32 protein-coding genes (1 of these 32 running past the window's edge) are annotated in these 57,671 nt (G+C 69.7%); 16 read left to right on the top strand and 16 right to left on the bottom strand.

The features are described 5' to 3' along the window. From P3G67_RS29790 to P3G67_RS29780, 3 genes are all read left to right on the top strand, one after another. Nucleotides 1–1,665, top strand: partial view of a type I restriction endonuclease subunit R gene (locus P3G67_RS29790; protein ID WP_276096260.1) — the end only. The gene continues 1,905 nt to the left of window position 1, outside the view; only the last 1,665 of its 3,570 coding nucleotides appear in the window; the start codon falls outside the window, past its left edge; its stop codon occupies nt 1,663–1,665. 5 nt (nt 1,666–1,670) lie between these two features. Next, nucleotides 1,671–2,456 carry a M48 family metallopeptidase gene (locus tag P3G67_RS29785; RefSeq protein ID WP_276096259.1) on the top strand — a complete coding sequence of 262 codons (786 nt, stop codon included), beginning with the start codon at nt 1,671–1,673 and terminating at the stop codon, nt 2,454–2,456. Nucleotides 2,457–2,595: 139 nt separating this feature from the next. Further along, complete coding sequence (locus P3G67_RS29780; RefSeq protein WP_276096258.1) at nt 2,596–6,501, top strand: ABC transporter ATP-binding protein; 3,906 nt, start codon at nt 2,596–2,598, stop codon at nt 6,499–6,501. 20 nt (nt 6,502–6,521) lie between these two features. Here the strand turns inward: P3G67_RS29780 and P3G67_RS29775 are convergent, their stop codons facing one another. The 4 genes from P3G67_RS29775 to P3G67_RS29760 all read right to left on the bottom strand — a co-directional run bounded on the left by P3G67_RS29775 (nt 6,522) and on the right by P3G67_RS29760 (nt 10,295). Continuing rightward, a complete protein-coding gene (locus P3G67_RS29775) occupies nt 6,522–7,151 on the bottom strand; it encodes a hypothetical protein (protein ID WP_276096257.1) in 630 nt (209 codons plus the stop codon). Nucleotides 7,152–7,334: 183 nt separating this feature from the next. Beyond that, on the bottom strand, nt 7,335–8,135 hold the full coding sequence (locus P3G67_RS29770) for a sugar phosphate isomerase/epimerase family protein (RefSeq protein ID WP_276096256.1): 801 nt from the start codon (nt 8,133–8,135) through the stop codon (nt 7,335–7,337). A gap of 45 nt (nt 8,136–8,180) precedes the next feature. Next, nucleotides 8,181–9,113 carry a bifunctional helix-turn-helix transcriptional regulator/GNAT family N-acetyltransferase gene (locus P3G67_RS29765; RefSeq protein WP_276096255.1) on the bottom strand — a complete coding sequence of 311 codons (933 nt, stop codon included), beginning with the start codon at nt 9,111–9,113 and terminating at the stop codon, nt 8,181–8,183. A 117-nt stretch (nt 9,114–9,230) separates the two neighbouring features. Next, nucleotides 9,231–10,295 (bottom strand): LacI family DNA-binding transcriptional regulator, encoded by a 1,065-nt coding sequence (locus tag P3G67_RS29760; RefSeq protein WP_276096254.1) that lies wholly within the window; start codon nt 10,293–10,295, stop codon nt 9,231–9,233. Between the two features lie 175 nt (nt 10,296–10,470). Here P3G67_RS29760 and P3G67_RS29755 point away from each other — a divergent pair, with 175 nt between their 5' ends. Genes P3G67_RS29755 through P3G67_RS29745 form a run of 3 tightly spaced genes read left to right on the top strand, consistent with a single transcriptional unit; the run spans nt 10,471 to nt 13,642 of the window. After that, the gene (locus tag P3G67_RS29755; protein ID WP_276096253.1) at nt 10,471–11,622 is read left to right on the top strand and encodes a Gfo/Idh/MocA family protein; all 1,152 of its coding nucleotides are present in this window, start codon (nt 10,471–10,473) and stop codon (nt 11,620–11,622) included. Beyond that, nucleotides 11,619–12,773: a dihydrodipicolinate synthase family protein gene (locus P3G67_RS29750; RefSeq protein ID WP_276096252.1), complete on the top strand. Its 1,155-nt coding sequence runs from the start codon at nt 11,619–11,621 to the stop codon at nt 12,771–12,773. Before P3G67_RS29755 ends, P3G67_RS29750 begins: the two co-directional genes overlap by 4 nt. Next, complete coding sequence (locus tag P3G67_RS29745) at nt 12,770–13,642, top strand: sugar phosphate isomerase/epimerase family protein (protein ID WP_276096251.1); 873 nt, start codon at nt 12,770–12,772, stop codon at nt 13,640–13,642. Before P3G67_RS29750 ends, P3G67_RS29745 begins: the two co-directional genes overlap by 4 nt. 184 nt (nt 13,643–13,826) lie before the next feature. Here the strand turns inward: P3G67_RS29745 and P3G67_RS29740 are convergent, their stop codons facing one another. The 3 genes from P3G67_RS29740 to rbsK all read right to left on the bottom strand — a co-directional run bounded on the left by P3G67_RS29740 (nt 13,827) and on the right by rbsK (nt 16,467). Further along, a complete protein-coding gene (locus tag P3G67_RS29740) occupies nt 13,827–14,432 on the bottom strand; it encodes a class F sortase (protein WP_276096250.1) in 606 nt (201 codons plus the stop codon). 103 nt (nt 14,433–14,535) lie between these two features. Continuing rightward, the gene (locus P3G67_RS29735; RefSeq protein WP_276096249.1) at nt 14,536–15,354 is read right to left on the bottom strand and encodes a hypothetical protein; all 819 of its coding nucleotides are present in this window, start codon (nt 15,352–15,354) and stop codon (nt 14,536–14,538) included. Between the two features lie 198 nt (nt 15,355–15,552). After that, nucleotides 15,553–16,467 (bottom strand): ribokinase, encoded by a 915-nt coding sequence (gene rbsK / locus P3G67_RS29730; protein WP_276096248.1) that lies wholly within the window; start codon nt 16,465–16,467, stop codon nt 15,553–15,555. A 118-nt stretch (nt 16,468–16,585) separates the two neighbouring features. On the opposite strand from rbsK, the gene recD2 reads away from it, so the two are divergent. The 3 genes from recD2 (at nt 16,586) to P3G67_RS29715 (ending at nt 21,724) form a co-directional block, all read left to right on the top strand. Next, the gene (gene recD2 / locus P3G67_RS29725; RefSeq protein WP_276096247.1) at nt 16,586–18,832 is read left to right on the top strand and encodes an SF1B family DNA helicase RecD2; all 2,247 of its coding nucleotides are present in this window, start codon (nt 16,586–16,588) and stop codon (nt 18,830–18,832) included. Nucleotides 18,833–19,025: 193 nt separating this feature from the next. Next, on the top strand, nt 19,026–20,315 hold the full coding sequence (locus P3G67_RS29720; RefSeq protein WP_276096246.1) for a citrate synthase: 1,290 nt from the start codon (nt 19,026–19,028) through the stop codon (nt 20,313–20,315). 641 nt (nt 20,316–20,956) lie between these two features. Further along, on the top strand, nt 20,957–21,724 hold the full coding sequence (locus P3G67_RS29715) for an SDR family NAD(P)-dependent oxidoreductase (RefSeq protein ID WP_391858380.1): 768 nt from the start codon (nt 20,957–20,959) through the stop codon (nt 21,722–21,724). A 79-nt stretch (nt 21,725–21,803) separates the two neighbouring features. On the opposite strand, the gene P3G67_RS29710 is transcribed toward P3G67_RS29715, so the two are convergent. Continuing rightward, complete coding sequence (locus P3G67_RS29710) at nt 21,804–22,037, bottom strand: heavy-metal-associated domain-containing protein (protein WP_276096244.1); 234 nt, start codon at nt 22,035–22,037, stop codon at nt 21,804–21,806. 363 nt (nt 22,038–22,400) lie between these two features. On the opposite strand from P3G67_RS29710, the gene P3G67_RS29705 reads away from it, so the two are divergent. Continuing rightward, complete coding sequence (locus tag P3G67_RS29705; RefSeq protein WP_276096243.1) at nt 22,401–22,736, top strand: hypothetical protein; 336 nt, start codon at nt 22,401–22,403, stop codon at nt 22,734–22,736. Between the two features lie 14 nt (nt 22,737–22,750). Here P3G67_RS29705 and P3G67_RS29700 read toward each other — a convergent pair whose 3' ends face one another. The 5 genes from P3G67_RS29700 to P3G67_RS29680 all read right to left on the bottom strand — a co-directional run bounded on the left by P3G67_RS29700 (nt 22,751) and on the right by P3G67_RS29680 (nt 25,614). Next, nucleotides 22,751–23,350: a TetR/AcrR family transcriptional regulator gene (locus P3G67_RS29700; RefSeq protein WP_276096242.1), complete on the bottom strand. Its 600-nt coding sequence runs from the start codon at nt 23,348–23,350 to the stop codon at nt 22,751–22,753. 135 nt (nt 23,351–23,485) lie between these two features. After that, nucleotides 23,486–23,692 (bottom strand): MarR family transcriptional regulator, encoded by a 207-nt coding sequence (locus P3G67_RS29695; RefSeq protein WP_269859266.1) that lies wholly within the window; start codon nt 23,690–23,692, stop codon nt 23,486–23,488. A 182-nt stretch (nt 23,693–23,874) separates the two neighbouring features. Further along, complete coding sequence (locus tag P3G67_RS29690) at nt 23,875–24,462, bottom strand: DUF4865 family protein (RefSeq protein ID WP_276096241.1); 588 nt, start codon at nt 24,460–24,462, stop codon at nt 23,875–23,877. A gap of 25 nt (nt 24,463–24,487) precedes the next feature. Next, entirely contained in the window at nt 24,488–25,051 is a 564-nt protein-coding gene (locus P3G67_RS29685; RefSeq protein ID WP_269859264.1) for a TetR/AcrR family transcriptional regulator, read from the bottom strand. Between the two features lie 92 nt (nt 25,052–25,143). After that, entirely contained in the window at nt 25,144–25,614 is a 471-nt protein-coding gene (locus P3G67_RS29680) for a MarR family winged helix-turn-helix transcriptional regulator (protein ID WP_269859263.1), read from the bottom strand. Nucleotides 25,615–26,165: 551 nt separating this feature from the next. Here P3G67_RS29680 and P3G67_RS29675 point away from each other — a divergent pair. Together P3G67_RS29675 and P3G67_RS29670 are read left to right on the top strand one after the other, a co-directional pair. Beyond that, the gene (locus P3G67_RS29675; RefSeq protein WP_276096315.1) at nt 26,166–26,933 is read left to right on the top strand and encodes a thioesterase II family protein; all 768 of its coding nucleotides are present in this window, start codon (nt 26,166–26,168) and stop codon (nt 26,931–26,933) included. A 251-nt stretch (nt 26,934–27,184) separates the two neighbouring features. Next, entirely contained in the window at nt 27,185–29,968 is a 2,784-nt protein-coding gene (locus tag P3G67_RS29670) for a helix-turn-helix transcriptional regulator (protein ID WP_276096240.1), read from the top strand. A gap of 73 nt (nt 29,969–30,041) precedes the next feature. Here the strand turns inward: P3G67_RS29670 and P3G67_RS29665 are convergent, their stop codons facing one another. Together P3G67_RS29665 and P3G67_RS29660 are read right to left on the bottom strand one after the other, a co-directional pair. After that, entirely contained in the window at nt 30,042–30,674 is a 633-nt protein-coding gene (locus P3G67_RS29665; protein ID WP_269859260.1) for a response regulator, read from the bottom strand. Between the two features lie 4 nt (nt 30,675–30,678). Further along, nucleotides 30,679–31,932: a sensor histidine kinase gene (locus P3G67_RS29660; protein ID WP_276096239.1), complete on the bottom strand. Its 1,254-nt coding sequence runs from the start codon at nt 31,930–31,932 to the stop codon at nt 30,679–30,681. A 155-nt stretch (nt 31,933–32,087) separates the two neighbouring features. Between P3G67_RS29660 and P3G67_RS29655 the strand changes: the two genes are divergently transcribed. From P3G67_RS29655 to P3G67_RS29645, 3 genes are all read left to right on the top strand, one after another. Further along, the gene (locus P3G67_RS29655) at nt 32,088–32,636 is read left to right on the top strand and encodes a hypothetical protein (RefSeq protein ID WP_269859258.1); all 549 of its coding nucleotides are present in this window, start codon (nt 32,088–32,090) and stop codon (nt 32,634–32,636) included. A gap of 130 nt (nt 32,637–32,766) precedes the next feature. Further along, the gene (locus tag P3G67_RS29650; protein WP_269859257.1) at nt 32,767–33,258 is read left to right on the top strand and encodes a PH domain-containing protein; all 492 of its coding nucleotides are present in this window, start codon (nt 32,767–32,769) and stop codon (nt 33,256–33,258) included. Beyond that, nucleotides 33,255–34,817 (top strand): PH domain-containing protein, encoded by a 1,563-nt coding sequence (locus P3G67_RS29645; protein ID WP_276096238.1) that lies wholly within the window; start codon nt 33,255–33,257, stop codon nt 34,815–34,817. The genes P3G67_RS29650 and P3G67_RS29645 overlap by 4 nt, the downstream gene beginning before the upstream one ends. Before the next feature lie 102 nt (nt 34,818–34,919). On the opposite strand, the gene P3G67_RS29640 is transcribed toward P3G67_RS29645, so the two are convergent. Further along, nucleotides 34,920–36,041 (bottom strand): nucleotide disphospho-sugar-binding domain-containing protein, encoded by a 1,122-nt coding sequence (locus P3G67_RS29640; RefSeq protein ID WP_276096237.1) that lies wholly within the window; start codon nt 36,039–36,041, stop codon nt 34,920–34,922. 223 nt (nt 36,042–36,264) lie between these two features. Here P3G67_RS29640 and P3G67_RS36385 point away from each other — a divergent pair. Beyond that, nucleotides 36,265–57,671: type I polyketide synthase (locus P3G67_RS36385; protein ID WP_449343263.1), on the top strand; the 21,407-nt coding region annotated here is incomplete at its 3' end.

Raw genomic sequence — 57,671 nt, 5'->3', positions numbered from 1 at the left:
GCGGTCAGCCGGGAGGCCGCCGTGCGCTACCGGTACGCACTGCGGGACGCTCGGGACGAACTGCTGCAGCGTGTCGAAGGATTCGACCCGGATTCACTGAGGGGGCGAGCCCCGGAGAAGCTGGACCGTGACGAACTGCTGCTGCTACGGGCCTGGCAGTACCGGCACGTGCTGCGCCGGATCGACTTCGTACCTGTGATCTCGGCCGGTGCGGAGAAGAAGGAGATGCGCTGGCTGGAGTGGACCGACCAGGCACGGCAGGCGAAGCACATCGAGCGGTTTCTGGAGGACATCCCGCAGTTGCCGCCGGACAACCCCTGGGCGGCGGCCGGAAGTTCGGCCCCCGTGACCACGGCTTCGCCATCCCGGCCCACCGGGCTTCCGTGGAGCAGCCCGCCCATGGGGCAGGTCGGTGCCGTCAACCGCGGTGGTGAGGGCGAGGAGCCCGTCATCGTGTTCCTCATCGTCAAGTCGATGCTCCTGACCGGCTTCGACGCGCCGATCGAGCAGGTGCTGTACCTGGACCGCCCGATCCGTGACGCCGAACTGCTCCAGGCGGTCGCCCGCGTCAACCGTCCAGCGCCCGCCAAGAGCGGCGGCTACGTGGTCGACTACCACGGGGTGTTCGAGAACCTCGCCGAGACTCTTGCCGGGTACCGGGACGACGCGCCCGTGGTCAGCAGTGTGCCCAACGTCAGATCCGACGTGCCCGAGATGAAGCGGGCGGCCGAGGAAGTCGAGACGTTCCTGGCGCGCCTTGGCATCGGCGACACCGGCCGGCCCAGCGAGATCGCCGAGGCACTGTTCGCGTTCCACGACGAGGGCGACCGCTACGCCTTCGACGAGTTGCTGGGCGAGTTCCTGCGATCCGTGGAGCGGGTGCTGCCGCACGAGGCCGCGCTGGTTCACATTCCCGCGGCCCGCCGCTGGGCGCTGTTGCAAAAGCGCCTCCGCCGCCACTACCGGGACGCGCCTGGCGGCACCTTCACGCTTCGCGGGTACGGCCGCAAGGTGCGGGCGATGATCGCCGAGCACCTGGAGATGCCCGAGATTGAGCAGGTCATTCCACCGGTCTCGATCACTTCCGAGGCTTTCGATGATGCCGTACGCGCCATTCCCGAGCCGCGCGTGGCGGCGGCTGAGATGAGGCACGCGCTCCGCTTCCACCTGGAGGAGCGGGTCAAGCGAGAGGACCCCGCGAAGTACACCTCACTGTCGAAGGCCCTGGAGGACGTACTGCGCGAGTTGCACGGCCGCTTCGAGGAGCAGTGCGAGCGGCTGCAAGAGCTCATCGAGGAAGCCCGCAGGGAAGAAGCGGACGATCCACGTCTGGCAGGTCTCAGTGTCATGGAGCAGCGGGTGCACAACCAGCTTGAGGACCGGCTGAGCGGTCACCCGGCCTTTGACGCGCCTGATCCCGAGCTGCTGCGACGGCTGTCGGTCGGAGTGTGCGACGTCATCACCCAGACGGTCGGCAGGGTGACGTACCTGGGACGGAGCGAGAACGTCCACTCTCTTGCGGCAGAGATCTTCTATCAGCTGATCAACGACGGGCTGATGCCGAAGGAAGCGGACTTCGCACCGCTACAGGAACTGTCACAGTTCCTGGCTGGCTTCGCGGAGGACAACCGGTCCTGGTTCACCCGCCGGGGACGGGCACAATAGTTGGCGTGTCTCCCGCGCCCGAATCGTCCGCTGTCTACGCCCGCCGTCTGGTGGACGGCCAGTTCCTGCGCTCGGCCGGGCAGACGCTGAACGTGCGCGTCAGCGCCCGGCGAGGCAGGCTCGGGCTGACCGTGGAGCGGGACGGTTCAGTCACTCTGCACGCTCCGGCTGGCTGCACCACCAAGCGCGCTGAGGGGTTCGTACACGACCACCGCCACTGGATCGAAGGCAAGCTCGCGCTACGGGAGCGGCTGCGTCCGCTGCACCCGGCCCGGCGACTCGTGGACGGTGAGATCTTCCGCTACCTGGGAAGGAGCCACCGGCTGGCGCTGGTGGACGCGCCCGGCGAGCCCGTACGGCTGGTGTCCGGCAGGTTGACCATGGACTCGACGGCGGCTGCCGACCCTCGACGGGGGCGCCTGGAGATCATCGGCTGGTATCGGCGTGTCGGGCGGTCCTGGGCGCTCGGCAGGCTTCAGCCGTGGGCGGCACGCCTTGATGTCGCGAAGCCGCGGGTGGAGGTGCGGGAGATGGGGCTGCGCTGGGGCTCGTACACCCCCGGTGACGGCCGTCCCGGGCTTGTGGCACTGAACTGGGCGGTGTTCCAGCTGCCCCCACACCTGGTCGACTATGTGATCGCACATGAGCTGGCCCACATCGTGCTCGCGGGGCATGGACGTGACTACTGGCGCCTGTTGCGCCGGGCGCTCCCCGAGTGCGAAGAGCGCAGGGACGAGCTTGACGAGTTGGGCCGCCGGGTCTGGCTCGGTGAGGTTGACTCCCAGCCCTAGGCGTGAGTGGCACGTCCCTGGTCCGACCCGCCCTCGATCCTTCGCCCGGTGTCGCGTCCCCGTTTGTTGCCGCAGGATGAAATCCGCACGCCACGACGTTTGCAGTGACCGGTGGCGAAGCGGACTACGGAGGTTCCGGGTGGCGGCGAGGCGGCGCGGTGAGCGGGGTTGGTTGCGGCGGATATCCGCCGATTGCTGGCGGTACAGGCGCAACGTTCTGCTGGCGCTGGGGGCGTCGCTCGCCGGAATGGCCGTCATGGCGCTGGTTCCGCTGCTGCCCCGGCTGATCATCGACGACGTGATCGTCCGGCACACGCGCTCCATGGGGCCGTGGGCGGGCCTGATGGTGCTGTCCGCGGTCGCGGTCTACGTCTTCACCTTCATGCGCCGGTTCTACGGTGGACGGCTCGCCCTGGACGTCCAGCACGACCTGCGGACCGCCATGTTCCGGACGCTCTCCCGGCTGGACGGGGCCCGGCAGGACGAACTGGACACCGGGCAGGTCGTCGGACGGGCCACCAGCGACCTGCAGTTGATACAGGGGATGCTGTTCATGTTGCCGATGATGATCGGCAACGTGCTGTTGTTCGTGATGTCCCTGGTCGTGATGGCGGTGCTGTCCCCGCTGCTGACTGTCATCGCGCTCGCCGTCGCCCCGGCGCTGTGGTTCCTCGCCGACCGCAGCCGTACCCGGCTGTTCCCCGCCACCTGGTACGCGCAGGGGCAGGCCGCCGCGGTGGCGGGCGTCGTCGACGGGGCGGTCACCGGCGTCCGCGTGGTCAAGGGCTTCGGACAGGAGGAGCAGGAGGAGCGGAAGCTGCGCGGCGTCAGCCGCGCGCTGTTCGCCGCCCGGCTGCGCACCGTACGGCTCAACGCCCGCTACACCCCGGCGCTCCAGGCGGTGCCCGCGCTGGGGCAGGTCGCGATGCTCGCGCTGGGCGGCTGGATGGCGGTCAACCACCAGATCAGCTTGGGCACGTTCGTCGCCTTCTCCACCTACCTCGCCCAACTCACCGGCCCGGTACGGATGCTGACCGTCATGCTCACCGTCGGCCAGCAGGCCCGCGCGGGCGTGGAACGGGTTTACCAGCTGATCGACACAGAACCGCGCATCAAGGAGGCGCCGGGCGCGCACGCACTTCCCGCCGACGCGGACGCCAGTGTCGAGTTCGACAACGTGACCTTCGGCTACGATCCGGAGCGGCCGGTGCTGAAGGACTTCTCGCTGCGCATCGAGCCCGGTGAGACGGTCGCCGTGGTCGGCGCGTCCGGATCCGGCAAGTCCACCGTCTCGCTGCTGTTGCCGCGCTTCTACGACGTGACCGGCGGCGCGGTACGGGTGGGCGGCACCGATGTGCGGGAGCTGACCTTCGACTCGCTGCGCGCGGCCATCGGCCTGGTACCGGAGGACAGCTTCCTGTTCTCCGACTCGATCCGCGCCAACATCCTCTACGGCCACCCGGACGCCACCGAGGAGCAGTTGCTCGCCGCGACCCGTGCCGCCCAGGCGCACGAGTTCATCTCCGCACTGCCGGACGGCTACGACACCGTGGTCGGCGAGCAGGGGCTGACCCTCTCCGGCGGCCAGCGCCAGCGCGTCGCCCTGGCCCGCGCGGTGGTAACCGATCCGCGGCTGCTGCTGCTGGACGACGCCACGTCGGCCGTGGACGCCCGCGTGGAGGCGGAGATCCACGACGCCCTGCACGAGGTGATGCGCGGCCGCACCACGCTGCTGATCGCCCACCGGCGCTCCACCCTGGGGCTGGCCGACCGCATCGCGGTGCTGGACCACGGCCGGCTGGTCGACGTGGGCACGCATGAGGAGCTCCAGGAGCGCTGTGCGCTGTACCGCAGGCTGCTGACCGACCCCGACGAACTGGCGGCCGACGTCCGCACGCCCGACCCCGCGGGGGCGTCCGGGGCGCCGGAGGCGATGGACGGCCGGTCGGGTTTCACCGACGGTGAGGCGGCGGCCACCGGCCTGGCGCCCGCCCAGGCGGCCACCGGCCTGGCGCCCGCCCAGGCGGCCACCGGCCTGGCGCCCACCCAGGCGGCGCTCGCCGACGGCGCCCGCCGCGCCGTACGGCACGTGGTGGACGGCATCACCCCGGAGCTGTGGCGCAGGCCCAAGGACGACCAGAACCCGGCGGGAGGCACCCAGCCCACCGCGGTGGCCGCGGGACCCGGCATGGCGGGCGCGCTCGCCGGAATGCCCGCCACTCCCGAACTCCTGGAGCGGGTCGCGGCGTTGCCGCCCGCCAACGACACCCCCGACATCGACGAGCAGCGGGCCCGTCAGGCCGATCACGCCTTCGGGCTGCGCGCCCTGCTGCGTGGCTTCCGAATACCGCTGCTGGCCAGCCTGGCGCTGGTCGCCCTCGACGCGCTGGCCGGGCTGCTGCTGCCCATCCTGATCAGGCACGGCATCGACCAGGGTGTGGAGCGGCTCGCGCTGGGCGCCGTATGGGCCGCCTCCGGCCTCGCCCTCGTCATCGTCCTGGCGCAGTGGGCGGCGCAGATCGGCGAGACGCAGCTGACCGGCCGTACCGGCGAACGTGTCCTGTACTCGCTGCGGATCAAGATCTTCGCCCATCTGCAGCGGCTCGGACTCGACTACTACGAACGCGAGTTGACCGGTCGCGTGATGACCCGGATGACCACCGACGTCGACGCCCTCTCGACCTTCCTGCAGACCGGCCTGGTCACCGCGGTCGTCAGCCTGCTGACCTTCTTCGGCATACTCGTCGCCCTGCTCGCCCTCGACGTGCAACTGGCGCTCGTGGTCTTCGCCACGCTGCCCCCGCTGATCGCGGCGACGATCGTGTTCCGCCGCAAGTCGGTGAAGGCGTACGGCCTCGCCCGCGACAAGGTGGCCGTCGTCAACGCCGACCTACAAGAGCATGTGGCCGGGCTGCGGATCGTGCAGGCGTTCCGCGGCGAGCGGGCGGGCGCCCGGCGGTTCGCCGAACGCAGCGCGGAGTACCGGCAGGCGCGGGTGCGCGGTCAGTGGTACATCTCCGTCTACTTCCCGTTCGTGCAGCTGCTGTCCAGCGTGGCCGCCGCTCTGGTGCTGATCGTCGGCGCCTCCCGGGTCGACGACCACACGCTGACCGCCGGTGCGCTGGTCGCCTACCTGCTCTATATCGACCTGTTCTTCTCGCCCGTCCAGCAGCTGTCACAGGTCTTCGACGGCTACCAGCAGGCGTCGGTGTCGCTGGGGCGGATCCGCGAGCTGCTGCGGGAGCCGACCGCGACACCGCTCGCGGAGCGTCCGCGTCCGGTGCCCGAGGACGGGCTGCGCGGTGAAGTGGCCTTCGAGGAGGTGCACTTCGCCTATGGCGACGCGGAACCGGCCCTGTCCGGTGTGGAGTTGCGGATTCCGGCCGGTCAGACCGTGGCCTTCGTCGGCGAGACGGGCGCGGGAAAGTCGACACTGGTCAAACTCGTCGCCCGGTTCTACGACCCGACCAGCGGCACGGTACGGGTGGACGGCACCGATCTGCGCGAACTCGACCTGACCGGGTACCGGCGGCGGTTGGGCGTGGTTCCCCAGGAACCGTACCTGTTCGCCGGAACGGTACGGGACGCCATCGCCTATGGGCGGCCGGACGCGAGTGACGCCGAAGTGGAGGCGGCGGCACGGGCCGTCGGTGCGCACGACATGATCGCCGGGTTCACGGACGGCTATCTGCACCGGGTGGGCGAACGCGGTCGCAACCTCTCGGCCGGCCAGCGGCAACTACTGGCGCTGGCGCGGGCCGAACTCGTCGACCCCGACGTGCTGTTGCTCGACGAGGCGACCGCCGCCCTCGACCTGGCCACCGAGGCACTGGTCAACGCCGCCGCCGACCGACTGGCGGTGCGGCGCACCACGCTGGTGGTGGCCCACCGGCTCACCACCGCCGCGCGTGCCGACCGGGTGGTGGTGCTGGACCACGGCCGGGTGGTCGAGGACGGCACCCATGCCGAACTGCTCGCCCAGGACGGCACGTACGCACAGCTGTGGCGCACCTTCGCGGGCACCGACGAACACGCGGTGGTGTAACGGGGGTCGCGCGCTGGGGCTCACAACTTCCGCGCGCAGCCCACCTTGTGGTGCTGTACACCCACGTACAGCGAGGTGGCAGGCGGGCAGTCCGCGCGGGCGCTGACGATGGCGATCACCTTGTACCCGGGCGGATGCTTGCCCGTGCCGCTACAGGCGGTCTCCTCGGCCTCGTCGGGCCCCTCGGTGTACACGCAGTCGCCGACGATCGTGTTCGGGCCGCCGCCCATTCCGGGGTCGCCCGGGTGCGGCGGGCGCAGGTCGCGCAGACAGGCGTAGCCCTGTGCGTCGGGGGAGGCCGAGGCCTGGGCGGCGCTGGTGCCGCTGACGCTGAGGACGAAGTCGGTGGTGTCGGGACAGTCCGGGTTCGCCGCGGAGCCCGTGGCCCTGCGCACGGTCACCTTCGCCACCGCTGCCGGGTCACCGCAGGAGACCTGGTGGAAGGAGCCCCCGGTGCCGACCCGGTCGTGCGCCGCACAGGTCCCGACGGCCAGGAAGACCGCGGCGCTCGGTGAGCTGGCGGGGCTGCCGGACGGCGGGGTGTACGCATTGGCGCCGGTGAATCCCTGGCTGGGCGCACACCCGGCCAGCAGCAGCGCGAGCGGTAGCACCGGGCCGTAACGGCTGATCCGGTGCGGTGAATTCCGCATGGTTACCCCCACTCGCACGACTTCCCAGATATCGTCGCATCGACTCCTTTGCTGACGTGGTATCAGCATGGTGATCCACACCCGAACGTGTACGGGGTCACTGCCGTCGGGCTGACGCGAAGCAGGCTCTTTGCGGGGCACGAGCTCCCAAACCCGGAAGCGGCTACTTCGCCAACGCCCCGGTCAGGCCGACTCGTTCAGCAGCCGCCACAGATGGTGTCGAGCCCCGTCGAGCAGCCCCGGCAGCTCCGGCACCGCCGGGAACCAGCGCTTCTCGTACTCCCAGCACAGCCAGCCGTCCCAGCCCTCCCGGCTGAGCACCTCCACGCACTCGGTCAACGGCAGGACTCCCTGGCCGAGTGGCAGCGGTGTCTGATCCCCGGCCGAGGCGATGTCCTTGACCTGGACGTACCCCAGATGCGGCGCGAGCGCCGGATAGGAGGCGGAGGGCTGCTCGCCGCCCAGCCAGGTGTGCATCACGTCCCACAGCGCACCCACCGCACGGTGACCGACCAGCCCCAGGATCCGCCCCACATCGGCCGCGGTGCGGTGCGAGTCATGCGTCTCCACCAGGATCCGCACCTGCCGGTCCAGCGCGTACGCGGCTACGGCCGCCAGCCGCCGGGCCGCGACGGCGTCGGCGCCGGCCGGGGCGGACTCGCCCGCGCCGGGGAAGACCCGCACGTACGGTGCGCCGAGGTCGGCGGCGAGCGCCACATGGTCCCGCAGCTCGGTCAGCACCGGCTCGTCCTCGCCCGGCGCCGCCACCTTCACATAGGAGCCGATGCCCAGCACCTCCACCCCGGCGTCGATGAACTCCTGTCTGACTTCCGAGCGTTGGCGGGGGGCGAGCCCGGTGTGCACCGGCTCCTCGGTGGGGTGCGCGCGCAGTTCCACGCCGTGGAAGCGGTGGTCGGCGGCGAGCTGGGCCACCTGGGCCACCGGCATCCCTGGCACACCGAGGGTCGAGAATGCGATCTTCACCGGTCGGACCCTAGTGCGCGGTCACGGCCGTGTCACGGACGCGCGTCAGAGCACCAGCCGCCAGTCCTCGCCGACCAGGTCCTGGCCGAAGCTGCGGTGCGGCTTCTCGGCGACGAGTTCGAACCCCGCCCGCTGGTAGATCTTCCGCGCCGCGTGCAGTACGTCGTTGGTCCACAGCACCAGCTCCCGGTATCCGGCCTTCCGCGCGAACTCCACACACTCGCGCACCAGTCGATCACCGATGCCGTGTCCGCGTGCGCTCGGCTCGACCAGCAGCAGCCGCAACCGGGCGGTCTGTGGCGCGCTGTCCTGGACGCAGAAGACGCACCCGACCGGCTCGCCCTCGAACTGGGCGATCCACGCGGCCTCCCGTGACGGATCGTGCTCCGCCGCGAAGTCCGCGACGATCCGGGCCACCAGCGCCTCGTACTCCCCGTTCCAGCCGAACTCCTCGGCGTAGACAGCCGCGTTACGCTGGACCACCCAGCCCAGGTCACCCGGCGCGGGGCGGCGCAGCGCGATGACGCCCAGCCGAGGGTGCGTGAGGATGTCCGTCACGGCGCGCAACGCCTCGCCCAGCCGGTGCCGCTGGCTGTCGCCCAACCGGCCGACCAGGTCGGTCACCGCCTGCTGCGACCGCTCCTCCAGCAGCGCCGCCGCGGTGCGCCCGTTGTCGGTCAGCCGGGCCACCTGCACCCTGAGGTCCGCGGCGAGCGGCGCCCGCGTGATCAGTCCGGCCTTCTCCAACCGGGTGAGCACCCGGCTCAGATGCGCCGCCTCCGCCCGTACGGTGTGCCGCAGCCGGGGCACCGGCAGGTCGGCCGCGTGGTTCAGCTCGTACAGCACCCGCGCCTCGGTAAGCGAGTACGGCGTGCCCAGGCGGCCCTCGTAGTCGAGCGCGCCGATCAGACTGGTGTAGAAGCGGTTGAAGGCGCGTACCGCTTCTATCGTCGGGGCAAGTTGCGCGGTGTCGCTCATGCGGCTCCCCTCGGCGGGACTCAATGCTCGCGTAATCCTTGTCACCGACAAGGTTAGGTTCCGCTCCGCGGAACATCACCGGGTACGGGCACGTCGAGCCGCCGGTTCACCAGCCGTTCAGGACGTGGGCGGCGGGGCCGTGGACGCGCGGGTGACAAGTCGCGCGGTCACCATCGAGACACCGCCGGGCGGCGCGCTCTCGCGGCCCATCACCAGTCGCCCGGCCCGTGCCCCCGCCTCGTGCAGGGGGAGCCGCACGGTGGTCAGGGCGGGCGCCGCGTCAACGCTGAACGGCAGATCGTCGAAGCCCGCGACGGACACGTCCCGCGGGACGCGCAGACCCCGTTCGCGCAGTGCCGCGCAGACCCCGAGCGCCGCGGTGTCGTTGGCCGCGACGATGGCCGTCAACTCCGGTACGGTGTCCAGGAGTTCGCGCGCCCCGCGGTAACCGGCGGCACGGCCGAAGTCGCCGCCCACCGTGAGCCGCTCCGCGTCGGCGGCCAGGCCGTGGTCGGCCAGCGCGGCGCGGTGGCCCTCCAGCCGGTGCCGGGTGGTGCTGCGGTTCTCCGGGCCGGTGATGTAGCCGATGTGACGATGGCCGAGTTCGAGCAGATGCCCGGTGAGCCGACGCGCGCCGCCCCGGTTGTCGAAGGCCAGGGTGGCGGCGTCACCGTCCAGCGGCAGCGGCGGCCGCCCGCACAGCACGACCCGGGTGCCGTCGGACGCCAGCCGGGCGAGCTTGGCGGTGACGGCCTGGGTGTGCTCGGTGCCCTCCGCGGCGCCGCCGGTGACGATCACTCCGGCCGCCCGCTGCCGCTGCAGCAGCGTCAGATAGGTCAGTTCGGCCTCCGGGCAGCCCCCGGTGTTGCAGACGACGGCGAGCTTGCCGCCGCACGTGCCCGTGCCGCCCCGCGACCCGTGCGCTATCTCGGCCTGCGCGGCGCCCGCCATGATGCCGAAGAACGGGTCCGCGATGTCGTTGACCAGCACTCCGACCAGGTCGGAGGTGGCCGCGGCAAGCCCCCTGGCCTGTCCGTTGACCACGTACTCCAACTCCTCGACGGCACGCAGCACCCGGGCGCGGGTACTACCCGCCACGGGATAGTTGCCGTTGAGTACACGGGAGACCGTGGCTGAGGAGACCCCCGCCCGCGCCGCCACATCGGCCAAGGTCACGGTCATCGACGTTCCGCCTCCACCTGCGCCTCGGGAGGGCATGCCGCCCTTCGGCGCCATGGTCTCACCGCCCGCGACGGCGCACGGCCCGGCCCCTTGAAGGGGGTTGAGGCGGAACGGTAGGTTCGGCGCGCAGTAAGCGCTTGCTATGTGTGGGCTCCTGCTGGAGAGGACTTTCCCCGTGACGCGCAGGACAGTGCGGATCGCCATGAACGGTGTCACCGGACGCATGGGCTACCGCCAGCATCTCGTCCGCTCCGTCCTGGCGATCCGTGAACAGGGCGGTCTGGAACTCGAAGGCGGCACCATACTGTGGCCGGAACCCGTCCTGGTCGGCCGCCGTGCGCACGCGCTGCGGGCCATCGCCGACCGGCACGGGCTGGAGCACTGGACCACGGACCTGGACACGGTGCTCGCCGACCCGTCGATCGAGATCTACTTCGACGCCCAGGTCACCGCCGCCCGCGCCACCGCACTGCGCCGGGCCATCGCCGCCGGCAAGCACCTGTACTGCGAGAAGCCGACCGCCGCCAGCCTCCAAGGCGCCCTGGACATCGCCCGGTTGGCACAAGACGCCGGAGTCAGGACCGGGGTCGTCCAGGACAAACTCTTCCTGCCCGGACTGCGCAAGCTCAAGCGGCTGGTCGACGGGGGCTTCTTCGGCCGGATCCTGTCGGTGCGCGGCGAGTTCGGCTACTGGGTGTTCGAGGGCGACTGGCAGCCCGCCCAGCGCCCGTCCTGGAACTACCGCGCCGAGGACGGCGGCGGAATCACCATGGACATGTTTCCGCACTGGGAGTACGTGCTGCATGAACTCTTCGGCCGTGTCACCACCGTTCAGGCACTGACCGCGACCCACCTGCCGCAGCGCTGGGACGAGGACGGCAAGCCGTACGCCGCGACCGCCGACGACGCGGCGTACGGCGTCTTCCAACTGGCCGGCGGAGCGGTCGCGCAGATCAACTCCTCCTGGGCGGTGCGCGTCCACCGTGACGAACTCGTGGAGTTCCAGGTCGACGGCGAACACGGCTCCGCCGTAGCCGGCCTGCGCAACTGCCGGGTACAGCACCGCGCCACCACCCCCAAGCCGGTGTGGAACCCCGACCTGCCCAGCACCGAGCCGTTCCGCCAGCAGTGGCAGGAGGTCCCGGACAACGGCGAGTTCGACAACGCCTTCAAGGCGCAGTGGGAACTGTTCCTGCGCCATGTGGTGCTTGACGAGCCATGGCGCTGGGACCTGCTCGCGGGCGCCCGTGGCGTCCAGCTCGCCGAACTCGGCCTGCGCTCCTCCGCCGAGGGCCGCCGCCTCGACGTGCCGGAGCTGTCCCTGTGATCAAGCTTCCGGACGAACACGGCCAGTTGCGCCCGCACGAACCCGGACGTGCTCCGTCCGCCGTGTATCCGCCCGGCCCCGCACCACGCGGCCGTACCGTCTTCGCCGCCGCGCACGTCGTGGCCGACCCCTACCGCACCGCCGCGGACGCGCCCGCCGCCATCGACTGGGACGCCACCTTGGCCTTCCGCTGCCATCTGTGGCGCCACGGCCTGGCGGTGGCCGAGGCGATGGACACCGCACAGCGCGGCATGGGCCTGGACTGGCCGGCGGCGGCCGAGCTGATCCGCCGCTCCGCCGCCGAGGCACGCTCCATGGGCGGCCGGATCGCCGCGGGCGTCGGTACCGACCAACTCGCCACCCCCGTCACCTCGTTGGCCGCCGTGGCGGCCGCCTATACCGAACAACTCGCAACCGCCGAGGAGTGCGGCGCGCAGCCGGTTGTGATGGCCTCCCGGGCGCTCGCCGCGCTGGCCCGTGGCCCCGAGGACTATCTGGAGACCTATGGGCGACTGCTGGGCCAGTGCGCGGAACCCGTGATCCTGCACTGGCTCGGCCCGATGTTCGACCCGCAGCTGACCGGATACTGGGGCAGCACCGACCTCGACGCGGCCACCGAGACCCTGCTGGCGCTGATCGCTGCACACCCCGGCAAGGTCGACGGCGTCAAGGTCTCCCTCCTCGACGCACACCGCGAGATCGAGCTGCGCCGCCGCCTACCGGACGGTGTGCGCTGCTACACCGGCGACGACTTCCACTACCCCGAACTGATCGAGGGCGACCAACACGGCATCAGCCACGCCCTGTTGGGCATCTTCGACCCACTGGCACCGGTCGCGGCGGAGGCCGTACGTGCCCTCGACGAGAACGACACCCAACGGTTCCGGTCGCTGCTCGACCCGACCGTCGAGCTGTCCCGGCACCTGTTCGGCGCCCCCACCCGCTACTACAAGACGGGCGTGGTCTTCCTCGCCTGGCTCAGTGGCCACCAGCCGCACTTCACCATGGTCGGCGCACAGCACTGCGCCCGCTCCCTGCCGCATCTGGCGCGCGCCTACGAACTCGCCGACCGCCTCGGCCTGTTCCCCGATCCGGACCTCGCGGCCTTCCGTGTCACCTCCTTCCTCGCCGTACATGGAGTCTCCCAGTGACCACTGACAATCGGGTCGGTGCGCACCACCCGGCGGATGCGGGGGACCTCGTCCGGCTGAGCATCAACCAGCAGACGGTCCGGCAGCTGTCCATTCCGCAACTGGTGCGGGGCTGCCGCGCGTTGGGCATCCCCGGGGTCGGGCTCTGGCGCTCCCCGGTCCAGGCGTTCGGCGTGGAGCGTGCCGCCCAAGTAGTGCGGGACGCGGGCCTGACGGTCACCTCGCTGTGCCGGGGCGGCTTCCTCACCGCCTCGGATCCGAGGGAGTGGAATGCCGCGCTCGCCGACAACCGGGCGGCGGTCGACGAGGCGGCCACCTTGGGCACCAGCACCCTGGTCCTGGTCAGCGGGGGCCTTCCGGCGGGCGCCAAGGACCTTGCCGCGGCCCGGGAACGGGTCGCCGAGGCCATCGACCGGCTCGCCCCGTACGCGGCGGAACGCGGGGTACGGCTGGCGATCGAGCCGCTGCACCCGATGTTCGCGTCCGACCGATGTGTGGTCTCCACGCTCTCCCAGGCGCTGGAACTCGCGGAGCGCTTCCCCGCGGAGCATGTGGGGGTGGTCGTGGACACGTACCACCTGTGGTGGGACGAGCGGGTGCCCGAACAACTCGTGCGGGCGGGACGCTCCGGACGCATCGCGGCCTTCCAACTCGCCGACTGGGTCACCCCGTTGCCCGAGGGGGCCCTGCTCGGCCGTGGACAGCTCGGTGACGGCTGCGTCGATCTGCGCGGTTTCCGCGAGCGGGTGGACGCGGCGGGCTACGGCGGCCCGGTGGAGGTCGAGGTCTTCAACCCGCAGCTGTGGCAGCGCCCCGGCACGGAGGTGCTGGAGGAGGTCGCCGGACGATATCGCGAGCATGTTCGGTAGGCGCGCGTGATTTCCCGGCGCATCTAGGCCCCGCCGGAAAATGTTCGTCTCCGGGTGCAACCATCCGGCTACGTGGGGTGTCCTACACGTCGTCAGGTTCCCGAGGGGGGCTTCGGGGAGCCTGCGAGGGGGGAACACGAAGGGGTCCGGCCTCGGCCGGACCCCTTCGGTCATCAGCTGTGGATCAGCCGGTGCGCAGCGCCGCGTAGACGATGAGGTTGTCCTCCGGGTGGCCGCTGGCGTCCAGCGCACCGTCACAGGTGACCAGTCGGAGCACCGGCTTCGGGTTGGGGCCGTAGACCTTGTCGGTGGGGAACGCGTTCTTGGCCACGCGTTCGGTGTTGGTCACCGTGAAGTGCCGGGTCTCGCCGTCGGCGGTACGGACCGCGATGTCCGCGCCCTTCTTGACCTTCTTCAGGTCGTGGAACACCGCCTTCCCGTACCGGGTGTCGTTGTGGCCGATGATCACCGCGGCGCCCTGGTCACCGGGAACCGCGCTGCCGGTGTACCAACCGGCCGTCATGCCCTTGTCGGGCGGTGGGACCTCCACCGTCTGGTCCTTGTTCAGGCCCAGCCGCATCAGTGTGCTGTCCACCCCGATCGAGGGGACGGCCACCCGCGTCGGGGCGTTGGCGGGCGCGCTGCCCGCCGCGCTGGACGAAGGCACCGACGACACCGCGCCGGACCCGGATGAACAGGCGGACAACGCCGCGAACAACAGGGCCGTGAGCAGCGCCAGCACGGCCGGTACGGGCAGCGAGCCGCAGCGCCCGGGTGCGGTACGGGGCATGGTGAACTCCACTCGGGAAAGGGCGAGTTGACCGGTGTGCGGCCGGGGCGCCGCCAGTGGCCGGCGGCGCTCCGGTACCGCGGTCCCCGGTCCGGCGCCGGGCTCAGCCCTCGTTGCTCTGCCGACGACGGACGACGACGTATCCGGCACCGCCGAGCGCGGCGGCAGCGGCCACCGAATCGGCGACCATGGTCGGGCTGACGGCCGTGTCCGCCTTCATCTCCTCACCCGCGGCCACGCCGCCCTTCGGCAACTGCTTGGCGCCGCCCTGCTGCGCCGACTTGCCGTTGCTGGCGCCGTGGCCGGTGTTCTTCTCGGTCTCGTCGTTCTTCTTGGCGTCGCCGCCCTCCAGCCAGGAGGTCACGGTGCCGTCCTTGTGCAAGGTGACGTGCAGGCCGTTGTGGTTGCCGTTCGGGCGGGCGGTGGTGAGGGTGCCGACGGTCTGGCCGTTGGCGGTGATCACAGCGGTGTAGCCGCCCTTGCCGTCCTTGGTCACCTTTGCCTTGCTGCCGTCCTTGAGGGTGTAGTAACGCACCCAGGAGGCGTCCTTGCCCTGGTCCTTCTCCTCGACGGAGGTGACCGTGCCGTCCGCGTTCAAGGTGACCTTCGTGCCGTTGTAGGTGCCGGTCGGCTTGGCGGTGGTGAGCGTGGCGGTGCCCTTGCCGCCCGCAAAGGTGATCTTTGCGACGTAGGCGCCCTTGCCGCCGGTGACGGTCACCGTGCTGCCGTCGATAAGGGTGTACTTGCGCAGTTCGGGGATGGTGTCCTGCTTGCCGCCCGCCTCCTGGGCGGAGGCGTCGTTGGGCTTCTGTGACGCGGAGTCCGCGGCGAAGGCACCGGCGGCCGGTACGAGGACCGCGCCGGCCACCGCCGCGGTGGCGACGACGGCCCGCAGGGAGGTGCGAGAGGTGCGAAGGGACATGGGTATCTCCGTATGCGGATCAACTGCACGGTTCTGGATTTCGGGCGACGTGCGCCGACACCCCTCACGCTACGAAGAATCCGCAGGTCAGAGCCTCGGGAGAATGGCCAGAGCGCTGTCGGTCAAAAGGACGAGGAAACCCGCCGGCCCCGTCATCCCGTGGAGTTACCCGCCCCTACCGTCGGCCGGGGTTCCAGCTCACAGAGCCGCCACCTCCGCCGCCGTGGGGTAGGACTCCTGCGCACCGGGCCGCGTGACTGCCGCGGCGCCGACACGCACCGCGAACCGCACCGCCTCCGTCAACTCGTCCCCGGCTCCCAACCGCCATGCCAGCGCACCGGTGAAGGCGTCACCCGCGCCCGTGGTGTCCACCGCCCGCACCCGCTGGCTCGGGATGCGCACGGCGCCGCCGTCACCGGGCGCGGCCAGGGCGCCCGCCGCGCCCAGTGTCACCACCACCGAGCGCGGTCCACGGCCCAGCAGCGCCTTGGCCCAGGCCTCCGGGGTGCCCTCGGCCGCCGCCGGGTCGTCACGCAGCAGGAACCTGGCCTCGTGCTCGTTGACGACCAGCAGGTCGCAGGCGGCCAGCACATCGGCGGGCAGCGGGGCGGGCGGAGACGGGTTGAGCACCACCTTGGTGCCGGCCCGCTTGGCCGTCAGGACCGCCTCGGCCACGGTCTCCAGGGGGATTTCCAGCTGGAGCGACACCACCCGCGCGGCGGCCAGCATGTCTCCGGCCGCGCCCACGTCATCGGGCGTGAGCCGGGCGTTGGCGCCGGGGGAGACCACGATGCTGTTGTCGCCGGACGGGTCCACGATGATCAGCGCGACACCGGTGGGTGCCCCGCCGACCAGCACACCGCGGGTGTCCACCCCGCAGGCGCGTTGGGTGTCCAGCAGCAGACGGCCGTGCGCGTCGTCACCGACCCGCGCGAGCAGGCCGGTGGCGGCGCCCAGCCGGGCCGCGGCGACGGCCTGGTTGGCGCCCTTGCCGCCCGGGTGGGTGGCCAGGTCGGAGCCGAGTACAGTCTCCCCGGCCGTCGGCCGCCGCTCCACGGCGACCACCAGATCGGCGTTGGCCGACCCGACGACCAGCAGATCGAAGCCGTGCATTCTCGTGCTCCTCACGTTGTCCACAGGTGCCCGCGTTGGTTGTCCACAGGTCGGCCGGGGTGTCAGCGGCCGACGGTAACGTCGTATCAGTTCGTAGCCGCGGAGGGAGGGCGGGGCGATGGGGGCTGGACAGAATGCCGCCGCAGGAGGGTTCCGGCTGAGCGTTCTCGAGGGCGTGCTGGAGCGGATCACGTACGCGAACGAGGACAACGGCTACACCGTCGCCCGGGTCGACACCGGCCGTGGCGCCGGTGACCTGCTGACCGTCGTCGGCGCGCTGCTGGGCGCGCAGCCGGGCGAGGCGCTGCGGATGGAGGGCCGCTGGGGCTCCCACCCGCAGTACGGCAAGCAGTTCACGGTGGAGAACTACACCACCGTGCTGCCCGCCACGGTCCAGGGCATCCGCCGCTACCTCGGCTCGGGCCTGATCAAGGGCGTCGGCCCGCGGATCGCCGACCGCATCGTCGAGCACTTCGGCACCGACACCCTGGATGTGATCGAGCAGGAGCCGAAGCGCCTGATCGAGGTCCCGGGGCTGGGGCCGAAGCGCACCAGGATGATCGCCGCGGCTTGGGAGGAGCAGAAGGCGATCAAGGAGGTGATGGTCTTCCTCCAGGGCGTCGGCGTATCCACCTCGATCGCGGTGCGCATCTACAAGCAGTACGGCGACGCCTCGATCTCCGTGGTCAAGAACCAGCCCTACCGGCTGGCCGCCGATGTGTGGGGCATCGGCTTCCTGACCGCCGACAAGATCGCGCAGGCCGTGGGTATCCCCCACGACAGCCCGGACCGGGCCAAGGCCGGGTTGCAGTACGCACTGTCGCAGGCCACCGACAACGGCAACTGCTTCCTGCCCGAGGAACGGCTGATCGCCGACGCGGTGAAGCTGCTCCAGGTGGACACCGGGCTGGTCATCGACTGCCTGGGGGAGCTGGTGGCGGAGGAGGGCGTGGTGCGCGAGCGGGTGCCCGACCCGGAGGGCGGGGACCCGGTCTCCGCGGTCTACCTGGTGCCGTTCCACCGTGCCGAGATCTCCCTGGCCGGTCAGCTGCTGCGGCTGCTGCGCGGCCCGGAGGACCGGATGCCCGCCTTCCGTGACGTGGCCTGGGACAAGGCCCTGGCCTGGCTCAAGGACCGCACGGGCGCCGATCTGGCCCCCGAGCAGGAGCAGGCGGTACGGCTGGCGCTCACCGAGAAGGTGGCGGTGCTGACCGGCGGCCCCGGCTGCGGCAAGTCGTTCACGGTGAAGTCGGTGGTGACCCTGGCCCGCGCCAAGCGGGCCAAGGTGGTGCTCGCCGCGCCGACCGGCCGCGCCGCCAAGCGGCTTGCCGAGCTGACCGGCGCCGAGGCGTCCACGGTGCACCGCCTGCTGGAGCTGAAACCCGGCGGCGACGCGGCCTATGACCGGGACCGGCCGCTGGACGCCGACCTGGTGGTGGTCGACGAGGCCTCCATGCTGGATCTGATCCTGGCGAACAAGCTGGTCAAGGCGGTGCCGCCGGGCGCCCATCTGCTGTTCGTGGGCGATGTGGACCAGTTGCCGAGCGTCGGCGCGGGCGAGGTGTTGCGGGACCTGCTGGCGCACGGCAGCCCGATCCCCGCGGTCCGGCTGACCCGGATCTTCCGGCAGGCCCAGCAGTCCGGCGTGGTCTCCAACGCGCACCGGATCAATTCCGGTGCGCCGCCGATCACCCAGGGGCTCACGGACTTCTTCCTCTTCGCCGAGGACGACACCGAGGAGGCCGGGCGGCTCACCGTGGACGTGGCGGCCCGCCGCATTCCGGCGAAGTTCGGTCTCGACCCGCGCCGGGACGTCCAGGTGCTCGCCCCCATGCACCGCGGACCGGCGGGCGCAGGGGTGCTCAACGGCCTGCTGCAGCAGGCGATCACCCCCGCCCGCCCCGATCTGCCGGAGCGCCGGTTCGGCGGTCGGGTCTTCCGCGTGGGCGACAAGGTCACGCAGATCAGAAACAACTACGAGAAAGGGGCGAACGGCGTCTTCAACGGCACGGTCGGCGTGGTGACCGCGCTCAACGCCGAAGAGCAGCGGCTGACGGTGCGCACCGATGAGGACGAGGAGATCGACTACGACTTCGATGAGTTGGACGAGTTGGCGCACGCCTATGCCGTGACCATCCACCGCTCCCAGGGCAGCGAGTACCCGGCCGTGGTGATCCCTGTCACCACTGGTGCGTGGATGATGCTGCAGCGCAATCTGCTCTACACGGCTGTTACCAGGGCAAAACGCCTCGTGGTGCTGGTGGGATCGCGCAGGGCGATAGCACAGGCGGTGCGCGCCGTTTCCGCAGGCCGTCGTTGCACGGCTCTTGATCACCGGTTGATGGGCGCTCTCCACGGGACCTGAACGGGCAGCAGGACACCCTGGCGCCGCGGGGTGATCCTGGGTGTTGAAGGGGTTCCAGGAGGAGGAAGATAGGCACTGCGTGCCACCTTTTGGCGTCTGACTGACCCCGGGTGCACGTATGTATGGCAAATGGGGGAAGGTAGTAGCAGTCAGGGCACCTCGAAGAAGAGGCACAACGTCGGTGAGGGATGACGTGAGCGACAACTCTGTAGTACTGCGGTACGGGGACGGCGAGTACAGCTACCCGGTGGTCGAGAGCACCGTTGGCGACAAGGGCTTCGACATCGGCAAGCTGCGGGCCCAGACCGGGCTGGTCACCCTGGACAGCGGTTACGGGAACACCGCGGCTTACAAGTCCGCGATTACGTTCCTCGACGGTGAGCAGGGGATCCTGCGCTACCGCGGCTACCCCATCGAGCAGATTGCCGAGCGTGGCACGTTCCTGGAGACCGCGTACCTGCTGATCAACGGTGAGCTGCCGACCGTTGACGAGCTCAGCTCCTTCAAGAGCGAGATCACCCAGCACACCCTGCTGCACGAGGACGTCAAACGGTTCTACGACGGCTTCCCGCGGGACGCGCACCCGATGGCGATGCTCTCCTCCGTGGTGAGCGCGCTGTCGACGTTCTACCAGGACAGCCACAACCCGTTCGACGAGAAGCAGCGCAATCTGTCCACGATCCGGCTGCTCGCCAAGCTGCCGACGATCGCGGCCTACGCCTACAAGAAGTCGGTCGGCCAGCCTTTCGTCTACCCGCGTAACGACCTTGGCTACGTAGAGAACTTCCTGCGGATGACCTTCGCCGTTCCGGCGCAGGAGTACGACCTGGACCCGGTCGTCGTCAACGCGCTGGACAAGCTGCTGATCCTGCACGCGGACCACGAGCAGAACTGCTCCACCTCCACGGTCCGGCTGGTCGGCTCCTCGCAGGCGAACATGTTCGCCTCGATCTCCGCGGGCATCAACGCTCTGTGGGGTCCGCTGCACGGCGGTGCCAACCAGGCGGTGCTGGAGATGCTGGAGAGCATCCAGGCGACCGGCGGCGACGTCGACGGCTTCATCCGCAAGGTGAAGAACAAGGAAGACGGCGTCAAGCTGATGGGCTTCGGCCACCGGGTCTACAAGAACTTCGACCCGCGGGCCAGGATCATCAAGGCGGCGGCGCACGACGTCCTGTCCGCCCTCGGCAAGTCCGACGAGCTGCTGGACATCGCCCTCAAGCTTGAGGAACACGCGCTGAGCGACGACTACTTCGTCAGCCGCAAGCTGTACCCGAACGTGGACTTCTACACGGGTCTGATCTACCGGGCGATGGGCTTCCCGACCGAGATGTTCACCGTCCTCTTCGCGCTCGGCCGTCTTCCCGGCTGGATCGCCCAGTGGCACGAGATGATCAAGGAGCCGGGCTCCCGCATCGGCCGCCCCCGCCAGATCTACACCGGCGTCGAGATCCGCGACTACGTCCCGGTCGAGGCCCGCTAGTCCGCTTCCCGCGGGGGGAGCTATCCCCTCCGCGTACCGCCCCTTCCAATGAGGACGCCCCGCCACACCTCTGTGCGCGGGGCATGCCGCCTGTGACGGCACGCATCGGCCATCCCGTCTGTGCGAGGTGAGCGAGCCGCGGTGACATAGGCGGCTGGCGGCGAGAACGAAACACGGTCAGAGCAGCGCCCCGCGCCGGATCCCCCCACGGGTCCGGCGCGGGGCGCCCTGGATCCCGGATTCGGATCCCCCCACGGGTCCGTACCGGGCGTTCGGGTGAGCGCCACGCTCCGTGCGCCATGCCGGGACGAAACAGTCCGAGAGGGCCGCTCAAGCTCTCCGGGCTTCGCCCCGGCGCACGCGGGCCTTCCGTCCCCCAAGACGGCTGACCCCACTATCGTCACCGAGTCCGCCGGGAGCCCGGTGATCGACCGGTTAGACCAACGACCCCCCTCCATGGTTACGTTGCCATGAGTGTGATCTAGGTCTCCCTTGATCGCTGCCGTAGTCGCGGGCAAATAGGCACGGGCTACGTCAGATGCACGAGACCCGTCGACACCGCCCCCTGCGCCGAACCGTGATTGACCATCGCGTAGCGTTAAACGCCCAGTCAGCAGCGGGTGTTGGGGCGGGCGAGCGAAATGGTGCGGAACGAGACGGACGGTGCGGCGGACATGGCGACGAGGACCGTTGTGATCACCGGTGGTGGCACGGGCATCGGGCGTGCGGTTGCCGCCCGGTTCGCCGCGGCCGGTGATGACGTGGTGATCGTCGGACGGCGCCGTGAGGTGCTGCGCTCCGCCGCGGACGAACTCTCCGCCGAACACGGCCACAAGGTCACCCCGATCATCTGCGACCTGGCCGACCCGGACGATGTGGAGGCGGCGCTCAGCCGGCTCCCGGACCGCATCGACGTGCTGGTCAACAACGCGGGCAGCCGTGAGGCCGCGGCGGGTGCCGGGCCGCACGCGGTACTGGCCCGCTGGCGCGGCGACTTCGAGCGCAACGTGCTGACCGCCGTGCTGCTCACCGAGTCGGTGCGCGACCGGCTCACCCCGGAACACGGCCGGGTGATCACGGTGACCTCGCTTGCCGCGCTGCGCGGCGGTGGCTCCTACGGCGCGTCGAAGGCCGCGCTGCACGCCTGGAACCACTCGCTGGCCGCCCAGCTCGGCCCGCAGGGCGTCACGTGCAACATCGTGGCGCCGGGTACGGTCGCGGGCACCGAGTTCTTCGGTGCGCGACTCAATGACGCGGAGCTGACCCGCCGGGCGGGGCGCACCCTGGTCGGCCGAGTTGGTCGGCCCGGCGATGTGGCCGCCGCGGTGGTGTTCCTCGCCTCACCGGACGCCGGATTCATCACCGGCGAGATCCTCCAGTGCAACGGCGGCGAGCTGCTGGGACGTTGACGCCGCCGGTCAGCGGCGTGACAGGGGCCTGGTCGGGGGCCGTACACCGGCTCCCGACCAGGCCCCTGCGCGTACCCGGTCAGGCGCGGCCGGTGAGTTCGTATCCCGCCTCGTCCACCGCGGCGCGTACGGTGTCGTCGTCCAGCGGTGCGGTGGCGGTCACCGAGACCTGTCCCGCCTTGGCATCTGCCTCGACGGTGGTGACGCCGGGCAGTGCGGAGAGTTCTTCCGTGATCGCCTTCTCGCAGTGGCCGCAGCTCATGCCGGAAACGGCGTAGACAACGGTGGCGGTGTCGGAGTTGATGGCGGCCATGGGTCCTCCGGGGGATGCGTGTGCGGTGTCGCCGGGGAGGCGGACGCCGCCTCCCGCACCATGGAACCATATACCCCCGGAGGGTATTCCGGCGGGTGGAGGTCGGGCCGGTGTGTCCCTGGTGCTGGCGCGCCAACGCGCCGGGGTCCCCCTGCGGGTGGACGTTTCGGCACCTGCTCCTACACCGTACAGAGCACGTCCCGTCGTTCTGGCGGATGGATTCCCCTGTGGACCTGCCGGATTAGCCGGAACGCGATTGCCTGGCAGGTACGCCACCTGGCACCGTCGTCATGGATCTGGGCTACATCCCGGGGCGGGACTCTTCAAGGAACCGGGCCGCAACCCGGAATGAGGCACGGCGGGATGAGCGGTTCATCGATTGTGTCGGCACTGGACTCGCTGGACTTCACGTCCGCGCTGTCACGGCACATGGCGGGCAACATGCTGTGGGCTTATGTCCTGTTGGCGCTGACCACCATCCCACCGTTGGTGCCCAACTCCGCCCTGCTGGTGACCGGCGAGATCCTCGCGGCCAGCGGGCGGCTGAACATATCCCTCGTGCTGCTGGTGGTCGCCGGTTCCGCGCTCGCCGGTGACCTGGCCATCCACCGCACCGGCCGGGTCGGCCACGCGCCCGCGCGCACCCCGGCCCTGGAGGGAGCGGCGCCGGACGTCGTCAGCGGATGGCCGACCCGCTGACCGGACGAGGCCGTTCAGCCCGCGGGCGCTTGCTCGCCGCCCATCCGGGCCGAGATGGTCCGTAGTGCTTCGGCCAGGTCGTAGGCGGAGGGCGCGCTCTCGGGGTCGATCATCCACTGCACCATCACGCCGTTCAGCAGCGCGTAGTAGAACGAGCCGACGGTATGCGACTCCTTCTCGCCGAGCGTGCTCTCGTCAACTCCGAGGAACAGCGCCGCCATACCGGAACGAGCCTGCCGCAGCCCCTCGGTGAGGAACGCCCGCACCTCGGGCAGGCGGTCGATCTGGGTGAAGCTCTCGAAACTCGCGGCCCAGACCGGCCGTTGCTCGCCAAGCGAGTCGATCATCCGGGTCCAGATCGCGACGAAACGCTCGACCGGGGTCGTGTCGGGGGCGATCTCGGCCGCCAGCGCGGTGCGCAGTTCCTCGCCCCACTCCTCGACCGTCTGCATCAGCGCCGCGTTCAGCAGCGCCTCCTTGGAGCCGTAGTGGTAGCCGATGGAGGCCAGGTTGGTGCCCGATGCCGCCACGATGTCACGCGCCGTGATGCGTGCGTAGCCCTTCTCCCGGAGGCAGCGCTTGGCGCCCTCCAGCAGATCCTCGCGATGTCCCATGGCCGAATCGTAGCCCCGATTCTGACAACTGTCCTATACGAACGTGTAGGACGGTCGTATAGTAGTTGCCGGGACACGACACGGCGGCGGCGCCAGGGTCCTGGCGCCGCCGTGCCATGTGGTCCTACACCACGATCACCAGTCCCGTTTCGCACGTGACCGGTTGCCCGGTCGTCTGGAGGTCCACAGGCGAATGGTGTCCGCATACCAGAAGGGCTTACCGCCCTCCACGACATCCGGTGGCGGCAGCAGGCCGTGCTTGCGATATGAGCGCACGGTGTCGGTACGCACCCGGATATGCGCGGCGATGTCCGCGTACGACCACAGGGTTCGGTCCGGCATCTCTCGCACCTCCCACAGGGGCAGAGCCACAACGGATAGTGGCTGCTGTGCAGTCACTCTGTGCCGGACAACGACACCGGCCGTAGTCCGGCAGGCCCTGTGGAACATCTGTGACGGAGAACCGGCGTAATAGTGACAATCGTGTCGAGAGCGAGAAATGCCGTCAGGGCCGCTCGCCGGCGCTACCAGTGACGGCCGGTGGGCAGCTCGGCCAAGTGTGGTGAGCTGAGGTGCAGTACTTCGTAACCCGTCTCGCCCTCCGGCCGCTCGGCCAGGCGCTCCCAGAGCGTGAAGCGCACCAACTCCCAGTGCCGGGGGTCGATGGCGAGCGCCGAGGAGTGCACCGCGGGGGCGGAAGCGTGCTCCCGCAACGTGTCGAGTTCACGAGTGACGAAGGGGGTGGGGTCGATGCCCGACGGTACGGGCTGGGTACGGCGAGTCGCGGCGCGCGGGGTGCTGGCGAACGCGGGGCCGCGCTCGTAGCCGACGCCGGTCCAGTGCTCCACCGGCGGGCGCCCGAAGTCGTCGACGATGCCGTTGAACCCGCCGCCACCCCACAGGAACCGGTTCATGCCGTCGATGGAGTGCCACAGGTAGAAGGGCGCGTACTGGTTGACCGGCGAGCCGTTCTCCCGCTCGCGGATCAGATACGCCTTCAACCCCAGGCCGGGAAAGGCGTCAAGGGCCGAGCCGCGGGTTCTGACGCGGTGCCTGATGATCTCCATGTCGTAGTCGGCGGGCAGGGTGATCTGGTACTGCATGGCGTACATGGCGGAGTGAACTCCCTTGGGCTGCCTAGTGGTCGGCTGACGCGAGGAGCGCCAGTACGCCGGTGACGGCGTGCTCGAACGGTTCGGTCGAGTCTGCGGCGCGGGCGAGTACGTAACCGCCTTGCAGCGTCGCCGCGATGGCGGCTGCGGTGGCCACCGGGTCCAGCTCCGCGCCGAGTTCGCCGCGGGACTGGCCTTCGGCGATCACCTCGGCGAGGCGCTGCCGAAGCCAGCCGAACAACTCGTCCAGTGGCGCGCGTAGTTCAGGGCTGGCGATGATGTCCGGGTCCATCGTCAGACGCCCGATCGGGCAGCCGCGCAACACATCGCGCTCCCGGCGCAGATACGCGGTGATCCGTTCCAGGGCGGTACCGGGAGCGGACAGCAGGGCATCCGCCGCCGTCCGCATCTGCTCCACGGATCGCCGCACGGCGGCCAGCGCGAGGTCGGCCTTGCCGCTGAAGTGGTGGTACATGCTGCCCTGGCCCGCCCCGGCGCGCTGGAGGATCGCCTTCGGGCTGGTCCCCACGTAGCCGCGTTCCCAGAGCAGTTCGCGGGTGCCTTCGATCAAACGGTCAGCCGTGTCCATGCGGGCAGTGTACGTACTAGTAGTTACAATTTCCAGGTACTCACAGGCCCCCTCGGGCACCGCGAGGGCGAGAGAGCTGAAGGCCGGGAGGGCTAAGGAACGGCGGCGCCGGCGACGGGATCGACGGTCTCCACGGCGCGTACCAGTGGGGCCAGTTCGGGCTCCTGGGCCGCCTCGTCGAGCGCCTCGCGCAGGGCGGCGTCGTTGGTCGGTCGGGCGGCGTCGAGCAGCGCCCGTCCTGCCTCGGTGACCTCGGTGTAGATGCCGCGCCGATCGTCGGCGCACAGATAGCGGGTGAGCAGGCCCTGGTCCTCCAGCTTGTTCACCACACGGGTGGTGGCGCTCTGACTGAGCACCACGGCGTTGGCCAACTGCTGCATCCGCATGTGGTAGCCCTGCTGGCGGCTGAGTACCCGGAGCACGGAGTACTCCGTCACCCCGAGGCCGTGCGCGGACTGCAGGGCACGCTCGACGCGGCTCGCGATACGGGAGTGCAGGGCAGCCAGCGCGCACCAGCCCTGAGCCAGAGCCTCTGTCGACTCCGACTGGTCCGTCCGGGACAATCGCGCCCTCCTCGCAGCGTACGTCCCGCCCAGTGTAGAGCTGTCGGCCGGAGGCCAGCGGCCCCTGCAAAGCGCCCCTCGGAGCTGCCAGGCCCCCGAGGGGAGGCCGGCCGCGCCTGCCTGCCGGTTCGCGACCGCGCCCCCGCGGTGCGGCCATTCGCTCATTCCGCGCTCGTGTGCGCCCCTCTGCGCGCCCCCCGCGCCCCCAACGCGCCCCGACTTGGCGCCAAGAACCCGTCACGAGTTCGTATGGGACCGCAGAGGCAACTGGTTTCCCGCATCCCCCTACCGGCCCGTCGAACACCCCCAACCACCAGGCAGAACGGGGGACTTTCGATCGGTCGCCTCAGGCACCATCCGGGTGGTAGGTCCAAAGGTAGGGGTACCCCCTAGATCACCCGTTCTGCTAGACATGGAACCGGGCCGAGGAGTTCATGTCGAAGTGCCGGACAGGCAACGGCGCCCTCGCAGCAGCATGTCGCGCAGGCACTCCGCAGGGACCATCGTGTTCGGCCACAGGTCGGGGAACCACAGGAAAGAGTTTCGGTGCAGTGGGTGAACTCCAGGACGCCAGCCGTTGGATACGCCGTTTCCACCCTGCCGAGGAAAGCGGAGTGCGTCTCGTATGCCTGCCGCATGCCGGCGGGTCAGCGCCCTTCTACTTCCCGATGTCGCGTGCGCTCTCTCCCGCGGTAGACGTCCTTTCATTGCAGTACCCAGGTCGTCAGGACCGCCGCGCGGACCGCGCCATCGAGAACATCGGTGAGTACGCCGACGCCATCGCCGCTGAACTGAAACCGTGGTTGGACCGTCCGACGGCCCTCTTCGGCCACAGCATGGGTGCCGTTCTCGCCTTCGAGGTGACCCGGCGTCTTGAGCGCGATCTGGATTTCGTTCCGCTGGTCGTTTTCGCCTCTGGCCGACGGGCCCCCTCCCGGTACCGTGACGAGAGCGTGCACCTGCGGGACGACGACGGTATCGTCAAAGAAATGCGGGTGTTGAGCGGCACCAACCCGGAGATCCTCGGGAACGAGGAGATCCTGCGGATGGTGTTGCCCGCGATCCGCAGCGACTACACGGCCATCGAGAAGTACCGGGCCGAGCCCGGTGCCGCGGTGCGGGCCCCCATCACCGTACTGACCGGTGACAACGACCCGAGGACCAGCCTGGAGGAGGCGCAGGCCTGGCGCGAGCACACCAGCGGTGCGTTCGACATCCACGTTTTCCCGGGCGGCCACTTCTTCTTGGCCAACCATCAGCAGCAGATCGTCAAGATCGTGTCCGCGGCGCTCAACAACCGCAGTGCCGCGGCCTCTTAGCGCAACTCCTAAGGGAGAGCCGAGGAGACCCGCCTGACCACGGGGCTCCCGAACCATTCGAATCGGCGGTGCGCCCACCACCCCAGGGCGCACCAGGATTCGTTGCCAAACCAAAGATCTGACGACCTGTTCCCGGCCTTCCACGGCCTGCGAACCCTAAATGGTTCCGATTTACGCGCATTGCCGTGACGTTAACTCCGTGCGGCCCGGCGCAATGCGAATCGGGGGAAATTGTGTCACTATCCGCCAAGTTGGTAGAGCGCGAGAGCCACATGGCCGCGCTGCATGAACTGCTGCAGAGCGCGACGAAGGGCCGAGGCCGTGTGGCCCTGATCAGCGGTGCCGTAGCGAGTGGGAAAACGGAACTGCTGGAAAGCTTTACCGAGCAGGCGATCGAGGAAGCCGCGCTACTCCTTGACGCCACCGGATCGCGGGCCGAGCGCTCACTGCCGTTCGGGATCCTGAGAAAGATTTTCGATCACCCCTCGATATCGCCGCAGGTGCGTTCCGACGCGATACGGCTGTTGGACGAGGCATCTGTTGAGGCGGCGCCGCACGCCCGGATGCGGGCGATGCCCTTCGCCTCCTGGGCGCTGCTGCAACTCGCCAGGGAGCAAACGGTCGTCATCGCCATCGACGATGTGCACTGCGCCGACGACCACTCCCTACAGTTCCTGCTCTACCTGGCCCGACGGGTGCGCCAGGCGCGGATCCTGATCGTACTGACCGAGTCCACCAGGCTGCGGCAGGAGCAACTGGCCTTCCACGCCGAACTGCTGCGCCAACCGCACTGCACCCGGGTGCAGGTGGGCATGCTGTCCCCCAAGGGCACCGCGAGCGTGCTGGCCGGTCACTTCGCACCGTCGATGGCGTCCCGGCTCGCCGCCGAGTGCCACGACATCACCGGCGGCAACCCGCTGCTGCTGCGCGCACTGCTGGAGGACTGCCAGGGCGCCGAGCGCGGCGAGCCGTTCCAGCGTGTCGCACCGGCCGAGACGTTCTCGCAGGCGGTGCGCGACTGCCTGCACCGAGGCGAGCCCGAGATGCTGACCGTGGCCCGCGGCGTGGCCGTACTGGGCGACGCAAGTTCAACCGCGCTGCTCAGCCGGGTGCTTGAGATCCACGCCGAGTCGGCGGAGCACGGCATCCAGGACCTCAGCCGCTGCGCCGTACTGGACGGCGGTACCTTCCGCGACACCTCGGCGCGCGACGCCGTACTGGCCGCCACCCCGGCCGACACCCTGTCGAGCCTGCACCTGCGCGCCGCCCACCTGCTGCACAAGGACGGCGCCAGCGCCCTCGACGTGGCCCGGCACCTGCTCGCCGCGCGTCAGGAAGTGGCGCCGGAAATGGTGCCGGTGCTCCAGGAGGCGGCCGAGTACGCCCTGGTCGACGACGACACCGAGTTCGCGCTGCGCTGCCTCGAACTCGCCCACGGCGCCTGCCAGGTCGGCGCCACCCGGGCCGAGATCAAGGCCAAGCTGGTCAGCGTGGTCTGGCGCAGCTGCCCGGCGGCGGCCGAGAAACACCTTCCGCAACTGACCGCGGAACTGGAGCCGGGAAGGCTGCCACGCCGCTACCTGGCGATGTCGATGTCGTACCTGGCGTGGTCCGGGCGGCTGGACGACGCGGTCGAGTCGGTCCGCGAACTCCAGTCCCGCACCGAGCGGTCGCGCACCGAGCAGGAGCCGGGCCACGACGAGGCGGCCCTGGAGGCCGCCCGCCGCTGGCTGGCCATGATCAGCCCGCCGTTGCAGTCGGTCTTCCCGGACTCAGGGATCAGCCGGGCGACGACACAGGGCGGGGCCTGCGGCACCGTGGGCGACGCCCACACCCAGGCGGCCTCCGCCATCTCCGCCTCGCTCGCCGACGGACGCGCAGAGACCGCCGTGGCCGAGGCCCAGCGGGTACTCCAGCGGTACCGGCTCAGCGACAGCACCCTGCAGCCGCTGGTCTTCGCGCTGCTGGCGCTGCTCTACGCGGACCGCGCCGACCTGGCCCTGGCCTGGTGCGAGCGGCTGCTGAGCGAGTGCTCGGCTCGCCGCGCGCCGGCCTGGCACGCGCTGCTGTCGGCGGTACGGGCGGAGATCGCGCTGCGCCAGGGCGATCTGCCGGGCGCCGCGCACCATGCCCGTTCCGCGATGTCACTGATCTCCCTGCAGAGTTGGGGAGTGCTCATCGCTCTGCCGCTGAGCACCCTGATCCAGGCCGAGACCGCGATGGGGCGGCACGAAGAGGCGATGGCACTGCTCGAACAGCCGGTGCCCGCCGCCCTGTTCCGCACCCTGCCGGGGCTGCACTACCTACGCGCCCGTGGCCGCAGCCACCTGGCGACCGGCCGCTACCACGCCGCCCTGGAGGACTTCCTGGCCTGCGGACGGCTGATGGAGGAGTGGGGAGTCGACTCCGCCGAGTTGGTGCCGTGGCGGATCGACGCCGCCGAGGCCTGGCTCGCCCTGGGCGAGGCAGGCCAGGCCAGGTCGCTGGCCGAGCGGCAGCCGCTGCGCGGAGGTTCGGGCACCAGCCGCACCCGCGGTGCGCAACTGCTGGTGCTGGCCCGCACAGCTGACCTCAAGCGTCGACTGCACCTGCTCAAGGAGGCGGTCGAGATCCTGGAGAACGGTGACGACCGGCTGCAACTCGCCGCCGCGCTGGGTGAGTTGGGCAACGGCTTCCGTGCGCTGGGCGAGTTCAACCGGGCGCGGCTGCTGGTGCGCAAGGCGTGGCACGTGGCCAAGGCGTGCGGTGCCGAGCCGTTGTGCCAGCAGTTGATGCCGGGTGACGCCGACGGCGAGGTCTCCGTCGCCGGTCAGGCGGACGTGTCACGTGAGGCGGAGGCGCTCACCGAGGCCGAGTCCCGGGTCGCGGTTCTGGCCGCGCACGGACACACCAACCGGGAGATCGCCACCAAGCTGTATGTGACGGTGAGCACCGTGGAGCAGCATCTGACCCGGATATACCGCAAGTTGAAGGTCAAGCGCCGCCGCGACCTGCCGTCGAAGCTCGCCGAGAGCAGCCTGGCGGGCATCGCCTAGTGGTTCGGGGGGTGGGGGCTCGCCCCCACCCCAGGCCCCTTTCCGACGCGATGGCGAGCACCCACCACGGCGGTCAGGACAGCAGGCCCCGCTCCAGTGCGGTGATGACGGCGGCCGTGCGGTCCGAGACGTCCAACTTGCGGTACGCGCGCAGCAGATGCGTCTTCACCGTCGCCTCGCCGATGAACAGCTTCCTGCCGATCTCCGCGTTGGTCAGCCCCTGGCTGACCAACCGCAGCACCTCGATCTCACGGTCGGACAGCGGCGGGGTGTCCACCGCCCGCGCCCGGAACAGCTTGGTCGCCAGCGACGGCGTCAGCACCGTCTCCCCGCGCGCCGCCGCCTGCACCGCGTTGATCAGCTCCATCCGGGAGCTGCCCTTGAGCAGATATCCGGCCGCGCCCGCCTCCACGGCCCGCAGGATGTCGGCGTCGCTCTCGTACGTGGTGACGATGACGACCTTGCTGCGCGGTGAGGCGCGCAGGATGTGCCCGGTGGCGTCGACCCCGTCCATCCCGCCCATGCGCAGGTCGAGCAGCACGATGTCGGGCGTCAGACGGCCCGCGAGGGTCACCGCCTCCTCACCGGATCCGGCCTGCCCGACGACGGTGACGCCCTCGGCGGACTCCAGCATGGCGCACAGGCCCTCCCGTACCACCGGGTGGTCGTCGGCCAGCAGCACCCTGATCGCGTTGTGGTCCGTCACGTCCTCATCCCTCGCTGGTTGGCTCAGCGGGCACCGAGACCTCGATGGTGGTGCCCTGTCCGGGGCGGCTGCTGACGGTCGCCACCCCGTTGATCTCGCGCGCCCTGGCCTGCATGCCGCGCAGCCCGAACCCGCCGCCGTCGCGGGCCACCGGCTGGTCCTGGAAGCCCTCGCCGTCGTCCCGCACCAGCAGGCGGACGCTGGCCTCCTCGAACACCAGGAGAACGTCCACGTTCCGTGCCTGCCTGGCGTGCTTGCGCACGTTCGCGAAGGCCTCCTGGACCGACCGCAGCAGGACCACGCTCACCGCCATCGGCAGCGGCCGGTCCGTGCCCCGCACGGAGCAGCGCACCGCGAGGCCGGTCTCCGCCTCCAACCCCTCCGCCTGCCGCCGTACCGCCTGCACCAGAGAGCTCTCCCGCAGCGCTGGAGGGGTGAGCGCGGCGACGAAGTCACGCGCCTCGGCCAGGCTGTCCTTGGCCACCCGCCCGGCCAGGCCCAGGTGCTGGAGGGCCAGCTGCGGGGCGTAGGTCACCTCCGACTCGGCGGCCTGCACCAGGCTGATGATGCTGGTCAGGCCCTGTGCCAGAGTGTCGTGGATCTCCCGGGCCAGCCGCTCGCGCTCGGCGGAGATCCCGGCCTCGTGGGACAGCCGGGCCAACTGCTCACGGCTGCGCCGCAGCTCGTCGATCAGCTCGGCGCGCTCCCTGCTCTGCCGCACCACCCGGGTGATCCACAGCCCCAGCAGTACGGACAGCGCTATGCCGAGCAGCGAGATGGGCAGTACGGTGCCCATGTCCCCGCCGGTCAGCCAGACGACCGTCACCGGCATGAGGCTGGCCAGCAGCACCACCGCGATCGCCGACGAGGTGGGCAGCGCCATCATCAGCATCGGCACGATGGCGAACAGGGCGAAGGACCCCGAGATGTCGAACGCGGTGGCCACCGCGAACAGCGCGAACAGGCCCAGCCCGAACACGATGTTGCGTCGGGTGACGGTCCGGTGGACGGTGTTGTGCAGCATCAGACCGCGGCCCAGCGCCGCGTACCACGGGACCGCCAGTGTCAACGCGCCGATGGCGATGGCGCGGCGCGTCTGTTCGCCGTGGGTGGTGAACAGCAGCACGGTGGTGACGGCGTAGCTGATGGCGAAGTACCCGTCCCACAGGCCGAACCAGCGGTTCCCCGCCTCGGGGGCCTGGTCCGTGGTCTGCTCCACCGCGTTCACCTGGGAGTTCACCGGGGTGTGAGTGCGCACAGCACAAGTCCTACCACCCTTGGGTGTCCGCTTGTCCACCGGTCGGTGGACAGCGGGTCCAACCGTTCAGTCGTCCCGCCGGGACGGGGTGCGCCCATAGCGTGGAGTGCAGTGGCGCAGGGAATGGCGCCAGACCAGGGAAGGCCAGTAGTCACATGAGCCCGTTTCTGACCGCGCTCATCGCCAGCGCGACGATCCTCACCATCATCCTGGCGACCGACCTCGGCCGTCGGCGCGTCACCAACATGCGGATGGCGCGGTCACTGCTCGCGGTCGCCATCGTCATCGCACTGTTCGTGCACTCGCTGCCGACCGGCGGCAACGACATCTCGCTGCAACTCGTCGGCATCGGCGTGGGCGCCATCTGCGGACTGATCGCGGGAGCCCTGCTGCCCGCCGAACGGGATTCGGCCAGCGGCCAGATCTACACCAGGGGCGGCATCGGATACGCTCTGCTGTGGATCGTGCTGTCCAGCACGCGCGTCCTGTTCGCCTACGGGACCGAGCACTGGTTCAGCCAGGGAATCGTCAAGTTCAGCATCGACTACAAGCTCAGCGGGCAGGACGTCTACGCGAACGCCTTCGTCTTCATGTCGCTGGCGATGGTGCTGGCCCGTACCGCGGTGCTGCTGACCCGGCGCCGCAAGCTACTGGCCCAGGGCAACGCCGCCGTCTCGCAGGCCGAAGCCGTTCGCATCCCCTAACTGCCCAGCGCAGCACGTCGGTTACCGCATCCCCGGGGGCCACCCCGGGGCCCCGGCCGGACCAGGGGGCGGACCAGGCCGACATCGCAAGGGAACTTAGTAGGAGCTCAAGTGGAAGCAGTGGAACGCAATGGATGATGTGAGGCTCCGTCCGCCTCGGAACCGCGTCGAGCGCCGCGCCGTCGCCTGGTGGACCACGCAGTCGTCGATCTTCGCGCTGCCGCTGCCGATCGTGTTCGCGGTGCTCTATCTGTTCATCCCGCCCGCCAGGACCTGGTTCGGCTGGTGCCTGGCGATCACCTTGGTCCCCGGGCTCGCCTACATGCTGGTGATGCCCGCCTGGCGCTACCGCGTCCACCGCTGGGAGACCACCAACGACGCGGTGTACGCCGCGTCCGGGTGGCTGTGGCAGCGGTGGCGCGTGGTGCCGCTGTCCCGGATCCAGACGGTGGACACGCTGCGCGGCCCGCTCCAGCAGATGTTCCGGCTCTCCGGGATCACCGTGACCACCGCCTCGGCCTCTGGCGCCGTCAAGATCAAGGGACTTGACCACCGGGTCGCCGCCGACGTGGTGGAGCACCTCACCAAGTACACCCAGGCCACTCCCGGAGACGCGACATGAGCGCCGGCGCCCCGGCCCGGCCCCGCACGGACGCCGCGACCCCCGGGTGGGAACGGCTCAACGCCCGGCTGATCCTGGTGCATGCCAGCCTGCTGTGCGCCCCGCTCGCCTCCTGGGCGGGCACCCTGGTGGCCACCGGCGGCAATCTCAACCTCCAGGCCCTGATCACCCTGGGCTCGCTGCTCATCACCTTCCTGGTGGTGACCGGCATCGGCATGATGCGGTACTTGACCACCCGGTACCGCATCACCGAGGACCGCGTGGAACTGCGCTCCGGACTGCTGTTCCGCAGCCACCGGGCGATACGGCTGGACCGCATCCGCAGTGTCGACCTGACCGCCAACCCGGTCCACCGCGTCTTCGGGCTCACCTCGCTGCGGATCGGCACCGGTGAACAGACCTACTCCGCGGGCCGCAAGCTCACCCTGGACGGCGTCAGCAAGGCCCAGGCCGCCGAACTGCGGCAACGGCTGCTCAGCCGCAGGGACGCCGTGCAGGTCGCGGCGTCCGAGGACGACGGCCCGATCGCCGACCTGGACTGGTCCTGGATCCGCTACGCGCCGCTGACCATCTGGGGCGTCGGCGGTGTGCTGGCCGCGGTCGGCACCGCGTACCGCACGCTCCACGAGATGAAGATCGACCCGCTGCAACTCGGGTTCGTCAAGTCCATCGAGGCCCACTACGGATCCGTACCCCTGTGGTTCGGCATCCTGGTCACGCTGCTGATCGTCGTGGTGCTCGGTGCCATCTTCTCCACCGCCACCTTCACCGAGGGCTGGTACGGCTACCGGCTTGAGCGGGAGGACGGCGGCACCTTCCGGGTACTGCGCGGACTGCTCGTGACCCGCTCCGTCACCATCGAGGAACGGCGGCTGCGCGGTGTGGAGTTGGGCGAGACGATGTTCCTGCGCTGGGCCGGGGGCGCCCGCCTCAACGCGGTGGCCAGCGGCCTGGGCGACCGGGACGAGAACCGCAAGCGCCGGATGCTCACGCCGCCGGTGCCACGTGCCGAGGCGCTGCGCGTCGCCGCCGACGTACTGTCCGAGTCCGAGTCGCCGACCTCACTGACCGACCTCAGGCCGCACCCGCGCATCGCCCTGCGCCGCCGCATCAACCGCGCGCTGACGGTCACCGCGCTGATCACCATCCCGCTGGCGGCCCTCGGCCTGTGGCTGTCCACCACACTGCTCTACGCGGCCGTGGCCACCGCCGTGGTGCTGGTGCCGGTCACGGTGGCGCTGGCGTACGACGCGTACCGCACCCTCGGGCACGGCATGCGCGGCCAGTACATGGTGACCCGCTCGGGAACCTTCGCGCACCGCACGGTGGCCCTGCAGCGGGAGGGCATCATCGGCTGGAACATCTCCCGCTCGTTCTTCCAACGCCGTTCGGGGCTGCTCACCTTGGGCGCCACCACATCGGCCGGTGAGCACTGCTACAAGGTCCGCGACGTGAGCGTGGCCGAGGGGCTGTCATTCGCCGAGGAGGCGGTGCCGAACCTGCTCGCCCCGTTCCTGGAGCGGGTGCCCACCCACCGGCGGGACCGCAGGCACCGCTGAGCCCCACACAGACCAACTGTCCCAACCCCCGGGAAGTGGGGGGCGACTTGACCGTCGCCCCCCACTTCTAAGCGTTGCCAGTGTTCTGTTGTCTCCCGCGGCTCAACCCGCGGCCAGCTCGACCAGCCGCTCCACCAGCGCCGCCGGAGAAGGCATGGTGGCGATCTCCTCCCGTACCTCGGATGCCGCGGTGCGCAGCTTCTCGTCGGACACCAGCCGCCGCAGCAGCTCCACGTCGAGGTCCTCGGCGGTGGCGCTGATCCCGGCGCCCCGGTCGTGTACCGCCTGGGCGTTGACGAACCGGTCCGCACCGTCCGGCAGGATGATCTGCGGGACACCGGCGTTCAGCCCGGCCAGCGTGGTGCCCGCACCGCCATGGTGCACGGCGCCGACACAGGTCTGCATCAGCACGGTCAGCGGCACCCAGCCCACGACACGTACGTTGGACGGCAGTTCACCCAGCGCGCTGGTGTCCACCTCGCCGAGCGCCAGCACGAACTCCGCGTCCACCGAGGGTGCCGCGGCCAGCAGCCGCTGCACCGGCCCAAGACCGGTGACGTGCACCGATGCCGTCCCCAGCGTCACGGCGATACGCGGCCGCTCCGGCTTGTCCAGCACCCAGTCCGGCAGCACCGCACCGCTGTTGTACGGCACGGGCCGCATCGACCAGCCGAGCGGCTCGGGCTCGGCCATGCTCGGCGGCGCGATGTCGATGGTGCGCACCTGCTCCGGCACGCTGTCCACGCCGTGTCGCCGCATGGTCTCGGTGAGTTGGGCGACGGTCAGCGCGCGGATGTCACCCCCACGCGCGAAGCCGAAGTTGTGCTGGACGGCGGGAACTCCGAGCTTCTGGGCGGCGATCAGACCGGACACGAAGATCTGCTCGTAGACGATCAGGTCCGGGCGGAACGCCTCGGCGGTGCGGACGATGCCGTCCGTCAGATGGTCGTTGAGGTGTGCGAACAGCTGGATACCTGCCATCGGGTCCGGGCCCTCCGGCCTGCGCACCCGTTCCAGCAGCTCCGGAACGGTCCCCTGGAAGAAGCTTTCCAGTTCCAGACCCGGCGCCACATCGGCCACATGCAGCCCGGCGTTGGCGACTTCCAGCCCGTAGCTTCCGGTGGCCACCAGCACCTCATGACCGGCGGCCCGCAGCGCCCACTGCAGCGGAACCGTGGGGAAAACATGACCGATGGCCGGATACGAGACGAACAACACGCGCATCGCTACGCGCTCCTTTCGGACTGCGCGAAATGCAGTCGGTATTCTTGACTTTTCCTGCTTGCCCAGCGCATTCTCATCGGGTCCCCCAAAGCCCGTCAAGGCGCGTGCCCAGGCCCAACGGATAGGGGTGAATAGGGGGTTTGGAGGGGTTACTTAAGGGCTGTGCTCCATGACAGGCTGCGAAATGGTCGTTGGATTCTGTCTGTCACGGTAATGGAGCGCGTTGATGAGTGGATCCGAGGATTTCACGCCCGAAAGCAGCGACGTGAAGGGCTTGGGTCCTGACGTAGCGGGTCCCGACACGGCGGCGGACGCCGCCGTCGATGTCTCGTCCTGGCGGCAGCGGCTCGCCGAGCTGCCCGCGGACGAGCAGGAACAGGCGCTGCTCGACTGGCTGGACACCCTGGTCCGCGCCGCGCTGCGTGACTCGGCACCGGAACACCTCGACCCCCACCGCCCGTTCCTCGAGCTGGGATTCGACTCGCTCGCCGCGGTCGACCTGCACAGCCGACTGACCGCGGGCACCGGACTGAGGCTGCCGGTGACCCTCGCCTTCGACTACCCCACCCCCGTCGAGCTGGCCCGCCAACTTCGCGCCGAGATCCTCGGCCTGACCGCGGACGACACGCTTCCGGTGGTGGCCGCCGCCTTCGCCGACGACGAGCCCATCGCCATCGTCGGTATGGGCTGCCGCTACCCCGGCGACGTACGGTCCCCCGAAGACCTGTGGAACATCGCGCTGCGCGGCGTCGACGCCATCACCGAATTCCCGTCCGGCCGCGGCTGGGACCTCGCCGGACTCTATGACCCGGACCCGGACCGGCCGGGCACCACTTATGCCCGCGAGGGTGGATTCCTGCATGACGCCGACCAGTTCGACCCGGCGTTCTTCGGAATTTCACCGCGCGAGGCACTCGCCATGGATCCGCAGCAGCGGCTGCTGCTGGAAACCTCCTGGGAAGCGTTCGAACGCGCCGGCATCGACCCCGCGCATTTCCGCGGCGGCCAGATCGGCGTTTTCGTGGGCCAGGAGACCCAGGACTACGGCCCGCGCCTGCACGAGGCGGAAGAGGGCTTCGAGGGCTATCTGGTCACCGGCAACGCGGCCAGCGTCGCCTCCGGTCGCATCGCCTACACCTTCGGCTTCGAGGGCCCCACCGTCACCGTCGACACCGCCTGCTCCTCCTCACTGGCCGCGCTGCACCTGGCCGTACAGGCTCTGCGCAGCGGGGAGTGCTCCATGGCGCTCGCCGGTGGAGTGGCGGTCATGGCCAACCCCGGCTCGTTCATCGCCTTCAGCCGCCAGCGCGGCTTGGCCCCCGACGGCCGCTGCAAGCCGTTCGCCGCCGCCGCCGACGGCACCGCCTGGGGCGAGGGCGCCGGAATGCTGCTGGTCGAGCGGCTGTCCGACGCACGGCGCAACGGCCACCCGGTGCTGGCCATCGTCCGCGGCACCGCCATCAACCAGGACGGCGCCAGCAACGGCCTTACCGCTCCCAGCGGTCCCTCCCAACAGCGCGTCATCCGCCAGGCGTTGGCCAACGCCGGTCTGTCCGCCGCCGATGTGGACGTGGTCGAGGCCCACGGCACCGGCACCCGCCTCGGCGACCCCATCGAGGCGCAGGCGCTGATCGCCACCTACGGCCAGCACCGCCCCGATGACCAGCCGCTGTGGCTGGGCTCGCTGAAGTCCAACATCGGCCACACCCAGGCCGCCGCCGGCGTCGCCGGAGTCATCAAGATGGTGATGGCGATGCGGGACGGTGTACTGCCCCGCTCGCTGCACATCGACGAGCCGACCCCGCACGTCGACTGGACCGCGGGCGCCGTCGAACTGCTCACCGAGAGCCGCGACTGGCCGGACACCGGCCGGGCGCGCAGGGCCGGTGTGTCCTCGTTCGGCATGAGCGGCACCAACGCCCACGCCATCATCGAGCAGGCCCCCACCGACGACACGAAGACCCCGGAGCCGACCGCACCGGCCGCGCCACCCGCCGTACTGCCCTGGGTGCTGTCGGCGAAGACCCCGGCCGCCCTGCGCGCGCAGGCCGAGCTGCTGCACGCCCGACTCGCCGCCGAGCCGGAGCATCGCACCGTCGACATCGGCTTCTCACTGGCCACCACCCGGGCCACCTTCGAGCAGCGCGCGGTGCTCGTCGCGGACGACCGCCCCGCCTTCATCGACGCCCTGCGCGCCCTCGCCGACGGCACGCCGACGCCGTCCGTCGTGACCGGCGCCCCCGTAGCGGGCCGCACCGCGTTCCTGTTCACCGGCCAGGGAAGCCAACGCCTCGGCATGGGACGGGAGTTGTACGACAACTACCCGGTGTTCGCCGACGCTCTGGACGACGCCTGCTGGTACCTGGACGAGCACCTCGAACTGCCGCTGCTCGACGTGTTGTTCGGCGACGACCCCGAACCGCTCGACCAGACCGCCTACACCCAGCCCGCGCTGTTCGCCGTCGAGGTGGCGCTGTTCCGGCTGCTGGAGTCGTGGGGAGTGCGGCCGGACGTACTGACCGGCCACTCGATCGGCGAGCTGGCCGCCGCCCACGTGGCGGGCGTGCTCTCGCTGGAGGACGCCTGCGCGCTGGTCGCCGCCCGCGGCCGGTTGATGCAGGAACTGCCGGGCGGCGGCGCCATGGTGGCCGTCGAGGCATCCGAGGACGAGGTCGGCCCACTGCTGACCGACCGGGTCAACATCGCCGCCGTCAACGGTCCCACGTCGACCGTGATCGCGGGCGACGAGGACGCGGCGCTGGACATCGCCGCGCACTTCGAGGCACAGGGCCGCAGGACCAAGCGCCTCACGGTCAGCCACGCCTTCCACTCGCCACACATGGACGGCATGCTCGCCGAGTTCCGCCGTGTGGCACAGGTGCTGGAGTACCAGCCGCCGCGCATCCCCATCGTCTCCACCCTCACCGGAACCACCGCCACCGCCGAGCAGCTGTGCTCGCCCGAGTACTGGGTGCGGCACGTCCGGGAAGCCGTCCGATTCCTCGACGGCGTACGGACGTTGGAGGGGCAGGGCGTCACCACGTTCATCGAACTCGGCCCGGACGGCGTGCTGTCCGCCATGGCCCAGGAGTGCGTCACCGCCACCGGCGTCGCGTTCCTGCCCGTACTGCGCCGGGACCGCTTCGAACCGGAGACCCTGACCATCACCGTCGCCCAGGCACACGTCCGGGGCAGGGCCGTGGACTGGGCCGAGGTCTTCGCCGGTACCGGGGCGCAGCGGATCGAACTGCCCACCTACGCCTTCCAACGCGAACGATTCTGGCTGGACAGCACCACAACCCGCGCAGCCGCGAACGGTGTTGAGCCCGGAGACGCCCGCTTCTGGGAGGCCGTGGAGCGCCAGGACCTCGACTCGCTCTCCGCCGAACTCGCGGTCAGCGTTGACCAGCCACTGACCGAGGTGCTGCCCGCACTGTCGGCCTGGCGCCAGCAGCAGCGCGACCGCTCGGTGGTCGACGGCTGGCGCTACAAGGCCACCTGGAAGCCGCTCGCCGAATCCAGCGCCCGAACCCCGCACGGCACCTGGCTCGTGCTGGCCCCCGCCACCGGTCACACCGACGTGATCGACGCCGTGCTGGCCGCCCTGACCGTCCAGCCCGACACCACCGTCCACCGCCTCGACATCAACCCCGCCGAGGCGACCCGCCCCCAACTGGCCGAGCAACTCGCCGAACACCGCACCGCCGACGGCGTCCTGTCCCTGCTCGCCCTCGACGAGGCCAACGGCCTGACCGCATCCGCCACCCTGCTCCAGGCACTCGGCGACGCGGGCCTCGACGCACCCCTGTGGTGCGCGACCCGCGGCGCGGTTTCCGTGGTCCGCTCCGACCGTGTGCACGCCGTACCGCAGGCCGCCATATGGGGCCTGGGCCGGGTGGCCGCCATGGAACTGCCCGAACGCTGGGGCGGCCTGGTCGACCTCCCCGAAACCGTGGACGAACGGGCCGCCGCACGCCTGACCGCCGTACTCGCCGGCCTCGACGGCGAGGACCAGGTCGCGGTACGCGCCTCCGGCGTCTTCGGCCGCCGCCTCACCCGCGCCGAAGGCGGCAACGCCCAGCCCTGGACCCCGCACGGCACGGTGCTGGTCACCGGCGGTACGGGTGCGCTGGGCGCCGAGGTGGCCCGCTGGCTGGTCGGAAGCGGCGCGGAGCACGTGCTGCTGACCAGCCGCCGGGGCAAGGCCGCTCCCGGGACGGCCGAGCTGGAAGCCGAGTTGGCGGCCACCGGCGCCAAGGTGACCATCGCGGCGTGCGACGCGGCGGACCGCGACGCGCTCGCGCAGCTGCTGGGCACCATTCCGGCCGAGCACCCGCTGACCGGCGTGGTGCATGCGGCGGGCGTGCTGGACGACGGCGTACTGGACGCACTCACCGCCGAGCGGTTCCAAACCGTGCTGCGCGCCAAGGCGGTCTCCGCGCTGAACCTGCACGAACTCACCCGTGAACACGAACTCTCGGCGTTCGTCCTCTTCTCCTCCGTCAGCGGCACCCTCGGCGCGGCAGGTCAGGCCAACTACGCCGCCGCCAACGCGGTGTTGGACGCCCTCGCGGAGCAGCGGCGTGCCGACGGCCTGCCCGCCACCTCGGTTGCCTGGGGACCCTGGGCCGACAGCGGCATGGCGGCCGACGACTCCCTGGAGCGCCGGATGCGGCGCGAAGGCATGCCGCCGATGGCACCGGCCCTGGCCATCCGTGCCCTGCGGCAGGCCATCGAACACGGTGACGCGACGGTCACCGTCGCCGACATCGACTGGGATCGCTACGCTCGCGAGACGGCCGCCGTACGGCCCAATCCGCTCATCGCGGACCTGCCCGAGGTACAGAGCGCCCTCGCCACCACCGGCCGGGTCATCACCGACGCCAACGCCGCCACCACTCTCACCGAAAGGCTCATCGGCCTCACCTCGGCGGAACAGGACCGCGAACTCCTCGACCTGGTCCGCACCCAGGTCGCGACGGTACTCGGCCACAGCAGCCGCGACGCGGTGGAAGCGGATCGCGCGTTCCGGGAACTCGGCTTCGACTCCCTGACAGCTGTCGAACTGCGTAACCGACTGGGCGCCACGACCGAACTTCGCCTACCGGCAACACTGATCTACGACTACCCGACCGCCTCCGCCCTCGCGGCCTACCTACGCGACGAGTTGCTGGGAGCGGACACCGCCGCGAGCGGCGCGCTCCCGGGCGCTTCGGTCGCGGCCGTCGAGGACGACCCCATCGCGATCGTGGCGATGAGCTGCCGCTTTCCGGGCGGCGTACGGTCGCCCGAGGAGTTGTGGCGACTGCTCGTCTCCGGCGAGGACGCCATCGCCGAATTCCCCACCGACCGTGGCTGGAACCTCGACCGCCTCTACAACCCCGACCCCGACCAGCAGGGCACCTCCTACGTCCGCCATGGCGGCTTCCTCTACGACGCCGACCAGTTCGACGCCGAGTTCTTCGGCATCAGTCCGCGCGAGGCACTGGCGATGGATCCCCAGCAGCGGCTGCTGCTGGAGACATCGTGGGAGGCCTTCGAGCGCGCGGGCATCGACCCGTCCGCGCTGCGCGGCAGCCGCACGGGTGTCTTCGCGGGCACCAACGGCCAGGACTACGCCTCGCTGATCACATCCCCGCCGAAGGGCCTTGAGGGCCACCTCGGCACGGGTAACGCCGCGAGCGTGGTCTCCGGCCGCATCTCGTACGTCTTCGGCCTCGAAGGCCCGGCGGTCACCGTCGACACCGCCTGCTCGTCCTCGCTGGTCGCACTGCACCTGGCCGTACAGGCACTGCGCAACGGCGAGTGCGAACTGGCGCTGGCCGGTGGCATCACCGTCATGTCCACCCCCGAAGCCTTCATCGACTTCAGCCGTCAGCGGGGCCTTGCGGCGGACGGTCGGGTCAAGGCGTTCGCGGCGGGTGCGGATGGTACGGGGTGGGGTGAGGGTGTTGGCATGCTGCTGGTTGAGCGGTTGTCGGACGCCCAGCGCAATGGTCATCCCGTGTTGGCTGTGGTTCGTGGTAGTGCGATCAACCAGGATGGTGCGAGTAACGGTCTTACGGCGCCGAATGGGCCGTCGCAGCAGCGGGTGATTCGGCAGGCGTTGGCGTCGGCTGGTCTTTCGGCGTCGGATGTGGACGCTGTTGAGGCGCATGGTACGGGTACGACGCTGGGCGACCCGATCGAGGCGCAGGCGCTGCTGGCGACCTACGGCCAGGGCCGGGCCGAGGGGCATCCGTTGTGGTTGGGCTCGATCAAGTCCAACATTGGTCACACGCAGGCGGCGGCTGGTGTCGCTGGTGTGATCAAGATGGTGTTGGCGATGCGGCATGGTGTGTTGCCGCGGACTCTGCACGTGGATGAGCCGACGCCGCATGTGGACTGGTCGGCGGGTGCGGTCTCGCTGCTGACCGAGTCGGTGCCGTGGCCGGAAACCGGACAGCCGCGCCGCGCGGCCGTCTCGGCCTTCGGCCTGAGTGGCACCAACGCCCACACGATCATCGAGCAGGCCGCTACCACCGGTGCTCCGGCCGAGGCACCCGCTGCACTGCCGGTTGTGCCGATGGTGCTGTCCGGCAGGAACGAGGACGCACTACGCGCACAGGCGGCGCGACTGCGTTCGTGGGCTGCGGATGAGTCATCCGCCGAGCTGATCGACATCGCCTACTCGTTGGCGACCACGCGTTCGGCCATGGACCGCCGCGCGGCCGTGGTTGCCGGTGACCGGGACGGGCTGCTGAGGGCTCTGGAGGCGCTGGCTGAGGGACGCGGCGCTAGCGGGGTCACCGAGGGATCGCCCACGGATGGGAAGTTGGCGTTCCTGTTCACGGGGCAGGGCAGCCAGCGGCTTGGTATGGGTCGTGGGTTGTATGGCTCGTATCGGGTGTTCGCGGATGCGTTGGATGCGGTGTGCGCGGTGTTGGACGCGCATCTTGAGCGGCCTTTGTATGAGGTGCTGTTCGGGGCTGAGGCCGCGTTGCTGGATCAGACGGCTTATACGCAGCCTGCGTTGTTCGCGGTTGAGGTGGCGCTGTTCCGGTTGGTGGAGTCGTGGGGCCTCAAGCCTGACTTCCTTTCTGGTCACTCGATTGGTGAGTTGGCCGCTGCCCATGTGGCTGGTGTGTTGTCGCTGGATGATGCCTGTGCGTTGGTGGCCGCACGCGGCCGTCTGATGCAGGAACTGCCTGGCGGCGGCGCCATGGTGGCGGTCCAGGCGGCGGAGGACGAGGTTGCTCCGCTGCTGGTGGACGGCGTGAGCATCGCGGCGATCAACGGGCCTACGTCGGTGGTGATCGCGGGTGATGAGGCTGCGGCTCTGGAGATCGCGGCTGGGCTCGAGGCGCGGGGTCGTAAGACCAAGCGGTTGACCGTCAGCCACGCGTTCCACTCGTCGCATATGGACGGGATGCTGGACGCCTTCCGCGAGGTGGCCGCGGGGCTGACGTATGAGGCTCCCCGCATTCCGATCGTCTCCAACCTCACCGGCACCATGGTGTCCGCCGACGAGATCTGCTCGCCAGAGTTCTGGGTTCGGCATGTTCGGGAGACCGTGCGGTTCCTGGACGGCATCCAGGCCCTGGAGGCTCAGAACGTCACGACCTTCGTTGAGCTGGGGCCGGATGGTGTGTTGTCGGCGATGGCGCAGGAGTGCGTCACGGCCGAGGACGCGGCGTTCGTACCGGTGCTCCGCCGCGACCGCGCCGAGGACGAGACACTGACTGCCGCACTCGCTCAGGCGCATGTGCGTGGCGTGACCGTCAACTGGGAGGCCTTCTTCTCGGGCACCGGTGCACGCCGCGTTGACCTGCCCACGTATGCCTTCCAGCGGCAGCGCTACTGGCCCGGTATCGAGGCGCTGGGTGCTGGGGACCTCGAATCGGTTGGTTTGGGTGCTGCTGGTCATCCTCTGCTTGGTGCTGCGGTGGGGTTGGCTGACAGTGGTGGTTTCCTGTTCACGGGTGTGTTGTCGGCGGGTTCGCGTGGGTGGGTTGCGGATCATGTGGTGTTGGGCTCGGTGTTGTTGCCGGGTACGGCGTTTGTGGAGTTGGCGGTTCATGCTGGTGTGCGGGTGGGGGCGGAGCGGCTTGAGGAGCTGACGTTGGAGGCGCCGTTGGTGCTTCCTGTTGGTGTGGGTGTGCGGTTGCAGTTGGTGGTTGAGGCTGCGGACGCGTCGGGTCGTCGGGTGTTCGGGGTGCATTCGCGGCGGCGTGATGCGTTGGCGGGTGAGCCGTGGGTGCGGCATGCCACTGGTGTGCTGGTTCCTGGTGTGGCGCCGGTTGATGGTGGTTTGGTGGTGTGGCCGCCGCGGGATGCGGTGCCGGTTGCTGTTGAGGGTTTGTATGGGGAGTTGGCGGAGGCTGGTCTGGAGTATGGGCCGGTGTTCCGTGGGCTTCGTGCGGTGTGGCGTCGTGGTGGTGAGTTGTTCGCTGAGGTGGCGTTGCCGGAGGAGGCGTGGGACGAGGCGGGCCAGTACGGTCTGCACCCGGCACTCCTGGACGCCGCACTGCATGCCGTCGGCGTGGACAGCGCCGAGCGCTTCGACGAGCTGAACGCCGGTCCCCTCATCCCGTTCGCGTGGAGTGGTGTCTCGCTGTACGCGGTGGGTGCGTCGACGTTGCGGGTGCGGCTTACCGAGTTGCGGCCGGGTGCGGTGTCGTTGCTGGTGGCTGATGGTGCTGGCCAGTTGGTGGCGTCGGTCGACTCGGTGGCGCTGCGTGCGGCGTCCGCTGAGCAGGTACGGGCCGCGGCGGGTGCCGGGCACCATGAGTCGCTGTTCCAGCTGGAGTGGGCCCCGGTCCCGGTGCCCGGCACACCCGAACTGTTCGCCGAGGACTGGGCAGTGCTCAGCTCCGGTGACCTGTCCGCCTTGATGGAGGCTGTCGATTCCGGCTCCCCGGTGCCGAGCACGGTTGTGGTCGACTACGCGACCTCCGCTTCACCCGTTGACGCTGATGCGGTGCGTTTTGCCACGCATCGGGTGTTGGGGTTGGTTCAGGCGTGGTTGGCGGATGAGCGGTTCGCTGGTTCGCGGTTGGTGTTGGTGACTCGGGGTGCTGTTGAGGCGGTTCCGGGTGAGGGGGTTCGGGATCTGGCGTTCGCGGCGGCGCGGGGGTTGTTCCGTTCGGCGCAGTCGGAGAATCCCGGCCGTCTGGTCCTGTTGGACCTTGATGACTCGGCGTTGCGTGTGGATCCGGGGCTGCTGGCGCTGGATGAGCCGGAGTTGGCGGTGCGCGGGGGTGTGGTGCGTGCGCCGCGGCTCGCTCGTGTGCCGGTGAGTGAGGGCGAGACGGCGTCGGCTGTCTTCGATGGTGCGGGCACGGTGCTGGTCACCGGTGCCACGGGGACCCTGGGTGGTCTGGTCGCCCGGCATCTGGTGGTCGAGCACGGTGTACGGCACCTGCTGCTCGTCAGCCGTCGTGGCATGGAGGCGCCGGGTGCCGCCGAACTCGCGTCTGACCTGGGCGACTTGGGCGCTGAGGTCACGTGGGCCGCATGTGATGTGGCCGATCGGGAGGCGTTGGCGGATCTGCTGGGTTCGGTTCCGGTGGAGCGTCCGTTGGTGGGTGTGGTGCATGCCGCGGGTGTGTTGGATGACGGTGTTATTTCGTCGTTGACGCCGGAGCGGGTGGATGGGGTGTTGCGTCCGAAGGTGGATGCGGCGCTGAACCTGCATGAGTTGACGCGGGATCTCGATCTGCGGGCGTTTGTGTTGTTCTCCGGTGCGGCTGCGGCGTTTGGTGCTGCGGGGCAGGGGAGTTACGCGGCGGCGAACGCGTTCTTGGAGGCGTTGGCTCAGCAGCGGCGTGCGCAGGGTCTTCCGGCGACCGCGCTGGCGTGGGGTCTTTGGGCGCAGGCCAGCGGCATGACCGGACACCTCGATGCGGTCGACCTGCGACGCATCACGCGTGACGGCATGGCCCCGCTCTCGTCGGAAGAGGGCTTGGCGCTGTTTGACGCCGCCGGCGCGGTGGACCAGGCCGTGCTGCTGCCGATGCGGCTCGACCTCGCCGCCGTGCGTACCGAGGCCACGGCCACGGGCACCGTACCGCCGCTGTTGCGCGGCCTGGTGCGAGCGCCGATACGCCGGGTGGCCAATGCGGGCGGGGGCGATGGCGGAAGCTCGCTCGGACAGCGCTTGGCCGGCCTGCCGTCGGTCGAACAGGACCGCGAGCTGCTGGAGTTGGTCCTGCGCAGCGTGGCCGGGGTGCTCGGCTACACCGGATCCCAGTCTGTGGACTCCAGCCGGGCGTTCAAGGAGTTGGGCTTCGACTCGCTGACGGCGGTGGAGTTGCGCAACGATCTGAAGGCGGTCACGGGGCTGCGGCTTCCGGCGACGTTGGTGTTCGACTATCCGACGCCTGCGGATTTGGCTCGGTTCCTGCGCGATGAGTTGGTGGGCGCGGATGAGCCGGACGCGGTGGTCGCGGTGGGTGGTGCGGTCGCGTCGGTGGTCGAGGACGATCTGATCGCGATCGTGGGGATGAGTTGCCGGTTCCCCGGTGGTGTGCAGTCGCCGGAGGATCTGTGGCAGTTGGTGGTCTCGGGTGGGGATGGTGTTTCCGGGTTCCCGGCTGATCGTGGCTGGGATCTGGAGCGGTTGTATCACCCGGATCCGGATCACGCGGGTACGTCGTACACGCGTGAGGGTGGGTTCCTGCATGGTGCGGGGGAGTTCGATCCGGCGTTCTTCGGTATCTCGCCGCGTGAGGCGTTGGCGATGGATCCGCAGCAGCGGTTGCTGCTGGAGACGTCGTGGGAGGCGTTCGAGCGCGCGGGTATTGATCCGGCCACGATGCGTGGCAGCCGTACTGGTGTGTTCGCGGGTGTGATGTACCACGACTACCTCGCGGGTCTGGCCGAGTTCCCCGAGGGCGTCGAGGGGTACATCGGCACCGGAAACGCGGGCAGCATCGCCTCCGGCCGTGTCGCCTACACCCTCGGACTTGAGGGACCCGCGCTCACCATTGACACCGCCTGCTCCTCTTCGCTGGTAGCACTCCACCTCGCCGCGCAGGCGCTGAGGAACGGTGAGTGCTCGATGGCGTTGGCAGGTGGTGTGGCGGTGATGGCCACGCCGGAGACGTTCATTGACTTCAGTCGTCAGCGTGGGTTGTCGGTGGACGGTCGGTGCAAGTCGTTCGCTGAGGCGGCGGATGGTACGGGGTGGGGTGAGGGCGTTGGCATGCTGCTGGTTGAGCGGTTGTCCGACGCTAAGCGCAATGGTCATCCCGTGCTGGCGATCGTGCGTGGTAGTGCGATCAACCAGGATGGTGCGAGTAACGGTCTTACGGCGCCGAACGGGCCGTCGCAGCAGCGGGTGATCCGGCAGGCGTTGGCGTCGGCTGGTCTTTCGGCGTCGGATGTTGACGCTGTTGAGGCGCATGGCACGGGTACGACGTTGGGTGATCCGATCGAGGCGCAGGCGTTGATCGCCACTTATGGGCAGGGGCGTGCTGGGGACCAGCCGCTCTATCTGGGGGCGGTCAAGTCCAATATCGGTCACACGCAGGCGGCGGCTGGTGTTGCTGGTGTGATCAAGATGGTGATGGCGATGCGGCATGGTGTGTTGCCGCAGACCCTGCACGTCGATGAGCCGTCGCGGAAGATCGAGTGGTCCGAGGGTGCTGTGTCGCTGCTGACGCGGTCCCAGCCGTGGCCGCGGACGGGGCGTCCGCGCCGGGCGGGTGTGTCCTCGTTCGGTATCAGCGGTACCAACGCGCACACGATCATCGAGCAGGCTCCCGAGGTGGACGTCCCCGCCGAGCAAGGGGCTACCTGGCCGGTTGTGCCGGTGGTCTTGTCGGCCAAGGGTGGGGATGCGTTGCGTGATCAGGCGCGGCGTCTTCGCGACCATGTGCTGGCCGAGGCCGAGGCTGGTGTGGTTGATGTTGGTTTCTCGTTGGCGGTTGGCCGCTCGGTTTTCGAGGACCGTGCGGTGGTGGTTGCCCACGAGCGTGAGGTGTTGCTGGCCGGGCTGGACGCTCTGGCTGAGGGGCGTGAGGCCGCTGGTGTGGTGCAGGGCTCGCCGGTGGGCGGCAAGGTGGCGTTCCTGTTCACCGGGCAGGGCAGCCAGCGCGTCGGGATGGGCAGCGAGCTTTACGCGACCTACCCGGTCTTCGCCGAAGCCCTGGACGCGGTGTGTGAACGGTTCGAAGTACCGCTGCGGGATGTGATCTTCGGAGCCGACGGCGGCCTGCTGGACCAGACTGCCTACACGCAGCCTGCGTTGTTCGCGGTTGAGGTGGCGCTGTTCCGGTTGGTGGAGTCGTGGGGGCTGAAGCCTGACTTCCTGGCCGGGCACTCGATTGGTGAGCTGGCTGCGGCGCATGTCGCTGGTGTTCTGTCGCTGGATGATGCTTGTGCGTTGGTGGCCGCTCGTGGTCGTCTGATGCAGGAGCTGCCGGGTGGCGGCGTGATGGTGGCGGTCCAGGCTGCGGAGGACGAGGTTGCGCCGCTGCTGGTCGAGGGCGTGAGCATCGCGGCGATCAACGGGCCTACGTCGGTGGTGATCGCGGGTGATGAGGCTGCGGCTCTGGAGATCGCGGCTGGGCTCGAGGCGCGGGGGCGTAAGACCAAGCGGTTGACTGTCAGCCACGCGTTCCACTCGTCGCACATGGACGGGATGCTGGGCGCCTTCCGCGAGGTGGCGTCGGGGCTGACGTTCGCCGCCCCGCGCATCCCGATCGTCTCCACCCTTACCGGCACGCTGGTCACCGCAGAGGAGATCGGCACCGCCGAGTACTGGGTCCGCCACGTGCGCCAGGCCGTCCGTTTCCTCGACGGCGTACGGGCGTTGGAGGCCGAAGGCGTAACGACCTACGTCGAACTCGGTCCGGACGGCGTGCTGTCGGCGATGGCCCAGGACTGTGTCACGTCGCAGGCCGCGACCTTCGTGCCCGTGCTGCGGCGGGACCGCCCCGAGCCGGAAACGGTGACCACCGCACTGGCCCAGGCGCACGTCAACGGTGTCCCGGTCGACTGGAAGTCGTACTTCACCGGCTCCGGCGCCCGCCGGGTGGACCTGCCCACGTATGCCTTCCAGCGTCAGCGCTACTGGCTGGAGAGCCCCACGGCCCAGGCCGCCGCGCCCGCCGCCGACACCGTCGACGCCCGCTTCTGGGAGGCCGTGGAACGCGACGACTGGCCGTCTCTCGCGGCCGAGTTGGAGGTGGACGCGGACCAGCCGATGAGTGCCGTCGTGCCCGCGTTGTCGGCGTGGCGTCGGCAGCAGCGTGAGCGGTCGGTGGTGGACGGCTGGCGCTACCGGGTGACGTGGAAGCCGGTGACCGACCGTCCCACGCAGGCACTGACCGGTACCTGGCTGCTCGTCGTCCCGACCGCCAAGGCCGACGACGAACTGGTCACCACCATCACCCAGGCCCTGTCCACCAAGGGCGTCGACGTCAAGCAGATCAGCATCGACGCCGCCCACATAACCCGTTCCGAACTGGCAACGCGCCTCACCGAAACCGAACCGGTAAACGGTGTGCTGTCACTACTGGCATTGGACGGCCCGTACGGTCTGACCGCCTCCGCCACGCTGGTGCAGGCACTGGACGACGCCGGAGTCACCGGTGCGCTGTGGTGCGTGACGTCGGGCGCGGTGTCCACAGCGGTGTCCGACCGGCTGCGTGATGTCGACCAGGCGGCGGTCTGGGGCTTCGGCCGGGGCGTCGCGCTGGAGTACCCGGAGCGTTGGGGCGGTCTGGTCGACCTGCCCGAGGCGCCGGACGCGCGCGCTGCCGGGCGCCTGGTCGACGTACTGGCGGGTCTGGGTGGCGAGGACCAGGTGGCGGTGCGTGCCTCCGGTGTCTTCGGGCGCAGGCTGGTACGCGCAGGACGCGGTACGACGTCCAGCGCCGCGACGTGGCAGCCGCAGGGCACGGTGCTGGTCACCGGCGGCACGGGTGCGTTGGGTGCCGAGGTGGCCCGTTGGCTGGTGCGTAACGGTGCCGAGCACGTGCTGCTGACCAGCCGCCGGGGCATGGACGCTCCGGGCGCGGCCGAACTCCACGCCGAGTTGACCGCGTCGGGCGCGCAGGTGACCATCGCGGCCTGCGACGCCGCCGACCGCGACGCGCTCGCGGAGCTGCTGGCCGGCATCCCGGCCGAGCATCCGCTGACCGCCGTGCTGCACACCGCGGGTGTGCTGGACGACGGCGTACTGGACGCACTCACCGCCGAGCGGTTCCAAACCGTGCTGCGCGCGAAGGCAGTCTCCGCGCTGAACCTGCACGAACTCACCCGTGAACACGACCTGTCGGCGTTCGTGCTGTTCTCCTCCATGAGCGGCACCATCGGCGGCGCGGGCCAGACCAACTACGCCGCCGCGAACGCCTACTTGGACGCGCTCGCCGAACAGCGGCGAGCCGCCGGCCTGGTGGCCACGTCGGTGGCCTGGGGGCCGTGGGCCGACGGAGGCATGGCCGCAGACACCGTGCTTGAGCGGCGGCTCCGGCGCGAAGGCATGCCGCCGATGGCACCGGCCCTGGCCATCCGTGCCCTGCGGCAGGCCATCGAACACGGTGACGCGACGGTCACCGTCGCCGACATCGACTGGGACCTCTTCATTCCCGCGATGACGGCTGCGCGGCGCAGCAACCTGTTCGCGGAGCTGCGCAGCACCGGATCTATTTCGGCGTCGGCGGCTGCGGCCGTGAGCCTCCGCAGCTCGGCCGCCGAATCCACCTCGCTGGCCGAGCGGTTGGCCGGGCTGACCGAGGCCGAACGCGAAAAGGAACTGCTGGATCTGGTCCGTACGCAGGTGGCGGCGGTGCTGGGGCACGACGGCGCGAACGACGTCGAGGCGGGTCGCGCGTTCCGGGAACTCGGCTTCGACTCGCTGACCGCCGTCGAACTGCGCAACCGTCTTGGCGCGGCCACCGAACTGCGACTTCCGGCGTCGCTGATCTACGACTACCCGACAGCCGCTGCTCTCGCGGGCTATCTGCGCGATGAGTTGTTGGGTGGCTCGGACGTCTCCGTCCGTGGTGCGATTCCGGCCGTTGCCACGGGGGCCGTCGACGACGATCCGATCGTGATCGTGTCGATGAGCTGCCGCTTCCCGGGGGGAGTGCGGTCACCCGAGGAGTTGTGGCGACTTCTTGTCTCCGGCGAGGACGCCGTTTCCGAGTTCCCGACCGACCGCGGCTGGGACGTCGAATCGCTGTATGACCCGGACCCCGGCCAGGCCGGAAAGACCTACACCCGTGAAGGCGGATTCCTCGGCGACGCAGCCCAGTTCGACGCGTCGTTCTTCGGGATCAGTCCGCGCGAGGCCCTTGCGATGGATCCGCAGCAGCGGCTGTTGCTGGAGACCTCCTGGGAGGCCTTCGAGCGTGCGGGCATCGACCCCGACACCCTCCGCGGCAGCCAGGCCGGTGTCTTCATCGGCACCAACGGCCAGGACTACCTCTCGCTACTGATGAAGGCCCCGGAGGGCCTTGAGGGCCACCTCGGTACCGGCAACGCGGCCAGCGTGGTCTCCGGCCGTATCGCCTATGTCTTCGGCCTCGAAGGCCCGGCGGTCACCGTCGACACGGCCTGCTCGTCCTCGCTGGTCGCGCTGCACTGGGCGGCACAGGCGATCCGCAACGGCGAATGCTCGCTTGCCCTGGTCGGCGGTGTGACCGTCATGACCACGCCGGAGAACTTCGTCGACTTCAGCCGTCAGCGGGGCCTTGCGGCGGACGGTCGCATCAAGGCGTTCGCGGCGGGTGCGGATGGTACGGGGTGGGGTGAGGGTGTTGGCATGCTGCTGGTTGAGCGGTTGTCGGACGCCCAGCGCAATGGTCATCCCGTGTTGGCTGTGGTTCGTGGTAGTGCGATCAACCAGGATGGTGCGAGTAACGGTCTTACGGCGCCGAACGGGCCGTCGCAGCAGCGGGTGATTCGGCAGGCGTTGGCGTCGGCTGGTCTTTCGGCGTCGGATGTTGACGCTGTTGAGGCGCATGGTACGGGTACGACGCTGGGCGACCCGATCGAGGCGCAGGCGCTGCTGGCGACCTACGGCCAGGGCCGGGCCGAGGGGCATCCGTTGTGGTTGGGCTCGATCAAGTCCAACATTGGGCACACGCAGGCGGCGGCTGGTGTCGCTGGTGTGATCAAGATGGTGTTGGCGATGCGGCATGGTGTGTTGCCGCGGACCCTGCACGTGGATGAGCCGACGCCGCATGTGGACTGGTCGGCGGGTGCGGTCTCGCTGCTGACCGACTCGGTGCCGTGGCCGGAAACCGGACAGCCGCGCCGCGCTGGTGTGTCCTCGTTCGGCATCAGTGGCACCAACGCCCACACGATCATCGAGCAGGCACCGGAACCGGACGACGAGGTCACGACCGATGACGCCACCGAGTTCCCCGCGCTGCCCTATGTGCTGTCGGCCAAGAGTGCGGAAGGGCTCCGGGAGCAGGCGGAACGCCTCCACTCGCACATCTCGGCGCAGTCCGAGCTGGCTTCTGTTGACATCGCCTACTCGCTCGCCACCGGCCGTGCCGGGCTGGACTGTCGTGCGGCCGTGGTCGCCGGAGACCGGGACGGGTTGCTGAGCGGCCTGGAGGCGCTGGCCGGGGGCCGTAGCGCTTCGGGTGTGGTTGAAGGCGTCCTGGCCAGCGGCAAGTTGGCGTTCCTGTTCACGGGGCAGGGCAGCCAGCGGCTTGGTATGGGTCGTGAGTTGTATGGCTCGTATCGGGTGTTCGCGGATGCGTTGGATGCGGTGTGCGCGGTGTTGGACGCGCATCTTGAGCGGCCTTTGTATGAGGTGCTGTTCGGGGCCGAGGCCGCGTTGCTGGATCAGACGGCTTATACGCAGCCTGCGTTGTTCGCGGTTGAGGTGGCGCTGTTCCGGTTGGTGGAGTCGTGGGGCCTCAAGCCCGACTTCCTTTCTGGTCACTCGATCGGTGAGTTGGCCGCTGCCCATGTGGCTGGTGTGTTGTCGCTGGATGATGCCTGTGCGTTGGTGGCCGCACGCGGCCGTCTGATGCAGGAACTGCCTGGCGGCGGCGCCATGGTGGCGGTCCAGGCGGCCGAGGACGAGGTCGTCCCGCTGCTGGTCGAGGACGTGAGCATTGCCGCGATCAACGGGCCTACGTCGGTTGTCATCGCGGGTGATGAGGCTGCGGCTCTGGAGATCGCGGCTGGTTTTGAGGCGCGGGGTCGTAAGACCAAGCGGCTGACCGTCAGCCACGCGTTCCACTCGCCGCATATGGACGGGATGCTGGAGGCGTTCCGCGAGGTCGCGTCGGGTCTGTCGTTTGAGGCTCCGCGGATCCCGATCGTGTCGAACCTGACCGGTGCTGTGGTGTCGGCGGAGGAGATCGCCAGCCCTGACTTCTGGGTGCGTCACGTCCGTGAGGCGGTGCGTTTCCTGGACGGTGTGCGGGTGTTGGAGGCCGAGGGCGTCACGACCTTCGTTGAGCTGGGGCCGGATGGTGTGTTGTCGGCGATGGCGCAGGAGTGCGTCACGGCCGAGGACGCGGCGTTCGTACCGGTGCTCCGCCGCGACCGCGCCGAGGCGGAATCGCTCACCACTGCCCTTGCGCATGCCTTCGCCCGCGGCATAGCCGTTGACTGGACCTCCTACTTCACCGGGACCAGGGCGCGCCGGGTCGAGTTGCCCACGTATGCCTTCCAGCGGCAGCGCTTCTGGCCCGACACCGCCGCCTTGCCGAGCGGTGACCCGGAGTCGGTTGGTTTGGGTGCTGCTGGTCATCCTCTGCTTGGTGCTGCGGTGGGGTTGGCTGACAGTGGTGGTTTCCTGTTCACGGGTGTGTTGTCGGCGGGTTCGCGTGGGTGGGTTGCGGATCATGTGGTGTTGGGCTCGGTGTTGTTGCCGGGTACGGCGTTTGTGGAGTTGGCGGTTCATGCTGGTGTGCGGGTGGGGGCGGAGCGGCTTGAGGAGCTGACGTTGGAGGCGCCGTTGGTGCTTCCTGTTGGTGTGGGTGTGCGGTTGCAGTTGGTGGTTGAGGCTGCGGACGCGTCGGGTCGTCGGGTGTTCGGGGTGCATTCGCGGCGGCGTGATGCGTTGGCGGGTGAGCCGTGGGTGCGGCATGCCACTGGTGTGCTGGTTCCTGGTGTGGCGCCGGTTGATGGTGGTTTGGTGGTGTGGCCGCCGCGGGATGCGGTGCCGGTTGCCGTTGAGGGTTTGTATGGGGAGTTGGCGGAGGCTGGTCTGGAGTATGGGCCGGTGTTCCGTGGGCTTCGTGCGGTGTGGCGTCGTGGTGGTGAGTTGTTCGCTGAGGTGGCGTTGCCGGAGGAGGCGTGGGACGAGGCGGGCCAGTACGGTCTGCACCCGGCACTCCTGGACGCCGCACTGCACTCGCTAGGCCTGGCCCAGGACTCGGCGGAGGCGAACTCCGGGGCGCTGCTGCCGTTCGCGTGGAGCGGTGTCTCGCTGTACGCGGTGGGTGCGTCGACGCTGCGGGTGCGGCTTACCGAGTTGCGGCCGGGTGCGGTGTCGTTGCTGGTGGCTGATGGTGCTGGCCAGTTGGTGGCGTCGGTCGACTCGGTGGCCCTGCGTGCGGCGTCCGCTGAGCAGGTACGGGCCGCGGCGGGTGCCGGGCACCATGAGTCGCTGTTCCAGCTGGAGTGGACCCCGGTTCCGGTGCCCGCTGCTCGGGAGGTCTCGAACGACCAGTGGGCTGTGGTGGTCAGTCCGGAGAACTGGGCGGGCCTGGTCGAGGGCGTTGCGTCCGGGGCGTCGTCCGCTCCCAGCACTGTGCTGATCGACTGCGTCGCGCAGGATTCCGCGTCCGATGCCTTCGCTTCCGCTGATGCGGTGCGTTTTGCCACGCATCGGGTGTTGGGGTTGGTTCAGGAGTGGTTGGCGGATGAGCGGTTCGCTGGTTCGCGGTTGGTGTTGGTGACTCGGGGTGCTGTTGAGGCGGTTCCGGGTGAGGGGGTTCGGGATCTGGCGTTCGCGGCGGCGCGGGGGTTGTTCCGTTCGGCGCAGTCGGAGAATCCCGGCCGTCTGGTCCTGTTGGACCTTGATGATTCGGCGTTGCGTGTGGATCCGGGGCTGCTGGCGCTGGATGAGCCGGAGTTGGCGGTGCGCGGGGGTGTGGTGCGTGCGCCGCGGCTCGCTCGTGTGCCGGTGGGTGAGGGCGAGACGGCGTCGGCTGTCTTCGATGGTGCGGGCACGGTGCTGGTCACCGGTGCCACGGGGACCCTGGGTGGTCTGGTCGCCCGGCATCTGGTGGTCGAGCACGGTGTACGGCACCTGCTGTTGACCAGTCGGCGCGGCCCGGACGCCGCAGGCGCTGCCGAACTGCTCGCCGAGCTAGATGCGTTGGGCGCCGAGGCGGCGTTGGTGGCATGTGATGTGGCCGATCGGGAGGCGTTGGCGGATCTGCTGGGTTCGGTTCCGGTGGAGCGTCCGTTGGTGGGTGTGGTGCATGCCGCAGGTGTGTTGGATGACGGTGTTATTTCGTCGTTGACGCCGGAGCGGGTGGATGGGGTGTTGCGTCCGAAGGTGGATGCGGCGCTGAACCTGCATGAGTTGACGCGGGATCTCGATCTGCGGGCGTTTGTGTTGTTCTCCGGTGCGGCTGCGGCGTTTGGTGCTGCGGGGCAGGGGAGTTACGCGGCGGCGAACGCGTTCTTGGAGGCGTTGGCTCAGCAGCGGCGTGCGCAGGGTCTTCCGGCGACCGCGCTGGCGTGGGGTCTTTGGGCGCAGGCCAGCGGCATGACCGGCAGCCTGGACGAGGTGGACCTGCGACGCATCACACGAGGTGGGGTGGCTCCGCTGTCCTCCGCGGAGGGCCTGGCGCTGTTTGACGCCGCCGGCGCGGTGGACCAGGCCGTGCTGCTGCCGATGCGGCTCGACCTCGCCGCCCTGCGCGCGGAGGCCACAACGACCGGCGTCGTGCCTGCGCTGTTGCGCGGCCTGGTACGGACGCCGATACGCCGTGTCGTTGAGGCGGCGGCCGCTACTGACGGCAACTCGCTGGCGCAGCGACTCGTCGGCATGGACCAGGCCGAGCGGGATCGCACCCTGGTCGAGATGGTCTGCGCTCGCGTCGCTGCCGTGTTGGGCTACGCCGGACCGGAGGCGGTCGAAGCAGGCCGGGCATTCAAGGAGTTGGGCTTCGACTCGCTGACGGCGGTGGAGTTGCGCAACGATCTGAAGGCGGTCACGGGGCTGCGGCTTCCGGCGACGTTGGTGTTCGACTATCCGACGCCTGCGGATTTGGCTCGGTTCCTGCGCGATGAGTTGGTGGGCGCGGATGAGCCGGACGCGCTGGTCGCGGTGGGTGGTGCGGTCGCGTCGGTGGTCGAGGACGATCTGATCGCGATCGTGGGGATGAGTTGCCGGTTCCCCGGTGGTGTGCAGTCGCCGGAGGATCTGTGGCAGTTGGTGGTCTCGGGTGGGGATGGTGTTTCCGGGTTCCCGGCTGATCGTGGCTGGGATCTGGAGCGGTTGTATCACCCGGATCCGGATCACGCGGGTACGTCGTACACGCGTGAGGGTGGGTTCCTGCATGGTGCGGGGGAGTTCGATCCGGCGTTCTTCGGTATCTCGCCGCGTGAGGCGTTGGCGATGGATCCGCAGCAGCGGTTGCTGCTGGAGACGTCGTGGGAGGCGTTCGAGCGCGCGGGTATTGATCCGGCCACGATGCGTGGCAGCCGTACTGGTGTGTTCGCGGGTGTGATGTACCACGACTACCTCGCGGGCCTGGCCGAGTTCCCCGAGGGCGTCGAGGGGTACATCGGCACCGGAAACGCGGGCAGCATCGCCTCCGGCCGTGTCGCCTACACCCTCGGACTTGAGGGACCCGCGCTCACCATTGACACCGCCTGCTCCTCTTCGCTGGTAGCACTCCACCTCGCCGCGCAGGCGCTGAGGAACGGTGAGTGCTCGATGGCGTTGGCAGGTGGTGTGGCGGTGATGGCCACGCCGGAGACGTTCATTGACTTCAGTCGTCAGCGTGGGTTGTCGGTGGACGGTCGGTGCAAGTCGTTCGCTGAGGCGGCGGATGGTACGGGGTGGGGTGAGGGCGTTGGCATGCTGCTGGTTGAGCGGTTGTCCGACGCTAAGCGCAATGGTCATCCCGTGCTGGCGATCGTGCGTGGTAGTGCGATCAACCAGGATGGTGCGAGTAACGGGCTTACGGCGCCGAACGGGCCGTCGCAGCAGCGCGTGATCCGGCAGGCGTTGGCCGCCGCCGGGCTGAAGACGTCGGATGTTGACGCTGTTGAGGCGCATGGCACGGGTACGACGCTGGGTGATCCGATCGAGGCGCAGGCGTTGATCGCCACTTATGGTCAGGGGCGTGCTGGGGACCAGCCGCTCTATCTGGGGTCGATCAAGTCCAATATCGGTCACACGCAGGCGGCGGCTGGTGTTGCTGGTGTGATCAAGATGGTGATGGCGATGCGGCATGGTGTGTTGCCGCAGACCCTGCACGTCGATGAGCCGTCGCGGAAGATCGAGTGGTCCGAGGGTGCTGTGTCGCTGCTGACGCGGTCCCAGCCGTGGCCGCGGACGGGGCGTCCGCGCCGGGCGGGTGTGTCCTCGTTCGGTATCAGCGGTACCAACGCGCACACGATCATCGAGCAGGCTCCCGAGGTGGACGTCCCCGCCGAGCAAGGGGCTACCTGGCCGGTTGTGCCGGTGGTCTTGTCGGCCAAGGG

Source organism: Streptomyces silvisoli, assembly GCF_029269905.1.
GTDB classification, from domain to species: Bacteria; Actinomycetota; Actinomycetes; order Streptomycetales; family Streptomycetaceae; genus Streptantibioticus_A; species Streptantibioticus_A silvisoli_A.
Note: the sequence above shows the minus strand (reverse complement) of the source record. Positions and strands in the feature narration are given on the sequence as shown.

What these genes read in the sequence shown, in the direction of transcription:
- P3G67_RS29775 (WP_276096257.1), bottom strand. Translation starts at nt 7,151, where the DNA reads ATGCGGAATTCACCGCACCGGATCAGCCGTTACGGCCCGGTGCTACCG.
- P3G67_RS29765 (WP_276096255.1), bottom strand. Translation starts at nt 9,113, where the DNA reads ATGAGCGACACCGCGCAACTTGCCCCGACGATAGAAGCGGTACGCGCC.
- P3G67_RS29760 (WP_276096254.1), bottom strand. Translation starts at nt 10,295, where the DNA reads ATGACCGTGACCTTGGCCGATGTGGCGGCGCGGGCGGGGGTCTCCTCA.
- P3G67_RS29740 (WP_276096250.1), bottom strand. Translation starts at nt 14,432, where the DNA reads ATGCCCCGTACCGCACCCGGGCGCTGCGGCTCGCTGCCCGTACCGGCC.
- P3G67_RS29735 (WP_276096249.1), bottom strand. Translation starts at nt 15,354, where the DNA reads ATGTCCCTTCGCACCTCTCGCACCTCCCTGCGGGCCGTCGTCGCCACC.
- rbsK (WP_276096248.1), bottom strand. Translation starts at nt 16,467, where the DNA reads ATGCACGGCTTCGATCTGCTGGTCGTCGGGTCGGCCAACGCCGATCTG.
- recD2 (WP_276096247.1), top strand. Translation starts at nt 16,586, where the DNA reads ATGGGGGCTGGACAGAATGCCGCCGCAGGAGGGTTCCGGCTGAGCGTT.
- P3G67_RS29715 (WP_391858380.1), top strand. Translation starts at nt 20,957, where the DNA reads ATGGTGCGGAACGAGACGGACGGTGCGGCGGACATGGCGACGAGGACC.
- P3G67_RS29710 (WP_276096244.1), bottom strand. Translation starts at nt 22,037, where the DNA reads ATGGCCGCCATCAACTCCGACACCGCCACCGTTGTCTACGCCGTTTCC.
- P3G67_RS29705 (WP_276096243.1), top strand. Translation starts at nt 22,401, where the DNA reads ATGAGCGGTTCATCGATTGTGTCGGCACTGGACTCGCTGGACTTCACG.
- P3G67_RS29700 (WP_276096242.1), bottom strand. Translation starts at nt 23,350, where the DNA reads ATGGGACATCGCGAGGATCTGCTGGAGGGCGCCAAGCGCTGCCTCCGG.
- P3G67_RS29695 (WP_269859266.1), bottom strand. Translation starts at nt 23,692, where the DNA reads ATGCCGGACCGAACCCTGTGGTCGTACGCGGACATCGCCGCGCATATC.
- P3G67_RS29690 (WP_276096241.1), bottom strand. Translation starts at nt 24,462, where the DNA reads ATGTACGCCATGCAGTACCAGATCACCCTGCCCGCCGACTACGACATG.
- P3G67_RS29685 (WP_269859264.1), bottom strand. Translation starts at nt 25,051, where the DNA reads ATGGACACGGCTGACCGTTTGATCGAAGGCACCCGCGAACTGCTCTGG.
- P3G67_RS29655 (WP_269859258.1), top strand. Translation starts at nt 32,088, where the DNA reads ATGAGCCCGTTTCTGACCGCGCTCATCGCCAGCGCGACGATCCTCACC.
- P3G67_RS29650 (WP_269859257.1), top strand. Translation starts at nt 32,767, where the DNA reads ATGGATGATGTGAGGCTCCGTCCGCCTCGGAACCGCGTCGAGCGCCGC.
- P3G67_RS29645 (WP_276096238.1), top strand. Translation starts at nt 33,255, where the DNA reads ATGAGCGCCGGCGCCCCGGCCCGGCCCCGCACGGACGCCGCGACCCCC.
- P3G67_RS29640 (WP_276096237.1), bottom strand. Translation starts at nt 36,041, where the DNA reads ATGCGCGTGTTGTTCGTCTCGTATCCGGCCATCGGTCATGTTTTCCCC.